At 40.5% G+C, this 57,671-nt stretch carries 44 protein-coding genes and 3 tRNA genes (2 of these 47 cut by a window edge); 29 read left to right on the forward strand and 18 right to left on the reverse strand.

The features are described from left to right. The 15 genes from AACU25_RS07690 to AACU25_RS07760 form a co-directional block, all read left to right on the forward strand. Window positions 1-2,899 carry the 3' portion of a N,N-dimethylformamidase beta subunit family domain-containing protein gene (locus tag AACU25_RS07690; RefSeq protein WP_096574628.1) on the forward strand. The gene continues 161 nt to the left of window position 1, outside the view, so 2,899 of the gene's 3,060 nt are visible here — the last part of the coding sequence; the start codon falls outside the window, past its left edge; its stop codon occupies window positions 2,897-2,899. Window positions 2,900-2,924: 25 nt separating this feature from the next. Then, complete coding sequence (locus AACU25_RS07695; RefSeq protein ID WP_096574629.1) at window positions 2,925-3,884, forward strand: hypothetical protein; 960 nt, start codon at window positions 2,925-2,927, stop codon at window positions 3,882-3,884. Window positions 3,885-4,108: 224 nt separating this feature from the next. Next, the gene (locus AACU25_RS07700) at window positions 4,109-5,767 is read left to right on the forward strand and encodes a glycosyltransferase (RefSeq protein WP_199347168.1); all 1,659 of its coding nucleotides are present in this window, start codon (window positions 4,109-4,111) and stop codon (window positions 5,765-5,767) included. Between the two features lie 25 nt (window positions 5,768-5,792). After that, window positions 5,793-6,908, forward strand: a complete 1,116-nt coding sequence (locus tag AACU25_RS07705; protein WP_096574630.1) for a glycosyltransferase family 4 protein — start codon at window positions 5,793-5,795, stop codon at window positions 6,906-6,908. A 15-nt stretch (window positions 6,909-6,923) separates the two neighbouring features. Further along, window positions 6,924-8,111, forward strand: a complete 1,188-nt coding sequence (locus tag AACU25_RS07710; protein ID WP_096574631.1) for a glycosyltransferase family 4 protein — start codon at window positions 6,924-6,926, stop codon at window positions 8,109-8,111. 18 nt (window positions 8,112-8,129) lie between these two features. Further along, window positions 8,130-9,260, forward strand: coding sequence for a glycosyltransferase family protein (locus AACU25_RS07715; RefSeq protein WP_096574632.1), 1,131 nt, complete (start codon window positions 8,130-8,132; stop codon window positions 9,258-9,260). Window positions 9,261-9,270: 10 nt separating this feature from the next. Beyond that, the gene (locus AACU25_RS07720) at window positions 9,271-10,974 is read left to right on the forward strand and encodes a right-handed parallel beta-helix repeat-containing protein (protein WP_096574633.1); all 1,704 of its coding nucleotides are present in this window, start codon (window positions 9,271-9,273) and stop codon (window positions 10,972-10,974) included. A gap of 52 nt (window positions 10,975-11,026) precedes the next feature. Next, window positions 11,027-12,196, forward strand: coding sequence for a glycosyltransferase family 4 protein (locus AACU25_RS07725; RefSeq protein WP_321206580.1), 1,170 nt, complete (start codon window positions 11,027-11,029; stop codon window positions 12,194-12,196). A gap of 237 nt (window positions 12,197-12,433) precedes the next feature. Next, a complete protein-coding gene (locus tag AACU25_RS07730; protein ID WP_339382006.1) occupies window positions 12,434-13,588 on the forward strand; it encodes a hypothetical protein in 1,155 nt (384 codons plus the stop codon). Between the two features lie 62 nt (window positions 13,589-13,650). Beyond that, entirely contained in the window at window positions 13,651-14,709 is a 1,059-nt protein-coding gene (locus AACU25_RS07735; protein WP_339382007.1) for a glycosyltransferase, read from the forward strand. An 80-nt stretch (window positions 14,710-14,789) separates the two neighbouring features. Next, the gene (locus tag AACU25_RS07740) at window positions 14,790-15,950 is read left to right on the forward strand and encodes a glycosyltransferase family 4 protein (RefSeq protein ID WP_096574637.1); all 1,161 of its coding nucleotides are present in this window, start codon (window positions 14,790-14,792) and stop codon (window positions 15,948-15,950) included. A 352-nt stretch (window positions 15,951-16,302) separates the two neighbouring features. Beyond that, window positions 16,303-17,517, forward strand: coding sequence for a glycosyltransferase (locus AACU25_RS07745; RefSeq protein WP_096574638.1), 1,215 nt, complete (start codon window positions 16,303-16,305; stop codon window positions 17,515-17,517). A gap of 123 nt (window positions 17,518-17,640) precedes the next feature. Beyond that, the gene (locus tag AACU25_RS07750; RefSeq protein WP_096574639.1) at window positions 17,641-18,195 is read left to right on the forward strand and encodes a YdcF family protein; all 555 of its coding nucleotides are present in this window, start codon (window positions 17,641-17,643) and stop codon (window positions 18,193-18,195) included. A gap of 23 nt (window positions 18,196-18,218) precedes the next feature. Continuing rightward, window positions 18,219-18,761 carry a WcaF family extracellular polysaccharide biosynthesis acetyltransferase gene (locus AACU25_RS07755; RefSeq protein ID WP_096574640.1) on the forward strand — a complete coding sequence of 181 codons (543 nt, stop codon included), beginning with the start codon at window positions 18,219-18,221 and terminating at the stop codon, window positions 18,759-18,761. A gap of 1,144 nt (window positions 18,762-19,905) precedes the next feature. Then, window positions 19,906-21,510, forward strand: coding sequence for a TrbI/VirB10 family protein (locus tag AACU25_RS07760; protein ID WP_096574641.1), 1,605 nt, complete (start codon window positions 19,906-19,908; stop codon window positions 21,508-21,510). Between the two features lie 272 nt (window positions 21,511-21,782). On the opposite strand, the gene AACU25_RS07765 is transcribed toward AACU25_RS07760, so the two are convergent. After that, complete coding sequence (locus tag AACU25_RS07765; protein ID WP_321206579.1) at window positions 21,783-22,634, reverse strand: MBL fold metallo-hydrolase; 852 nt, start codon at window positions 22,632-22,634, stop codon at window positions 21,783-21,785. A gap of 288 nt (window positions 22,635-22,922) precedes the next feature. Between AACU25_RS07765 and AACU25_RS07770 the strand changes: the two genes are divergently transcribed. The 5 genes from AACU25_RS07770 to AACU25_RS07790 all read left to right on the forward strand — a co-directional run bounded on the left by AACU25_RS07770 (window position 22,923) and on the right by AACU25_RS07790 (window position 26,056). Continuing rightward, entirely contained in the window at window positions 22,923-23,546 is a 624-nt protein-coding gene (locus AACU25_RS07770; protein ID WP_096574642.1) for a flavin reductase family protein, read from the forward strand. Between the two features lie 177 nt (window positions 23,547-23,723). After that, window positions 23,724-23,789, forward strand: a tRNA-OTHER gene (locus AACU25_RS07775). 3 nt (window positions 23,790-23,792) lie between these two features. After that, window positions 23,793-23,867 (forward strand) — tRNA-Ile (locus tag AACU25_RS07780). Between the two features lie 30 nt (window positions 23,868-23,897). Next, a tRNA-Leu gene (locus tag AACU25_RS07785) sits at window positions 23,898-23,970 on the forward strand. A gap of 559 nt (window positions 23,971-24,529) precedes the next feature. Continuing rightward, on the forward strand, window positions 24,530-26,056 hold the full coding sequence (locus AACU25_RS07790; RefSeq protein ID WP_096574643.1) for a slipin family protein: 1,527 nt from the start codon (window positions 24,530-24,532) through the stop codon (window positions 26,054-26,056). 488 nt (window positions 26,057-26,544) lie between these two features. Here the strand turns inward: AACU25_RS07790 and AACU25_RS07795 are convergent, their stop codons facing one another. Next, window positions 26,545-26,823: a hypothetical protein gene (locus tag AACU25_RS07795; protein ID WP_096574644.1), complete on the reverse strand. Its 279-nt coding sequence runs from the start codon at window positions 26,821-26,823 to the stop codon at window positions 26,545-26,547. Window positions 26,824-27,073: 250 nt separating this feature from the next. Here AACU25_RS07795 and AACU25_RS07800 point away from each other — a divergent pair, with 250 nt between their 5' ends. The 4 genes from AACU25_RS07800 to AACU25_RS07815 all read left to right on the forward strand — a co-directional run bounded on the left by AACU25_RS07800 (window position 27,074) and on the right by AACU25_RS07815 (window position 31,768). Then, window positions 27,074-27,967 (forward strand): LysR family transcriptional regulator, encoded by an 894-nt coding sequence (locus tag AACU25_RS07800; RefSeq protein ID WP_096574645.1) that lies wholly within the window; start codon window positions 27,074-27,076, stop codon window positions 27,965-27,967. Window positions 27,968-28,125: 158 nt separating this feature from the next. Next, window positions 28,126-28,536 (forward strand): GNAT family N-acetyltransferase, encoded by a 411-nt coding sequence (locus tag AACU25_RS07805; protein WP_096574646.1) that lies wholly within the window; start codon window positions 28,126-28,128, stop codon window positions 28,534-28,536. A 300-nt stretch (window positions 28,537-28,836) separates the two neighbouring features. After that, window positions 28,837-30,927, forward strand: a complete 2,091-nt coding sequence (locus AACU25_RS07810) for an S-layer homology domain-containing protein (protein WP_096574647.1) — start codon at window positions 28,837-28,839, stop codon at window positions 30,925-30,927. Window positions 30,928-31,033: 106 nt separating this feature from the next. Continuing rightward, entirely contained in the window at window positions 31,034-31,768 is a 735-nt protein-coding gene (locus AACU25_RS07815; protein ID WP_321206578.1) for a hypothetical protein, read from the forward strand. A gap of 123 nt (window positions 31,769-31,891) precedes the next feature. Here the strand turns inward: AACU25_RS07815 and AACU25_RS07820 are convergent, their stop codons facing one another. Together AACU25_RS07820 and AACU25_RS07825 are read right to left on the reverse strand one after the other, a co-directional pair. Beyond that, on the reverse strand, window positions 31,892-33,151 hold the full coding sequence (locus tag AACU25_RS07820; RefSeq protein WP_096574649.1) for an ABC transporter ATP-binding protein: 1,260 nt from the start codon (window positions 33,149-33,151) through the stop codon (window positions 31,892-31,894). Window positions 33,152-33,180: 29 nt separating this feature from the next. Next, a complete protein-coding gene (locus AACU25_RS07825) occupies window positions 33,181-34,053 on the reverse strand; it encodes an ABC transporter permease (protein ID WP_096574650.1) in 873 nt (290 codons plus the stop codon). A 221-nt stretch (window positions 34,054-34,274) separates the two neighbouring features. On the opposite strand from AACU25_RS07825, the gene AACU25_RS07830 reads away from it, so the two are divergent. Next, window positions 34,275-34,898, forward strand: coding sequence for a hypothetical protein (locus AACU25_RS07830; RefSeq protein ID WP_096574651.1), 624 nt, complete (start codon window positions 34,275-34,277; stop codon window positions 34,896-34,898). Between the two features lie 213 nt (window positions 34,899-35,111). Here AACU25_RS07830 and AACU25_RS07835 read toward each other — a convergent pair whose 3' ends face one another. The 7 genes from AACU25_RS07835 to AACU25_RS07865 form a co-directional block, all read right to left on the reverse strand. Then, window positions 35,112-36,092, reverse strand: coding sequence for a glycosyltransferase family 2 protein (locus tag AACU25_RS07835; protein WP_096574652.1), 981 nt, complete (start codon window positions 36,090-36,092; stop codon window positions 35,112-35,114). A gap of 7 nt (window positions 36,093-36,099) precedes the next feature. Beyond that, window positions 36,100-37,401 carry a glycosyltransferase gene (locus AACU25_RS07840; protein ID WP_096574653.1) on the reverse strand — a complete coding sequence of 434 codons (1,302 nt, stop codon included), beginning with the start codon at window positions 37,399-37,401 and terminating at the stop codon, window positions 36,100-36,102. A gap of 593 nt (window positions 37,402-37,994) precedes the next feature. After that, window positions 37,995-38,198, reverse strand: coding sequence for a hypothetical protein (locus AACU25_RS07845; protein ID WP_096574654.1), 204 nt, complete (start codon window positions 38,196-38,198; stop codon window positions 37,995-37,997). A 674-nt stretch (window positions 38,199-38,872) separates the two neighbouring features. After that, complete coding sequence (locus tag AACU25_RS07850; RefSeq protein ID WP_096574655.1) at window positions 38,873-40,051, reverse strand: methanobactin export MATE transporter MbnM; 1,179 nt, start codon at window positions 40,049-40,051, stop codon at window positions 38,873-38,875. A gap of 9 nt (window positions 40,052-40,060) precedes the next feature. Continuing rightward, window positions 40,061-41,074, reverse strand: a complete 1,014-nt coding sequence (gene cydB, locus AACU25_RS07855; RefSeq protein ID WP_096574656.1) for a cytochrome d ubiquinol oxidase subunit II — start codon at window positions 41,072-41,074, stop codon at window positions 40,061-40,063. Between the two features lie 8 nt (window positions 41,075-41,082). Next, window positions 41,083-42,528, reverse strand: coding sequence for a cytochrome ubiquinol oxidase subunit I (locus AACU25_RS07860; RefSeq protein WP_096583573.1), 1,446 nt, complete (start codon window positions 42,526-42,528; stop codon window positions 41,083-41,085). Window positions 42,529-42,627: 99 nt separating this feature from the next. Next, window positions 42,628-43,653: an MbnP family copper-binding protein gene (locus tag AACU25_RS07865; protein WP_321206577.1), complete on the reverse strand. Its 1,026-nt coding sequence runs from the start codon at window positions 43,651-43,653 to the stop codon at window positions 42,628-42,630. Window positions 43,654-43,851: 198 nt separating this feature from the next. Here AACU25_RS07865 and AACU25_RS07870 point away from each other — a divergent pair, with 198 nt between their 5' ends. Continuing rightward, complete coding sequence (locus AACU25_RS07870) at window positions 43,852-44,631, forward strand: hypothetical protein (RefSeq protein ID WP_096574657.1); 780 nt, start codon at window positions 43,852-43,854, stop codon at window positions 44,629-44,631. 493 nt (window positions 44,632-45,124) lie between these two features. Here the strand turns inward: AACU25_RS07870 and AACU25_RS07875 are convergent, their stop codons facing one another. The 4 genes from AACU25_RS07875 to AACU25_RS07890 all read right to left on the reverse strand — a co-directional run bounded on the left by AACU25_RS07875 (window position 45,125) and on the right by AACU25_RS07890 (window position 49,801). Then, on the reverse strand, window positions 45,125-45,484 hold the full coding sequence (locus AACU25_RS07875; protein ID WP_096574658.1) for a hypothetical protein: 360 nt from the start codon (window positions 45,482-45,484) through the stop codon (window positions 45,125-45,127). Between the two features lie 31 nt (window positions 45,485-45,515). Further along, window positions 45,516-47,528, reverse strand: coding sequence for a transketolase (tkt, locus tag AACU25_RS07880; protein ID WP_096574659.1), 2,013 nt, complete (start codon window positions 47,526-47,528; stop codon window positions 45,516-45,518). 589 nt (window positions 47,529-48,117) lie between these two features. After that, complete coding sequence (gene fabF / locus AACU25_RS07885; RefSeq protein ID WP_096574660.1) at window positions 48,118-49,365, reverse strand: beta-ketoacyl-ACP synthase II; 1,248 nt, start codon at window positions 49,363-49,365, stop codon at window positions 48,118-48,120. A 184-nt stretch (window positions 49,366-49,549) separates the two neighbouring features. Continuing rightward, complete coding sequence (locus AACU25_RS07890) at window positions 49,550-49,801, reverse strand: acyl carrier protein (RefSeq protein WP_096574661.1); 252 nt, start codon at window positions 49,799-49,801, stop codon at window positions 49,550-49,552. Between the two features lie 436 nt (window positions 49,802-50,237). Between AACU25_RS07890 and AACU25_RS07895 the strand changes: the two genes are divergently transcribed. Then, window positions 50,238-51,143 carry a CoB--CoM heterodisulfide reductase iron-sulfur subunit B family protein gene (locus tag AACU25_RS07895; RefSeq protein WP_096574662.1) on the forward strand — a complete coding sequence of 302 codons (906 nt, stop codon included), beginning with the start codon at window positions 50,238-50,240 and terminating at the stop codon, window positions 51,141-51,143. Between the two features lie 545 nt (window positions 51,144-51,688). Here the strand turns inward: AACU25_RS07895 and AACU25_RS07900 are convergent. Continuing rightward, window positions 51,689-52,084 carry a hypothetical protein gene (locus AACU25_RS07900; protein WP_096574664.1) on the reverse strand — a complete coding sequence of 132 codons (396 nt, stop codon included), beginning with the start codon at window positions 52,082-52,084 and terminating at the stop codon, window positions 51,689-51,691. A 956-nt stretch (window positions 52,085-53,040) separates the two neighbouring features. Between AACU25_RS07900 and AACU25_RS07905 the strand changes: the two genes are divergently transcribed. After that, window positions 53,041-53,229 carry a hypothetical protein gene (locus AACU25_RS07905; protein ID WP_096574665.1) on the forward strand — a complete coding sequence of 63 codons (189 nt, stop codon included), beginning with the start codon at window positions 53,041-53,043 and terminating at the stop codon, window positions 53,227-53,229. A gap of 169 nt (window positions 53,230-53,398) precedes the next feature. Next, window positions 53,399-53,560, forward strand: coding sequence for a hypothetical protein (locus AACU25_RS07910; RefSeq protein WP_190445609.1), 162 nt, complete (start codon window positions 53,399-53,401; stop codon window positions 53,558-53,560). 12 nt (window positions 53,561-53,572) lie between these two features. Here the strand turns inward: AACU25_RS07910 and AACU25_RS07915 are convergent, their stop codons facing one another. Together AACU25_RS07915 and AACU25_RS07920 are read right to left on the reverse strand one after the other, a co-directional pair. Continuing rightward, window positions 53,573-53,854 (reverse strand): hypothetical protein, encoded by a 282-nt coding sequence (locus AACU25_RS07915; RefSeq protein WP_096583576.1) that lies wholly within the window; start codon window positions 53,852-53,854, stop codon window positions 53,573-53,575. A gap of 193 nt (window positions 53,855-54,047) precedes the next feature. After that, window positions 54,048-57,671 carry the 3' portion of an NB-ARC domain-containing protein gene (locus AACU25_RS07920; RefSeq protein ID WP_321206576.1) on the reverse strand. 1,323 nt of this gene lie beyond the right edge of the window, so the window shows 3,624 of its 4,947 coding nt (coding positions 1,324-4,947); its start codon lies off the right edge, out of view; its stop codon occupies window positions 54,048-54,050.

A 57,671-nucleotide genomic window follows, 5' to 3' on the forward strand; every position in this document is an offset into this window, starting at 1 on the left:
CTGGTCAGCAACAGGAACACTCCTCGCCAGCGTTACTTTTACCAACGAAACTGCTTCTGGTTGGCAACAGCAGGCTCTGAGTACACCACTTAATATTCAAGCCAATACAACCTATGTTGTGTCTGTCAACATTAATACCTATTATGTCGGCACTTACGATCAACTAGCTACCTCCATAACCAATGGCAATCTCAGTTCAGTAGCAGATGGCAACAATGGTTTGTATAATCGGACTCCAGGAGCTTTTCCGACTAATTCTTACCGAAATAGCAATTATTATCGTGACATCGACTTTGTTGTTGTTGCTGTTCCGACTATTGCAAAAGTTAGCGGTGATAATCAGACTAGTCTACCTGGAAGCACCTTAGCTAACCCCTTAGTTGTTCAAGTTAAAGACATTGCTGGGAATCCTCAATCCGGGGTGACGGTCAACTTTACTGTTACTAGTGGCGGAGGATCGGTCTCGCCTAACAGTGCAGTCACCGACTCCAATGGCCTAGCTAGTACTAGCTTCACTCTGGGATCTGTGGTAGGGGCAACAAATCCTGTGACTAATATTGTCAGCTGTACGGCAAGCGGAATTGGTAGCGTCACTTTTACTGCGACTGCCAACCCCTCTGGGAATACCCAAACTGTATTCACAACTCAGGTACCAAGTTCTCAAAATATTACAGATGGCGCTTCCTATGAAGGAGGAATGAAATTTCGTAGTGCGAAAGCAGGACAAATTAACGCCATTCGCTTTTGGAAAGCCGCAAGTGAAACAGGAACTCATATTGGCAAAATCTGGTCAGCAACGGGAACACTCCTAGCCAGTGTTACTTTTACTAACGAAACGGCTTCTGGTTGGCAACAGCAGGCTTTGAGTACACCACTTAGTATTCAAGCTAATACAACCTATGTTGTATCTGTCAATGTCAATACCTATTTTGTTCTCACCTATGATGAACTAAGTAGCTCTATAGTCAATGGCGATCTCAGTTCAGTCGCAGACGGCAACAATGGAGTCTATAGTTTGAGCCCACACTCTTTTCCCTCTAGTTCTTCTCGCAACAGTAATTATTACCGTGATGTCGTTTATGCTGTTGGCAGTACTTTAGTGAAAGTTAGTGGAGACAATCAGAGTGGTACAACAGGCACACAACTGCCCAACTCATTAGTTGTCAAAGTCGTGAACGCTCAAAACAATCCGCAGTCAGGGGTGACGGTGAACTTTAGCGTTACGAGCGGTGGGGGGTCAGTCTCACCAGCTACTGTAGTAACAGATGCTAGTGGTCAAGCAAGTACGGTGGTTACCCTGGGAACTGCGCCTAGCGCCCCTGGAGGACTGGTAGTAACCGCAACTGCCAATGGAATTGGCAGTGTAACATTCCTCGCTTCAGTAACTCCAGCTAACCCCAATGCTATCTATTTGGAAAATCAAAATTCCGGCACCACCAATTGGAAGCTTGTCAACAGGGGTAATGGTGAAATCGCTGGTTATGCCTCAGCTACCAGTGTGAATAAAGGCGGAACACTCGACATTAAAGTTTCTCTAGCACAAGCTGGACAGTTCACTATTGATGTGTACCGCTTGGGCTACTACGGTGGCAAGGGCGGCAGGTTGATCTTTAGCAGTGGTTTGCTCAATGGCATAACCCAACCTGCATGTACTAAAGACACCACTACCAACTTAGTAGAGTGTAACTGGACAACTTCCTACGTTTTGCAAGTAGGTAGTAACTGGACTAGTGGTATTTATATAGCCAAATTGACTGACCAGAGGACTAGCAAAGAAGCCCATGTTTGGTTTGTCGTGCGTGATGATGGCAGTACTGCTGATATTCTATTCCAAAGTGCTGTTTCCACGGTTTTAGCTTATAGTCCTACAGGCGGATCTAGCTTATACCCATTCAATAGTGTGAATGGACAGAGAGCATTGAAGGTTTCCTTCGACCGACCATACTGGCAATCATACAGCCAAAGTTCCCAAGAGTTCGATACACCACTAAGAGTGGAATACAACATGGTGCGCTGGCTGGAATCTCAGGCATACAATGTTACCTATGTCACAAACATAGACACTCACACTAACCAGCAATTATTACTTAATCACAAAGTATTTTTGTCTGTGGGTCATGATGAATACTGGTCGCCACAAATGCGCGATCGCGTTGAGACTGCCCGTAATGCTGGTGTCAATTTAGCATTTTTCTCTGCCAATACTTGTTATTGGCGAGTGCGGTTTGAAAGTTCTACTCTTGCGGCTGGGCAGATAAGTCCTAATCGCATCATGGCCTGCTATAAAGGGGATTGGTCACTAGATCCGGTTGTTCAACAGCAGGGATCGTCAGCAGCTACTAATAAATATCGCAGCGTTCAAAACAACCGTCCAGAAAATTCTTTGTTAGGTGTGATGTATATTGGCTACACCACAAGTGGCTACATCTCAGATGGTGCTGGCAATTATAGCAACTACGGAGGTTTTAACTTTGTGGTAGGTAGCAATAGTTCAGATTCTTATTACGCTTATACTAATGTCCAGCCAGGAGATAGTCTTCCTTTATTAGTAGGATCTGAATGGGATGCAGTTATTAATAACGGATCAACCCCCCCTGGTCTTGTGGTTTTATCCCAGTCACCAGTAACTACTGATGGTTTACCGAATGAATTTGAACCCCCTGGAGAACCGGGTTTACCTGCTAATACTAATTACAATTTTGCTAACGCAGTTCGTTATACAGCTAGTAGTGGCGCTAAAGTTTTTGCCACTGGTTCTATTCAGTGGGTATGGGGATTAGATAGCGATGGTGTCAACCCAGCGCGGGAAGATCGTCGTGCTAGGCAAATAGCCGTCAATGTTTTAGCAGATATGGGAGCTAGACCCCAAGCTCCAAAAGCAGATATCACAGTACCTTAATACATTCCACAAAATACAGATAACTATGTCACCTTTAAATCGCCGCCAATTTGGTCAACTGGCAGCTGCCAGTTTAACCACTACTATTCTTACCGATTTTTCTAGTAAGGCGATCGCTCAAAATAACAGTAAGAATCAAGAGATTATTTGTGGAGTCAATCTTCCTAGTATATCCAATGCTCTAAATCGCGAAGACCAAACTCCGTCAGTGGATCTTAACCTGACTGAGATGGGAACTGGAAGACTAGTTTCTCAAAAAAATATACAAGCTCAATTTGTAGAGAATCCCTTGTCTGTACGGAAAAAATATCGAGCTTTCTTTACTGGTGACTCTAACCGGATTACGAAATTGGCAGCACTTGGGGATGGCAATGTAGTTATCTCTACAGTTTCTCATACAAGGAATGGTAATTTTAACCATCTCATTTATACTGTTGGTAGTGTCAAGAATCCTCAATTCAAAGCCAAAAAAATCCTAGATTTAGAAACACCAAATCAGACTGTTGAAAGCTTATTACGTCTACCGAGAAATCAACTTCTGTGCATAGTAGGAATTGAGGGTATCCCACCTTTTACCTTCAAAATAATTGATTTTATCACGGGTAAAGTGCTTTCTAGCAACGATCTAGATCTACCTCCACTACCCCCTGGCAATCGATTTGCTAATCTATGTCAAGATAATCAGGGAAATATTTTTGCAACTGAAATCGGCTTGGAAGGTTTTCCAGTTTTAATATCGATGAACTTGCAGGAAAAAGCAATAATGACTGGCAAGGTAAAAATTAAGAGAATAGCTCCACTAACTTTTGAAGGTATCCCTCTCTCTAACGATGTTAAAGACTTAAATTTCTCTGCTTCTGGGCAATTATATGCTCTTGTTACTAATAAAAGTGGCAAAAATGTTTTATGTACAGTGAATGTAAACAGTGGCTCTATGAGCAGAGTAAGGGATTTTGCCGCAGAGAAGTTTGGGTTCTCGCTTTAAAGCTTGTTTGAAAACTTTAAAATCAGATTTCTACCCTTGGACAATGCTCCGTCTAGGTAGTTTCTCCGCTCTAGGAAACGCTACGCGAATGCAGTGACAATCAATTTTTTACATATTTTTTTAACTCTTAAAAAGGCACAGATTCAACTGAGGTAGAAGTACCAAGAGAATCAGGATGGTATCAGTTATTCAATTGGTAACCTGCACAAAAATAGATAGATATTATGATACAAACCATACCTAACGATACACTCAGTCTTTGGCGAGAAGAAGGCCGCCGACAAATTCCGCAAAACTTTGAAGTATTCCGCAGTTTAGTAGCACAAGCAAGAGACTTCGCGCAACGTGGAAATTATGACGCAGCAGCTGTTTATGGAGAAATGGCAGCTACTTATGCCAACTTTAGACATTGCGGTATTTATACTAGCCCAGAATTGGAGAAGGTTCTCATTGACATCGGTAGGAAAGTAATATCACAAAACTCTGATATCTGCAAAAACAAACATATATTAGAAATACCAAAGAAGATAAACAATATACTGCATGTAGCAACATCTGTAGAACCTGTTGGTGGACTTTCCAAAATGCTTGGTCGTTGGATTCTACAAGATACCGAGCGTTCCCATTCCCTAGTTCTAACACGACAGCTACAGACAGTTGAGGAGCCAAAATTTCTCACAGATGCGGTTATCAATAGTGGTGGCAAAATATACAAACTTGACGAAACTATTGGCAGTCTCACAGCTCGCGCTCAACGACTCAACAAAATCGCTGCTACCGCAGATATGGTTGTATTGCATATGTACAATCATGATGTGATTCCAATTATTGCCTTTGCAAATCAAGAACAAGTTCCGCCAATTATATTTTTAAATCATGCCGATCACACGTTTTGGTTAGGAGCTAGCATCAGTGATGTTATTGCTAATCTCAGAGAGTCTGGTATGCGCCTTTCGCAAAAGCGTAGAGGGATTGAGACAAAGCAAAACTTACTGCTTCCTACCATCGTGGAGCCTAATCACAGAGTACTGGCTCGGCAAGAAGCAAAGAAAATACTTGGTCTCTCAGAGAACAGTATTGTACTCCTTTCTATCGCTAGGGCACTTAAATACAAAACGATAGATGGAATCAGTTATGCTGATGCACATATTCCCCTGCTAGAAAAATACCCACAAGCAGTTTTAGTTGTAGTTGGTTGCGGTAATCGGCAAGATTGGTCAAATGCTATTCAGCAAACTCAGGGCAGAATTATTTGCCATCCGCAACGGGAAGATACGGATATCTTCTACCAAGCTGCTGACATTTATGTTGATTCCTTTCCCTTTGTCTCCATTACATCACTCCTAGAGGCGGGAACTTATGGTATACCCTTAGTGAGCCGATACCCCTACTCTTCAGATGCATGTGAAATCTTTGGTGCTGATATGCCTGGTTTGACTGATAATCTCATTCGTGTGGGCGATATTGAGCAATATACAGCAGTTTTATCCCGCTTGGTGGAAGATGAAGCATATCGACTCAGCCTTGGGGAAGCAACCAGAAAAAAAATTGTGGATACACACACAGCAAAGCAATGGCAGCATTTTTTAGAAAATGTCTATCATTTGGCTGCTACTTTACCCAGGGTCAAAAAATCTGCGGTGGCAATAGATCAGATGTTTATTGGCGAACCAGATGTCTATATGCCCAGCGTTCATGACATGAGTTTTGATGTAGATACTCTCTTGAAGTTTCACTTAACACTGCTGCCTATTAAAGAACGTTGGAGTCAACTATTTAGATTAGCTAAAAATCCTAGTTTTTATCATAAAAGCGATCGTTTGAGTCCGTTTAAATATTTGCTGCCTGAATGGCTACTTTACCGCGTTAGAAAGATAATATAAAGCTTTTTTCTAAAAATCATCAATTATGATTAAAATTTTTATGCCTTGTTCTGGTCTTGGTCATGTAAAACGAGGCTTTGAATCTTTCACGCGAGAATGTTTTGATGCATTAGTAGATGAGCCTTCTATTAAGCTGACCCTATTTAAAGGATCTGGAGAGTCTAGGGAAAACGAAGTTACTTTATGGAATTTACGTCGGAATGACTGGAGAGCTATTCAAATAGGTAAATTAACTGGCAGAACTGGCTACATTATAGAAACAGCTTCATTCTTTTTCAGTCTATTAAAACATATATATCGCGAAAATCCGGACATAATTTATTTTAGTGATATTAATTTAGGTAATGCACTCTGGCACTGGCGGCGGCTGACAAAAACAAAATATAAACTTTTATTTTCTAATGGTTCTCCACAATATCCTCCTTTTCCCCGATGGGATTACATTCAACAATTGACTCCAGCCCTATTGCAACTATCTTTAGATGCTGGAGTGGCTACAGAAAAGCAGAGTTTAGTGCCTTATGGTTTTAACATTGCACCTCAACTAACAATACTTACTTCCCTAGAAAGAAAAACTTTACGCTCTCAACTGAGATTACCTGAAGATCAGCCTCTCATACTTTCCGTAGGATTGATTGATAAATCGCATAAGCGGATGGACTATCTCATTCGTGAAGTTGCTAACTTACCTGAACCAAAACCTTATCTTTTATTGTTAGGACAAAAAGACACAGAATCTTCTGAAGTTATCAACCTCGGTCTGGAATTATTGGGTGCAGATAATTTTCAAGTAAGGAGTGTAGAACAGTCTGAAGTTGATGATTACTATAAAGTCGCAGATGCTTTTGTGCTAGCTTCTTTGCGAGAAGGTTTAGGACGAGTCCTAGTAGAAGCTATGGCTCATGGTCTACCTTGTCTTGTTCATGATTATGCAATTACTCAATTTGTTTTAGGAGAGTATGGTTATTTTGCTGATTTTCAATTAGAAAATAGCTTATCAAAGTTAATATATCAGGTACTTAATAATCCTGACAGTAAATATGAATCTTATCTTCGACACAAAAGTGTTTACGAACGATTTAGTTGGGAGCAACTCCGCCCAAAGTATATTGATATGATTCACAAATGTGCTACATCTTAAGCTTTAAATTACTATATGAAACTTTGTTGGCTACTGCCTAACGATAAAAGTGGGGGTATATCTCCTGTCGTATTATCCTGTTGTCGTCAAGCTGCACAAGCTGGACACAAAACCACAATGTTGTTTCTCAATAAACCTTCGTGGCTTACTAGTAGTCAGTTTCAAGTATCATCTTTAGGTTTACCCAATGGTGCGACAGAAACACCAAAAATGCTGCTGCAATGGTTAGAACAAAATCCTCAAGATGTGTTATTTTTTAACGGCTGTGAGGAATTTGATGTAATTATTCCTTACTTATCTGCCAAGATTAAATGTGTTTACGTTGTCCATGATACAGCTCCTGCCTATTGGTTAAGAGCCATAGCACAAGAAGAGGCTGTAGAAGCAATTGTGGCTGTGTCTGAGACTGTAGCAAGTAAGTTTCGGCACCAGTTAAAATGCTCAGATAAATTATCTGTAATTTATAATGGTTGTGTTTTTCCGGAGATAGAAAAATTAAATGATGTTAGGCAAGATGATTTAATTTTTTTAGGTGGTGAAAATCCGACTAAGGGAGCCTTTGATATTCTAAATTTATGGAAATCTCTGATTAAATTAGGTTTTAAAGGCAAGCTGCACTGGTTTGGTAATCTTACCCCAAAATTTATTAATAAAATTAGGCAATTACCTAATTCTGAGCAAATCAAAATTTATGGTTATGTGCCAAGAGATGTAATTTTCTCTACTGCTGCATCAGCAAAAGTTATCCTGATGTTAAGTAGAGTTGAACCCTTTGGGATGGCCACTATTGAAGCAATGGGTATGGGATGTATACCAGTTGCTTGGGATGTGGAAACTGGTACTAAAGAAATAGCCACAGCCAATGAAACAGGATTATTTGCTCCTTTAGGTGATACCCATAATTTAGCTCAAAAAGTTATTTTTGCCTGTGAGAACTATCAAGCTTTCAATCATGCTGTGATTGAATGTGCTAGGTCAAAATTTAATGAAACAGTAATGTGGAAAGGTTATGAATCTTTGATTGAGAAAATTTCCACTCTTCCAGCCATCAATAGAAGTAAACAAGGTCAACAACCAGCTTTGTATCAACCTCCTATTCGTAGGTTTCAACTTTTACCTACGGGTTTACGTGCTGCAATTAGAGAATTGATTGGGCGATCGCCTACTCTTGGTTACTTGGTACGTGATTTGCGAGGCTGGTAATTTTTTATATTGAAATTTATGGGAAAACTCAGTTTTCTATATTTAGGTGCTAATAGTCCTTGGACTTATGGGATGGCAGAAGCTTTAGCTTACGCTCACCTGACCCATGCAGTGCAGTTTTATGATTGGCGCACCTACCGCATCTTACATCCCCAGTGGTCTAGCCGTAAACCGCCATCTCTATTAAAGAGGTCAATGCATGTATTACCTGCTGGTTATGCAGGACGATTAGAAAAAGTATTTCGTTTTTATCTGCAATATTTAATACATAGTTGGTGCCAGCAAATCAAAGGAATTACTGGAGAATATCCTTGGGTAATTGCATCCGAACCTTATTTTACTCCTTGGTTGCGGCAAGTACCTAAAGAAAAATTAATATATTACAATTTTGATGATTACGCCCTTTATCGCCCTGAACAAAAAAATAAAATTATTGCACAAGAGCAGGAATTAATTACAAGGGCAAGCATTACCTTGTGTGCATCCTTTACCCAAATGATGACGCTAAGAGAACGACATCCCGATCAAGCTTCTCAGATTCATCATTATCCTCACGGGTTTGTTGACACCTACCTCAACCCCCAACCGGAAAAACCCCCGGAATTGATGACAGTTGGTTATGTGGGAAACTTAGGCGATCGCTTAGACTGGCAATTAATTTACCAAATTATTACAGCTTGTCCCGAAGTCACATTCGTGTTTGTAGGTGGTTTAGACGAGCAAATAATGCTAGAGCAAGGAAACTGGCAGAAAACTCGTCAAGCAGTCCTAGCATTACCTAATGTCCGCCATATTGGCAAAGTTCCGTCCGACGAAGTAGCAAAACATTACTGGTCTTTTGCTGTTAATTGGATTCCTTACATAGTGGAACACCCATTTAACCAAGCAGCTTGTCCTACCAAAATCATGGATGGTATAGCCAGTGGTCACCCAATTTTAAGTACTGATATACCAGAGTGTCGTTTATATCCTGAGTGGATTAGCATTTTCCACAATGCTGAAGATGCGATCGCTCTCATTCGCCAGCAGTTAGACTGTTCAAAAACGCCCCAAGCCTATAAGAAAACTTTCAAGCAGTTAGAATTTGCTCAACAACATACCTGGAAAACACGCGCTCGTTCTCTGGAAAATTTATTACTGAGAACATAGGAATAAATTTATGCAGCGTCGGAATTTTTTAACATTGTTTGGGTTAAGCTCTTTCACAAGTAGTTTGTCTATCTTCTTTCCACGTCCTGTATCAAATGTAGAACCAAAAAAACTAGAACAAAAAATTACTAATAAAAATCACATTGCACAAATTCAAAATTTATCAATAAACTCTGTAGATGTCAGGTCATTTGGCCCGCTAATAAGTGGTATTACTAATCTAGAGTATATTATTAAAGCTAATACCGAAACTATTCAAACTGCGATTAATATAGTAGGCCAAAATGGTGGAGGAAGTATATATATACCTCAAGGAATATATCAAATATCCCCACTAGACTTGAATACTCAAGAGCCTTGTTCACTGTTAATTAACTATGACAATATTACCTTGATTGGTGATGGAATTAGTAAAACTATTCTTCAAAGTCGCGGAGATTACGCCTTAATTAATGGTAGAGTTGTGAGGGGTCATGGAATATTAATTAAAGGCACTCAAGATCCGTATAATCCTCGGAAAAATGTGACCATTAAAAATTTGGAATTAAATGGTAGTGTTAAAGGATTTACAGGACAACGTAACTGGCCTGCAGACCCCAATAATGGTGATGGCTGGGATGTTACGCACAAAGGAATAGCTTTAGATTTCAATACAAATTTAGATAACATTAATTTAGATTCTATTTACGTACATGACTTTAGAGGAGAATTAATTTATGGTGGTGGAGGGGGAATTGGAAAAGTAACTATATCAAAAACTCAACTCAAGAGTTCTAATGCTTCACTATTGAGCCTAGATGCAGACCTCACAGTTACAGAATGTGAATTTTCTGAAACTGCTACTGCTTGGGTAGAAAACGCTCCGATATCTCCCAACAAAAGTTATCAATTTTATAAATGTATTTTTAAAGATTCTATTTATCAAGGTTTAGTTATAGGGCAGGGTAATTTTCCTGATAATCACAATAAAACTATTACTAATTGTTCATTTTCTAATTCTCCTGATGGTGTTTGTGTTTTTAATGGAGTAAGTAATTTGATCATTAAAAACAACATTTTCACTGATTGCAAAAATTCTTTTATTACTAGTGGTAATAATCAAAAAATAGAATTTAGCTTTAATGAGATTAATGGAATAACAGTAGGAGTTACAGCAGCTAATCTTGCTGGAAATTTGCAAAATATACTGATTAAAAATAATGTTCTTACTTGTAGTGATGTAGATAAAAGAGCTTGTGTTTATTATTGGGGTGATTTGCAGAATATAGTCATAGAAGACAACATATTTGAAAACTGCCGTACTCCTGAGCAATCATCTGATATTAACAATGAACGTCCATTATTCCGCAATAATCAATACTTAAATGTAGAAAGAAGAGACTTCCAAGGTAAATCTAATTTTTGGCAAGAGCCTCCATATATTTTAGAGCCAAAATATGAAGAAATTTTAGTTGCAAATAATACAAACAATCGCTCAATACAAGTCAACATGAGTATCGACAAGTATGTTGACGGACAGGAGGTAATAATCATGGTTGATAGTAGTCGTGGAAACATTAAATTTCCTAAAAAATCTAGTACGATCCAATGTCAAAAAGATAGATACCTCAAGCGTAAAGATGACAAAATACGATTAAAGTTTCAGAAAGCTGATAGTAAGTGGTATGAAATTGCTTATTCCAGCCATATTTCATCAACAGAGAACAATGTTTAATCACTCTTCATCCTGGGTTTGTTGCCAAATAGGTGCCCGAGAGCATTATGCTGTGCCTAGAGCTTTACACCAAGCTGGAGAACTGACTACCCTAATTACAGATGCTTGGATTTTACCAAATTCTAGAATTAATAGACTGCCTAAAGGTTTGTTAACAAATTTGCGGGAACGGTTTCATCCAGATTTAGCTACGGCATCTGTAACATCCTTTAATAACTCTTTAATTAGTTTTGAAATAGCTCAAATAATTCAAAAAAGCTCTGGATGGCAGCGGGTAATTGCTAGGAATAACTGGTTTCAAAAACTTACATTGCAGTCACTTAAAGCTCTCACCCCAAAGCTCAAATCTCCTGTTATTTTATTTTCTTACAGTTACGCAGCTTTAGAACTATTTCGATATGCTAAATCTCAAGGGTGGTACAGTATTTTAGGTCAAATTGATCCTGGAGAAGTAGAAGAGAAATTAGTTTTAGCCGCACATTCTAAATATCCTGCTTATCAATCTAGTTGGGAAGCCGCACCGCCCAGTTACTGGAAAAATTGGCAAGAAGAATGTTTATTAGCAGACAAAATTTTAGTTAACTCTAATTGGTCAAATCAAGCATTACAGCAATTAGGTATACCAGAAGATAAAATTAACATCATTCCGCTGGCCTATCAACCACCAATAGAAGCATATAATTTTGCACGTGCCTATCCAACACACTTTTCTGCTGAACGTCCACTGCGCGTGCTATTTTTAGGACAAGTTATCTTGCGAAAAGGTATTGCTGCATTGTTAGAAGCGGCGGAAATTTTGCATAGTGAACCAATTGAATTTTGGATAGTTGGTTCTCAGAGTATTCCTCAACCTCAAGATTCTCATTCCAAAATACACTGGGTGGGTGCCGTATCTAGAAGTACCACAGCTAAATATTATCAGATGGCAGATGTATTTCTATTTCCTACTCTCTCTGATGGGTTTGGAATTACACAACTAGAAGCACAGGCTTGGAATCTGCCCATAATTGCTTCCAAATTTTGTGGTGAAGTAGTGAGAGAGAACATTAACGGATTAGTTTTGCCAGAAGTTACAGCATCTGCGATCGCACAGAAGTTACAATTTTGCCTGAATAATCCTCAAAAACTAGAAGCCTTCGCCCAACAATCAACTGACACTGCTGCATTTAATTTGTCGCAATTGCAACATTCTCTCAAAATTCTATCCGGTACTATCCCTTAGCTATTAAATTTTATAATTACCTTACTCTACTATACATATTATGATTCATTGACCATCTGTAATACGCAACATTAAAAAGAAGCAAAATTAGTATAATTACTATTCAATAATTATTAATATTAAAACTGCATGGCAGAAGTATATAAAAATATTTTAGTTTTGGTTTGCTTAGGATTGTTAGTTTGGGGAGTCATTCGCATTGAGCGAATTTACCAATACCCATTCTTTATGGGTTGTATGTTTCTTTCTTTTATTTTGCCTCAAGCGTTTGCGTTGATTGAAAATCCCGGTACAGGAGTTAGCCCAACAGCACTAGATAATGTTTTATTAGTATCATCTATTTGTGCGGCTTCCTGTTGGCTAGGCTATCAAATGAAGCCAAACATAAAGTTGTTAAAGTCCCTCAACATAGTAATCGATGAGCGGAAGTTATTTATAGCAGGAACTATGCTCATGGCTGAGGCATGGTTCTTTAATTATTTACTTTCTCGTACAACTGTACAGATCGCAGAAAATTATAACTGGACAGGGCCCGCAACTATATATCTTTTCTTTATTCAAGCTGGTAATATAGCTTTTGGAATTTTTCTTTTACAGGCACTAAAACGTCCTCGATTTCTAAATATAATTTTTACTGTAATTTCTGGCTGGCCTCTATTTAATAGTGTGTTGATTGGCCGTCGCCAACCAACAATGACATTTGCGATTATCATTGGTATTTCATTGTTTTTAATTTATCGTTATGTACCTCCTAGATGGTTAATTATCACAGGAATGTTACTCTTGACTTTCCTTATTCCTTTGTTTGGGGAGTTACGCGGAGGTGTTTGGAATTTAATTTTTAGTGGCAATTGGCAAGGTATATTATATGTAACAGAGCGAGCTTTTAGCTCACAGCAAAAAGGAGATTTTTTAGAACTCAGAAATGCAGCATTAATCATTGATATAGCTAACAATAAAAGTTTATATGGTTTTGGCACTGGATGGTGGGATAGTATAGTTTTTCAATTTGTACCAGGTCAAATTGTCGGTTTTGAATTTAAGAAATCTCTCCAATTTAACTTGTGGGATACCTATGTTATTCAACTGAAGAATTTGTATGGCTATACTCGTCCTAATGGCTCTACAATTACTGGGATTGGAGATTGCTTTATGGAATTTGGCTACCTGGGATGTTTTATTTATGCACTAATAGCATATATTTTTAAACATCTTTGGATCTGTGGTGTTAATTATAAAAATACTTTTTGCCAAATACTTTATATGGGGTTAATCAGCCCTGCTATGATCTGTTTAACTCATGGTGTGGGAACATTTTTGCAACAGGGGATTTTTCAATTAATCTTTATTGGATTAGTAGTCTACTACTCCAGAGTTAAATATAAATTTTAGATATTATGGGAAGATACGAGATGAAAATATTAAACTTAATTCAGTGTTTGAATTTAGGAGGTATGGAAAAAGCTACATACAATTTAGTATACGAAACCCAGACCAAAGGAGTAGATTGGCAAATACAAAGTATCACACCAGCAGGAGATGGTAAAAATTTATTTACTAGTTTAGGTATAATAGTAGAAGATAATTCATACAATGGTAAATTAGGTTATAAATCTCATTTTTCACTTAGAAAAAAAATTAAAAAATTTACAGGTGATATTATTCTGGTTACTGGCCCTACTCTAACAGGTTGCTGGGGTATTAAAGATAATCAGCAGAAAAAAATCTTAGCAATTCACTATTGCCACAAATATGGCAATCAAAATTTATTAAAATGGAAACTTTTCTATAAATATTTTGGCAATGATTATAATGCAATTATTTGCCATTCCCCATATCTTTTAGAACAAACACAAGAACTAGCACCTCATTTAAAGAATAAATTACGCTTAATAGAAAATTCCACCCAAATTCAAGAAGTAAGTCAAGAAGAGAAGATAGCAGCAAAGAAAAAATTTAATATCCCTGATAAAAGTTTTGTGATTGGTAATGCTGGCTGGTTAATTGAACGTAAAAGATTTGATATTTTCCTAAAAGTCTGTGCAAAATTAGTTAAAGATAATCAAAAACTTTTTTGCCTCATTGCTGGTGATGGCCCACTACGTAAAGAACTTGAAGATCTGTCTATAGAATTAGGAATTTCTGAAGTTGTTAATTTCATAGGTTGGCAGCAGAATATTGAAGATTTCTATCGAGCAATAGATTTACTATTGTTCAATTCCAATTCTGATGCATTTGGTCGCACAGTTATGGAGGCAATGGGATATGGTATTCCAGTAGTAGCATCTGTGTTAGAAGGTGGTACTGATTCTGTTCTAATTCATCAGGAAAATGGATATCTAATAACGGATCATAATATTAATCATCTCGCTGAATATTGTTTTAAGCTAATGATAGAAAAAGACTTGTATTATCAATTTCAATCAGCTTCTATAGAAACTATTTACAAGCGTTTCAACAATAATTTATATATTCAAAAGTATTTAGAAGTTTTTGATGAGGTTTTAAATTAAAATAAAAATTTTTCTATAAAATTAATAGGCTTTCAATTGAACTTCAAATAGTAAATTCTTAGCACGATATAGCTATAAAAATGCATATTGTTATACTGTTTATTAATATTGGTAGCTACCATGCTGCTAGGTTACGTGCTGCTTACTCCGCTTGCCAAAAACAAGACTGGAGTTTTACTGCAGTTCAATTGACAGATAATACTTTAGAGCATAATTGGGGCGATTTACAGAAGGAAATTACATTTCCTTTAAAAACACTTTTTCATGAAGATGATAAATTTTTAAACTTGGAAGAAGCATCTGCTGTACTTCCTAATTTTTTCGATAATTTACAACCCGATGTTGTTGTTATACCAGGTTGGGGTTTTCCAGTATCCCGTGCTGCGCTTTCTTGGTGTAAACGCCATAAAGTACCAGCCATTTTGATGAGTGAAACCAAGTGGGATGATGAACAACGGTACTGGTGGAAAGAGAAACTAAAATTTTGGCTACTAATCAGCAAGTTTGATGCAGCTCTAGTGGGGGGTAAACTACATCGTGACTATTTGATTGAGTTAGGTTTTCCCCGCGATCGCATTTTTCTTGGATACGATGCTGTTGATAACGATTATTTTGCCAAACAAGCTGAGATAGCAAGGTTCGATGCGGTTGAAACAAGACGGCGAAATCCCCAGATACCGACTAAACCTTATTTCATTGCTGTCACTCGTCTACTCAAACGAAAAAATGTCTTTGGTCTTGTACAAGCATTTGCAGCTTATCACCAACAAATAGGAAATGAGCAAGCATGGGATTTAGTAATTTGTGGTAGCGGTGAAGAAGAACCGGAAATTCGCAATTTTATTATGGAACAAAAATTGCAAGATGCTGTACATTTACCAGGTTTTATCCCTTACCAAAATATTGGTGATTGGTATGGATTAGCTAATGCTTTTGTCCATCCCGCTTTGCAAGAACAGTGGGGTCTAGTACTGAACGAAGCTTGTGCTGCTGGGCTACCAGTACTCTGTAGCCAAACTGTAGGAGCTCGTTATGAACTTATCGATCATGGTCGAAATGGCCTGCTATTCGATCCAGAAAGTATTTTAGATATGACTGATGCTTTGAAAGCTATTCATCAGATGGATACAGATTTAAGAATGAAAATGGGCAGAATCAGCCAAGAAATTGTAGAAAATTTTAGCCCACAAGTTTTTGCCGATGGCTTATTAAAAGCAATTCAAACATCATTAAATGGGTAGTTACAAAATATCTTGCGCCTCTAGAAGATATTTTGCTGAAAATAATTGAATTTAACTGCTGTAAAAGCTTACTCAATTAACTTACAGCAAATATTCCAACTACTGACCTAATACTACTCGGTTAAGGATTTTCAAATCGGAATTTAGTTTAGGAAAAAGTGAAATGGTAAGGGTTAAAGGTTTTTTCTTGACCCTTTTCCCCTTTTGCCCTTAACCGACAAGTATTGATTACTGACCTAGTGAATATAGGTTCAATCACTTCTGCAAATTTTTTGTGGAAGTGATTTGAACTGCTTATTTACATAAAGGTAGCAATTTTGATTCGTCTAATTTCCTTTCTTCATAGCCTCACATGAAAGTACTAATTTTTATACCTTACGTTGGTTCACATTATGGTGGAACTTCAAAGGCAACAAAAGAATTCGCTGACACTCTTAGTAGCTTAGGAGCTAATGTAGATTTAATTACTACTGATGCGAATGGCTCGGATAAATTAGACGTACCCTTAAATAAATGGATATATCAAAAATCTTATAGAATTAGATATTTTTCTTGCTGGCATCGCCATGATTTTATTGTTAGCTTATCTTTAATTTACTGGCTAATTAAGCATATTAAGGATTATGATATCGTCCACACTAATACAGTCTTTTCACCACTGGTTTCTTTAGTTCACTTACTTTGCCAATGGCGCAAAATTCCTTATGCCGTCACACCGCATGGAATGCTTGAGCCTTGGGCTTTGTCTTATAAAGCCTGGAAGAAAAGAATCTACTATAATTTATTGGAAAAACCTGCTTTAAAAAAAGCTAGCGTTATTCAAGTAATTGCTAATGCTGAAGCTAGTAACGTCAAAAAATTAGGATTTCGTAATTTAGTTGTTGTTCCTAACGGCATCCATCGCCAAGAATTTGAAAATCTACCAAAAGCAGAGATTTTCTATGAGCAATTTCCAGAAACAAGAAATAAAACTCTACTGCTATTTTTAGGAAGAATTGATCCTAAAAAAGGTTTAGATTTACTTGCTCCTGCTTTTGGGAAAATTCATAAAAAGTTTCCCCAAACTCATTTAGTAGTAGCAGGGCCAGATTCTACCGGATTTTTGGCAACAGTTCGGCGCTATTTTGTCCAAGCAGGTTGTTTAGAAGCTGTTACCTTTACAGGTATGCTCACAGGTAAGTTGAAACAAGAAGCTTTAGTAGCAGCTGATTTATATGTTGCACCTTCTTATTCAGAAGGTTTTAGTATGTCTGTCTTAGAAGGTATGGCTTCAGGTTTACCCTGTGTGATTACTACCGGATGTAATTTTCCCGAAGCGGCTCAGGCTCAGGCAGCACATATTGTTGATACTAATGCTGATGAAATTGCTAATGCATTAATTGACTATTTAAGCAATCCAGTACAGGCGCAAGCAATGGGCGATCGCGCTCGTAAATTAATTTTCCGCAATTATACTTGGGAGCGTGCTGCTGAAAAGTTAGTAAAAGTTTATCAAGCAATTATCGATAAAAAAGTATTACCAGAATACCAAGATTTTGTTCCAGCAAAATCTGGTAAGGAAATCTAATTTTAAAATTAATTATGTCAAAATTTTTGGTGCTTAATTTAACACTACTTAGCGCCAAAAAATGACTTTATTAATGATGGTAAAAATGTAGATTTCAAAAGCTAGAATCCGCCTATCGGTAAAATGTATAGTCGTCGTAAACTGAAAAAATATAGGTTTTTGGCTGTAGCGAGTTTGATTCTTACCCTGTTAGCGATCATTCCTTTGCGTTTGGCGATCGCAACAACTCAAACACCACACCCTCAAGCCTTTCTTACCTTAGGTGGCGATCCTCCCAGGGAACAATATACTGCTGAACTAGCTAAATGGTATCCATCTTTAGAAGTTTGGGTGTCTTCTCCTCCAGAACCAGATAAGACATATGCATTGTTTCAAGCTGCAAATATCGCTACTCGGTTACATATAGATAATCGTGCTAGTGATACTGTTACTAACTTTACTACCTTAGTTTCAGATTTTAAGAAACGCCAGATTCAACATCTTTACCTCATCACTTCTAAAAATCATATGCCTAGAGCTAAAGCGATCGCTTTTTTTGTTCTAGGTAGCCAAGGGATCGCTTTCACTCCTCTCTCTGTACCATCCGATCAGCCTCAAGAATCAGTAATTCGTATTCTGCGAGATATTGCTCGCTCTTTACTCTGGATAATCACAGGTTATACAGGAGCCAATCTTTAGTATCCTTTTTGCATCTATAAATTATGCGTCTAGATCAATATACTGTCGGTACTTACACCCCAGGTGCACCATATTGGAAACAACTTCTCTGGTATTTTATCGGGTCGCCTTTGCTTGAAAGTTATTGGCTTCCTATGTCATCGTTAAAAGTTTGGATACTACGAAGCTTTGGTGCCACTATTGGTCAACAAGTTAGGATTAAACCAGGAGTAAAGGTCAAGTTTCCTTGGCGATTAAGCATTGGTGATTTTGCTTGGATTGGGGAAAATGCTTGGATTGATAACCTAGCACCTGTGATTATTGAAAGTCATGTTTGTTTATCTCAAGGAGTCTATCTCTGCACTGGCAATCATAACTGGAATCATCCTGATTTTAAACTGATGCCTGCTCCTATCTACATTCAAGAAAGTAGTTGGATTGCAGCCAAGTGTATAATTGGCCCAGGAGTGACAGTTGGTAAAGGTGCAGTGCTAACCTTGGGTGGTGTAACTGGGTCTTCTTTGGAGCCAATGATGATTTATGCTGGTAATCCGGCTCAACCCATCAAAAAGAGATTCAATTATTAATATTAATAGGTTGTTTACTCTCAAAAAATCATTATTGCTGCCAAAGTTTGAGAATGTTATTTAAGCCAAGTATAAGGCTGATTTTTCGCTGCCAAAACTAAAATTAGATAAAAAGTAGAAACTAAAACTGGTGGTTTTGTGGGCTATTCTATTTTGTGAAATTAATAAAATACTGTGATAAAGTTTCTTTTCTAAGTGATTACACAAGCAGCAGTTTCACTGCCATATTGGTAAAAATTAGCTACTTGCAATTTAGAGTAGCTTTGATATCTAATACATCGCCTATCGAAAAAATTTGAGTTTCAGGTAATAATTTGCTTTTTGCAAACTCCAAGTTTCAAGATGGACTGAGTTACAGCCGATTGCAAGTTGGTGGCACATATAATTGTCAGTGCATTGTACTGCCATGCGCCTACCTGCGTAACTCATTAACTTAGAATACGCTGTAGATTTATAATTACATATACATTAACTGCTTGTTTTTATTTAATTATTTTTCTCTGAAAATAGAAAAATGCAGAATGAATATCCTCAAAATTACCTGAGATAGAACTCATATTTGATTTTTGAAGTTGACGTAGGATGCGTTAGCAGTGAGAGTACGGCATCAGTACCAAAGTTTTTCGTGCGTTATGGCTTACTGAAATTTTTTCAGAAATCAAATGGGATTCCTATACAAAATAGCACACTTGAATATATGAGATTAATTCTTCTTTGGGTCACAGGGAAGTAATCCCTTCCATATCATACAACTAGCAGATATGTAGTCAAGCATTGATGGTAGTTGCTGAATCTCGCAAATGCATCAAATATACTGTTATATAAAGTTTTTAATGTCGAAATTTAAATATTTATCGGTAAAAGCGGCAAAAGCAGCAGTTTAAGACCTAAAATACATAGACTAATACTATTACCACTGTTTCCAGTGTTAACATTGAGATTAGATTTGTAAAATTTACTAGTATCGATGTTCTACTGGTCTGTTTTTCAGCAGTTAAATCAGCAAACCCCATCTGCAAACTTTGATATTACTTACTAATGTAAGGACTGCAATATGAGACACAGGATAAAAACTTAGAACTATATCCAGCAACGATTCGGTGCTTTACCACTAAAACTAAAACAAAATCATATATAGCTAAGTATAACAAAAATGCTAATCTCTTCAGAAAGTCCTCCACAAGATTTAGTTCTACTCAAATCTGATAATTCTCCGTTAGAGGTACACTCTGATGAATGGGAATCACGAATAGCACAATTAGTTGGTTTTGAAGATGAATCTGCATCTGTTGATACGGAAGCAGTATCAGAGGCTGCTGAATTGCAGTCATCATTACCTGAACCATCAGAAGTTAAAACTGAGCAGTCACTTTCATCTAATCCCTTCGCCAAGTTAGGTGTGGTAAGTACTGCCACTTTAGCTATAGTGTTAGTTGCTGGCGCATTTTTATCGCAGTTGATGGGTAGTAATCAAAAGCCCAAAAAGAATATTATTGTTTCTCCAGAAATGCAGCCGACAACCACAAAAGACTCCATTTCTGAAGATTTAGCAGCAGAAGTAGAAACTCTCAAAACTAAATTAGCCCTTACAGAACAAGCAGACGCTATCAAATTAGCACAACAAAAGTTAAGGAGCGGAAAACTCATATCTGCTTCTCAGGTAGCCAATCAACGAAATTCGCAACCAGATACTTTTCCAGATAGACGAACTGTGTTACCTATAATACCAACATCCCCATTACCACCATCAGCAGTTAATGCACCCCGTGTAGTCACTGTTGAGCGCATTGTCAGACCTCCCTATCCTCAACAAACTCCTTTTCCTCTACCTTCGCTGTTACCACAACCAATAGTTACTAACCCAAATCCTCAGCCATTAATTAATGTAACTCCATCACCGACACCGAACCCGCTTCAAGAATGGGCAAAGTTAGCAAAGTTAGGTAGCTATGGACAGGTTGCTGTCACTAATACATCTAATGTGAATGCAACTACTCCGATCAACCAAAGAAATGAGCCAGTACCGCAACAGGCTAATAATCCTCAGTCGGAACAACCCAGACAGCAAACTTCCGTGGTTAGTCAAGTATCATCGCAGAGTCCAAAATCTATAGCCATTGGTAGTAGTGCTAAAGCTGTTTTGGCGACAGCGGTATTTGGAGAAACCAGTAAATCTTCTAATAACGATGACAAAAATGTTTTTGTAGTACGTTTGAAAGAGCCATTAAAAGCAGTGGATGGTGCGATCGCTATTCCTGCAAATACCGAATTATTAGCTGAATTGGGTTCTCTTTCTGAACAAGGTTTGTTGCAACTGAAGGTAGTAAAAATCATTGCCAAAGAGAATGGCAATCTTACGGAAAGAAGCTTACCAGAAAATGCGATGGTGGTGCGTGCGCCCCAAGGTAGACCTTTAATCGCAAACCAATATCCTAATAGAGGGTCATCTATTTTGGGTATGGATATAGGGCTATTTGTCTTAGGTGGCCTTGGCAAAGCAGCAGAGTTAACTAACCGTACTGAATCTCAAGTTGTGACTACAAATGCTGGTGGTACGATCATTAGCAATACCAACCCACAACGCAACATTTGGGCGGGAGTTTTAGAAGGCGGCATGAATACTGTAGTTCCCCAAATTACCCAACGCAATCAACAAGCGATCGCTCAAATGAGCCAAAGATCTAATGTTTGGTTTTTACCTGCGGGTACAGCAGTTGAAATCTACGTTAATCAATTGATGCAATTGTAAGTAGGTCGGCGAAATTTAAAGATAACTGGCTGAGGCTGTCATTTGTTCTTGGTCATTTGTCTTTGGTCATTCTTACAAAGTTCTGAGCGGAGGTTTCCTCCGCTCAAACTTTGCGCTTTGTCATTGATAAGGATTGCAAGCCTATTGTTTAAAGCAAGGTTGAATCTCTTTGTAGTATTACGAGATTCAGCCTTAAAAATTTTCAAGGGATAACAATATTGTGTGCCTCTACCCATCTAATGTATTGTGTTTTTAAATTGGGACAAAAAAATTCATTTCACGGTAAATTTGTAAGTTTCACCGTGATTTAAGTATCTCACCTGAGTTTCTAAACCTGCTGCTGCAACCGCCTGCATAAAATCCTCTAGCGGTGACTTGAAAACTGTGTAATCGTTATAGTGAATCGGTATAGCAGTATGGGGAGCAATAATTTTAATTGCTTGTACTCCCTGCATTGCATCCATAGTTAGGAGAATGCCAAATATTTTTGTTCCTCCTAGGTGCAGTAGTGCAAGGTCAATGTCAGGGTATTTTTGGGGAATTTCTTTTAACTCTTCATACAAAAGTGTATCGCCGGTAATGTAGAGGCGGTATAGAGTTTCTTGGGTAGAATTTTGAAACTCTAACATACTGCCCATTACAGGCGGAAGTAGAGCATTGATTATACCAGGGCCGTGTCTTCCTGGCATAGCGCTAATTCGCAGTGAATTATTGCCCTTGGTAACAGTTATACTTTCCCAAGTATCAAGTGCTTGCGTTGCTTTAAATCCTTTTTGTTTCAGCTTATTTGCTGCATGAGGGGTTGTGATAATTGGTAAATTTTTGTCGAGTTTTTGCTCGACAACGCGGTCAAAATGATCCTCATGCATATGCGACAGCACAATTAAATCTAGGGGTGGTAACTCCGCCATTTCTATTGCTGGATTCGTTTTCCGAGCCGAGCGGATGCCATAATGCAGATGCACGTGTTCTCCCTTGTGGAGAAAGTTCGGGTCGGTAAGTATTGTAAATCCTGCATAGTGCAAAAGCACAGTTGCAGTGCCAATAAATAAGATTTCACCCGTTTCAATATCTGCTTTGTTGCTGTCTGTAGGCAAGACAAGTTGAGTAGGGTTGTCCATCATATCGTGTTCAGCTAAAGACTGATTGTGAAGGCAGCACAAGAGAGAATTTTCAGCTTTCTGCACGAAGGTGAATAAATCTCACGTGCAAATATTGAATCTTTGACTACTAGTTCACCCCACTACTTGAGAGCATTCATCGTCCTAAAGACACAGTTATACAAATTCAAAATTAAGAATCCAAACCGGACAAGACTTTGAGTCTGTGTATCTGTCGCATTCTTTTTTCAAATTGGTGTTACACGTAGTACAGGTTCAAATTAAACTGTAATTTTTATCTGGGCAGTCTACATGATTATTGATCCTTCACAAATTGATCCTAGAAATACTTACCAATTACTGATTGGCTCGATTGTCCCCCGGCCGATCGCTTGGGTGTCTACAATTGCTAGCGATGGTACGTTAAATCTTGCGCCTTTCAGTTTCTTTATGGGTGTGGCTGCAAACCCACCAACTTTAGCCATTTCTTGTGGTTCTCGTCGTGGGACAAAAAAAGATACGCTAGCGAATGTAGAGCAGTCAGGAGAATTGGTAGTCAACATCGTAGTCGAAGAATTAGGCGATCGCATGAACCTAACTAGTGGTGAGTTTCCGCCTGATGTTGATGAATTTCAAATTGCAGGGCTAAACCCTGCGCCTTGCAAACGCGTGCGTGCGCCGCGAGTGGCTGAGTCACCAATTAATATTGAGTGTGTACTCAAACAAGTAATTTATGTTGGCAATGAAGGTAGTGAATCGGGATTAATTATCGCTGAAGCCGTGATGTGGCACATCCGCGACGATTTACTTACACCTGAAAACACCATTGATATTAGCAAACTACATGCGATCGGTCGTCTCTCAGGGAATTGGTATACAAGCACTCACGATTTATATCAAATTACTCGTCCTGATACCCAGCAGCCTAAAACTTGAGCCACGCCGTACTTGGTATAAGTAATTATTCACTACCACCTGATAAATACTTGTGCTACATTAAGTAGTGGGATAGTAATACATTAGCAAAGCTATGGTTCGGGTTCTGTATGCCCGTCTGGTGCGCCAAACTCTGGATTGAGCGTATACCGCCGAGCAATGTGTTACTGATTAACCGTTTGATTAGCTCAGTGGTAGAGCAGCCGAAGAGGTCGGACGTAGGTTCGAGTCCTACATCAAACACCCTGGAAGTTAGCTCAGTGGTAGAGCAATCGACTAATAATCGATGTGTTACAGGTTCGATTCCTGTACTTTCAACCACAAACCCTGTCTGGGTCAAAAGACAAATTTGCGGAATAGAGCAGCGGTAGCTCGTTGGAATTAGTATCCAAAGATCAGTGGTTCAAATCCACTTTCTGCCCCAAAAACCCCGTCCGGGTCAAAAGACACTACCCTGTCACGGTAGCCCATGTAACTTAATGCAAAACTCTGCGGTGTAGGTGCTTACTACTAGCGATCGCTCTGCGATCCGAAGTAGTAACAGTGAAGGAGCTAGAGCAAATGTTCTCTCCCTAACTTGAGTATGTCCCTTCCTTTATCATATCTGGTTTCTCTGCGGATATTCTGGAATTGGCAAGGCGAACGGCATATCTGAGCGCTGTTTTTCTAGGTTACCTTTGGGTAATTTAGGGAATTTAGCAGTTCTCTTAATCCAGTTTTGGAGACGCTATTTGCCCGCAACTGAACTGTAAACACCTACATTTGCAGAGTTTTAAAATATCATGTAGTATATGTAATACAAAAGCAATTAAGTTTATAACTGACTGAAGTAGGTAATGTAACACAAAAGTATTTTTCTCTTGGCTGTACAAAAAATTAGCTCAACGAAAATAGAGGGTAAATTTTCTCAGCCAAAGTTACAAATATTGTGATCAAACCTGCTGCGGCAGCTATGACTACCTCAATTAACTATGCAATTTTCTATGTGGAAGACTTTCTATATCAAACCTAATGAAATTGGTATTTTATATCATCGCAGTGATTTTAAAAGAATCTTACAGCCTGGAACCCATACTTATTTAGGTTGGCATTGGCAAGTAAAAACCTATGACCTTAACCAACCAGAAGCTAATATTAATAACTTGGAATTATTAATAAGAAATCACAATGCACAATTACAAGAATATCTATTAGTAGTAAGAACTGCATTTAATCAAGTTGCTTTAGTACGTGTGGGGCAAACTTGGGTAAGCGTTCTACCCAATCAATTGCGGGCTTTTTGGCGTGGTTTTATTGAAGTTGAATCTTATATATTTAACTTAGATGAAAGTTTAGAATTACCTGCTGAATTTGTACAGCAAGTACGTCTAACTACGATAAATGGGCTGAAAAAGTTCATAATTTCTGAGTATGAAATTGGGTTGCTGTATGAGCAAAATAACTTTGTGCGCCCCTTAGAACCAGGAGATTATGCTTTTTGGACTGTGAATCGAGATGTTTCGGTTCGCTCTTTAAGTCGAATTGTTCCTAATCCTGGCTTTCCTTTAGAAGATGTATTAATTGAAAAACATCCGGAATTTGTAGCGGCTTACTGCGAGACTGTACAATTACAGAACCAGCAGGTAGCAATTGTACGCTTTCAAGGAAAAGTAATTGCTATCTTAGCACCATGCGATCGCAAACTTTTCTGGCAAGGTGTTGCAGTCGAAGTGATTGACATCAGCACCGATGCGAAGTTGCCATCTCGCTTGGTTGCAGAGTTAGTAGCAGGTTTACCAGAGGCTTTATCTTTGAGCCGTAATAGTTTGCATATTTGCGAAGTACCAACACAGCACGTAGGCTTACTGTACATTGATCAAGAATTTCAAACTCAACTACAGCCTGGAAAGCACGCATGGTGGGTGTTTGGGCGTTCTTGGCAAACGCAAGTCTTTGATTTGCGTCAGCAAACTCTCGAGGTTTCTGGTCAAGATATCCTTTCTAAGGATAAAGTACCTTTGCGTTTAAACTTAACGGCTGGTTATCGCATTCTCGACCCCCTGAGAGCCAAAAACGCTTTAGTAGATATCACTGGCTACTTATACAAAGAGCTACAGTTTGCTTTGCGTGGCGCAGTTGGTGAAAAAACTCTGGATGCGTTGCTAGAGGATAAAGGTGCAATTGATAGAAGCATCTCTGAATATATTCGCCAGAAAACCGCAGACTATGGAATTGAAGTAGATTCCGTAGGGGTAAAAGATATTATTCTCCCTGGTGAAATCAAGACGATTTTGAGCAAGGTAGTAGAAGCAGAAAAAGCTGCTCAAGCTAACGTAGTTCGCCGTCGTGAAGAAACTGCTGCTACTCGCAGTATGTTAAATACTGCCAAGGTGATGGAAGATAACCCCGTAGCTTTGCGGTTGAAGGAATTGGAAATACTAGAAAGAATTGCTGAGAAAATTGAAAAAATTCAAGTTAATGGCAGTTTGGATAGTATTTTAACCGAGGTAATTCGGATTAATCGGGAGTAGGGATTGGGGACTAGGGATTAGGGACTGGGGAAAGGGAAAAGGGTAAATTACAACCTGTTTTCTTTCCCCTTTTTCTTTTTGTAATGCTGTATTGATTTTGGATTTTTAAGACAAAATCGAATAATGTTTGCGACACATCAATAATATTCTAGAGGGCAAGGCACTGCCCATTGGTGTCAACTTAACGTGAAACCCGCTTGGTTGCAAGGTTTCGCCCTCACCCTGTGCCCCTCTCCCTCAGGGAGAAGGGAGCAAGAGATTCAATTCCCCTTCTCTCTCAGGATACAGCTGGCGAATAGGGGGTAAGAGATTCAATTCCCCTTCTCTCTCAGGGAGAAGGGGTTAGGGGATGAGGGCGCGAGGTATTTGTACAACGCCCGCCCTATATAGCTTTTAGCTTAAGTTGACACCAGTGGGCACTGCCTTGCCCCTACAATCTTTCGCATGATTTTTCCAAATTGGCATAGTTCAAATTTCGCTTGGCGTTATTAGTATTTATAAAGCTGCTCAATCCACATAGATACATCAGCTTCGGAGCCAGAAGAGAAAGATTTGCCTGTAGCGGGATCGTAAGCTTGCCAATAGGTATTACCTTGGCGGTCAAGTTTTTGTACTACTTGTAATTCGTTGGGATCTGCCGTTAGTGTTGCGATCGCATTTTTGCAGAAATCAGAAAAGGCTTGGCAAATAGATGTGAAAATATCACTTCTGAACTTTCTATTGAAAATTATTTTGCTGGTTTGCAATGATCTAATTTCATTTTTCATAACAGTTTCTCGATAGATGCTCTCTATAACAGCAACTCTAACAACACCTGAGTAAACAATCTAATAATGGCTTGCATAGTTTCTATAAATGGTATTTATAGTTGGGGATTAGGGATTGGGGACTAGGGATTGGGGAGATGAGGGAACAAGGGGAAAATTACAATTACCAATTACCAATTACCAATTACCAATTACCCAATGCCCAATGGCACAATTTAAGATGTTCTAAAAGCGATCGCATCAATTGACCATGAAACTCTTTCAACTTCGAGCGGTAGTTGCAGTAGCAGATTGCGGTAACTTTAGTGAGGCTGCTTTGACATTGCAACTTTCTCAACCAGCAGTGAGCCATGCCATTGCTACCTTAGAAGAAGAATTGGGTGTACCTCTATTTGCTAGGGGTCGTCATGGTGCTGTACTTACGCCTGCGGGAGAGCGTATTTTATACCACGCGCGGCAGGCATTGCAACATTTGGAGATGATGGAACGGGAAGCCGATTTACATAAAGGCTTGCATGGTGGTCATGTAAGAGTTGCAGCTTTTCGCAGTGTGGCTACCCATTTACTACCAAAAGCGATCGCACAATTTCACGAAAAATTTCCAGAAGTAGCTGTCACAATCATAGAATGTCCAGCCTTCCCGGATGTAGAACAATGCTTGCGAGACGGACGCGCGGATATTGGGATTACTTGTCTCCCTACTAGTGATGAATTTGAAGCCTGGGAAATTTTCCGGGATGATTATGTAGCTTTGATTCCGCCACAGACAAAAACTAAAAGGGAGGAAATTACCTGGGAAGAAATCGCCGCCTATCCACCAGTATTGCTTCCCTGTACACCTTGCGGACGGATTCTGCACAATCACCTCAAAGTTGTAGAAATCCCGATTCATACCGCTACCGACATTCAGGAAGATTCTACTGTTGTGAGTATGGTTAACCAAGGGCTGAGAGCAGCTATTATGCCCAGGCTAGCAGCAGTTCCGATTCCCCCAAAAGTGCAAGTATACAGTTTACCTGTACCTTTAGAAAGAATTATTGGCGTTGCCATTTTATCAAAAGCTCTTCATGTGCCGGCAGTATTCACTTTTTTAGAAATGCTGAGAAAATTTGATTTTTATAGTTTGGCTCAATTTATTTATTGATAATTTGGCAATTTTATATTATTTGTTAAAATTCATTTGATTTAGATGCTTAGTTTGTTTGACGAGGTGAGTATCTAATTTTTTACAATTAATTTTGTCAAAATAATTTATTTCTTTACCCGCTTATTGGATTTCATCAAATTTCTCACAACTAAATCATGCACTACCAAATTGTTGACAATCTGACTGAAAATCAGATTTTAGAGTTAGTAGATTTATACAAAAACGAATTTTGGAGTAAAAATCGTAAATATCAAGATGTAGTCAAAATGTTGGCGGCATCAAATATTATTATTGCTTTTGTTACTGATAGCCAAGAATTGATTGGTTTTACCCGCATTCTGACAGATTTTGTCTATCGGGCAACCATTTACGATGTAATTATCAAACCTACTTATAGAAAAATGGGGCTTGGTGCTAAGTTGATGGCTGCAGCCATCAATCATCCCCAGTTGCGAGAAGTTGAGCAAATTGCGCTTTATTGCTTACCAGAGATGATGCCCTTTTATCAACGTTGGGGCTTTACAACTGAAGTAGGCGAACTGCGGCTGATGTATCGTTACCTGTAGGGATTGGGAACAAGCAGGGGGGCAGGGAGCAGGGAGCAGTGGGGAAAAATAACAAACACCAATTACCAATTACCCATTACCAATGCCCTATGCCCTATGCCCCATGCCCCATGCCCCATGCAGAGGTACAATTACTGTGCCTTTAATTAAATTTAAAGATGTAGGTACGATATAGCGCCAGTATAATCTGCTTACTCGGATATATTTTTCGCTTAGATGTACTTAATGTTCCCGGAGTGATTATAACTAGAGTTATTATTTAAAACCGTCAAAATTTAAACAATTGACTAGTAACAACTAATGGTGAACTCTAGCCTCGTGACCACAATCTATGTCAATTCCGTACAGGGGAATGATGCCAACGCTGGTTCACGGTTGAGTCCCTTTAAAAGCCTCACCCGTGCCTTAAAAGCCTCTACACAATCTACTATTATTCAATTGGGTTCTGGGACATATAGCGCCGCTAGTGGTGAGATATTTCCCCTGATTATCCCTGCGGGGGTGATTGTGGTGGGTAACGAAGCCAGTAAAGGTGCTGGTATTGTGATTATTGGAAGTGGTACTTATCAGAGTGCTAGCTTTGGGGCACAAAACGTGACGCTGCTATTGCTAGATGATGCTAACCTTCGGGGTGTAACTGTGACAAATAATACGCCTAAAGGTACTGGTGTCTGGATTGAGTCGACTGCCCCCACTATTGCTAACAATACATTTATTAATTGTGCAAGGGAAGGTATATTTACCACAGGCACAGCGAAACCTGCAATTTTAGATAATGTATTTTTGCAAAATGCTGCCAGTGGGTTGACGATGGCACGTAATAGCAAGGGTGAAGTTTTGCGGAATGTTTTGCAAAAGAATTCTATCGGCATAGCAATTAGTGATGCTGCTGCGCCTTTGGTGGCAAATAATAAGCTAACAGAAAATCAGACTGCGATCGCACTTTCTCGCGATGCTAAACCAGTGTTACGCCAAAATGTAATTACCAATAATTCCCAAGGCGGTTTGTTGGTAAATGGCAATGCATTTCCCGATTTAGGGAGTAATCAAGACTCTGCTGGTAATGTTTTTCGTGATAATCAAGTATTCGATTTACAAAATGTCACATCTGGGCAGCTAATTTCTGTTGGTAATCAATTAAATCCCAGCAAAGTTAAAGGCGCAGTAGATTTTCTCTCTTCATCGATAGAAACCCCCTCCCAAGTATCACTAGGCACTAGTTTTTATGATCTAGGTGGGCATTGGGCAGCAGCTTATGTAGAAGCCTTAGTGAGCAAAGGCCTAATCAGTGGCTTCCCAGACGGTTCTTTTAAACCAAATTCCCCGATCACTCGTGCCCAGTATGCTGCTATAATTGCCAAGACTTTTCCACCTCCCAGCAGTAGTAAAGCCAGTAATTTTACGGATGTCAAACCAGATTTTTGGGCAGCATCAGCCATTTCGCGGGCGGCGAATATGGGTTTTATTAGTGGATTTCCTGATGGGACTTTTCGACCGGGACAAAACTTAACAAAAATTCAGGCAATTGTATCTATTGTGAATGGATTCAAATGGAGTGGGGGCAACCCAAATGTGTTGACTGTATATGGCGATCGCGCTCAAATTCCTAGCTATGCCACTAATGCGGTGGCAGTGGCTACCCAAAAGTTATTGGTAGTCAACTATCCAAAAACCGAACAGCTAGAACCATTGCGGGATATTACTCGCGCGGAGGTAGCTGCAATTATTTATCAGGCATTAGTTGCTATTGGTCAAGAAAAAGCGATCGCCTCGCCTTACATTGTCAACCCTGATGTTGATATCCCCTCCTTCAGTGATTTGAAAGGACACTGGGCAGAAGCTTTTATTCGCGGCTTAGTCAGCATGGGCTTAACCACAGGTTTTGCCGATGGTACCTATCAACCAGATAAACCCATGACTCGCGCCCAGTATGCAGCTTTAGTGGCAGCGGCCTTTAACCCAACTGCTAAACGCGCAGCCATCGATTTTACTGACGTACCCAAGAATTTTTGGGCTGCTAAAGCCATAGAAATTGCCGCTAGCGGTGGTTTTGTGAGTGGATTTAGCGATCGCACTTTCCGCCCCGATCAAAATGTCCAAAGGCTACAGGTAATTGTCTCTTTAGTAAATGGACTAGCCCTACCAGCAGCCGATAGCAATACCTTAGTTGTTTACAAAGATCGGGATACTATCCCTGAATATGCTCAGAAGGCTGTAGCAACAGCTACTCAACAGCAAATAGTAGTTAGTTACCCAGATCCTAAGCTGCTTGTGCCAGTTCGTGAAGCGACACGTGCAGAAGTAGCAGCGATGGTTTATCAAGCTTTAGCTGCAATTCAACGCACAACAGCAATTAATTCACCCTATATTGTTTCCCATACCATTAACTGACACAGTAGAATAAGAAGCATTTCCTATTAATTAAAAAAACACTTGGGTAAATCCCTTGTAATTAAAAGTACTTTAGCCTATTTGTAATGGGTAAAATTTTTAACTTATGTCTGAAGCTAACAGTTCAATGGTAACACCAGTTACAGACACATTTCCCGATTTGGCCACTGCCTTATTAACTCACTATAGCTTTGACCTGAGTGGTTATAGCGCCAGTGAGCTAATTAGGCGTTGGAAAACCCATTACCCACTTGAATGGCTACATATTGCAGTTATAGAAGCACTGTATCAAGGTCGTTATAAAGCAGTTTCCGTACAACAAATTTTAAACTTCTGGCACAGAAAAGGTCAGGCTACTTATCATTTCAACATGGAATTTGAGCGCTTAATTTGTAGCAAATTTCCTGAAAGCTTAACCGCAATTCCATCACCAGTTTTATATCCAGCTAAGAAAAACCTCTCTGTAGAAAAAACTAGCTATCACTTGTCATCTCCTACAGGCGATGCATCAGCTACTAAAGTGAATAATGACTATCGTCAAAGACAGCTTCCGCCTGTAAAAGTAGTACCTCAACCAGAAAAACCAGCAGAAATAGCAGCAGTTGTCCCCGATGAACAGCCAAGCTTACAGCCTGAATACGCTGTTGCACAAGCTAGTAATAATTCTCCTCGGTTTGTCCCTGCTGCAGCCAATCATAGCCCAATTGGGCAATTCACTCCCGAAATTAGCGATCGCACCGATTCCTTCACATCCAAACTCAAAGCCATGTCTGGTAGACAAATACCCCGCAGAAGCTTTAGCAGAGATCATTTTCTTGATGAAAATAGTGCTATTAGTTGATTGGGGCCTGGTGATTGGGTATTGGGTATTGGGTATTGGGTATTGGAAACAATAATTTTTGACTTTTGACTCTTGTACAGACGCGATTCATCGCGTCTCTTTGACTCTTAACAACCACCAATATTATTTATTCCAAACTTGCCATTTTCTTGGTTGATAAAATAAAGAACGACTGGTAATTTTGCTGGCTTTGACAGTAAATCGGAATGATTCGACAACATCAAAAGAACAGACACCTTCTTTGATATAGATTTTGGCTGTATATACACCAGCTAATAAGCAAACATAAGGCATCTGCATTTGAATTTCTACTTTACCTGGTGAAATTTTTAGAGGTTCATTATCGCTAGCAGAAGTGATATATAAAACTCGCTCATTTTGCCCAGATAAAGCTGTAATTAATACGCCTAAATTAGCATACTCAACTTCTCTATAAGCTTTACATTCTACGCATAAATAAGCTGGTTCTCCACATAGGGGAGCAGTTAATATATTACCTTGTTCATCTTTAAAGCAAAGAGAAACAATATCTACTCCTAAACTTTCGCTTTCGGGTTTCTCTGGTAAATACATGATTCCTAAGGCTGTGTCTGCACCAGCTAAACTTAAATCCTCTTCGTATTGCCGAATTACTGCTTCGGTTTCTCCAGCTTTAATTAATTTACCTTTAGCAAGATACAGAGAATTTTCACAGACGTTTAAAACAACATGGGGATTATGGGAAACTAAAATAAAAGCTGTACCTGCTTGTCTTAATTGTGCTAGTTTTTGGTAACATTTCACCCGAAAATTAATATCTCCAACTGCTAACACTTCATCAATTAATAAAACATCGGGTTCTATATGCACAGCACAAGCAAAACCTAACCTTGCAGCCATCCCAGAACTATAGGTTTGTACAGGTGCATCAATAGCATCAGCAATTCCCGCAAAGTCTATCACATCTTGAAATCTTGCTGTAATTTCTGGAGTTGATAAACCTAAAATTGACATATTAGCATAGATATTTTCTCGCCCTGTGAGAATCGGATTAAACCCAGCACCTAAAGCAATTAATGGCGCTAATTTTCCCCTAACTTTGACATAGCCAGTATCAGGATTAATCAATCCACTAATAATGCGTAATAATGTACTTTTTCCGGCTCCATTTGCGCCTATCAATCCTAAAGCTTCTCCCCGCCGTAGTTGAAAACTTACATCTTTTAGCGCCCAGAATTCTTGAGGACGTAAGGTGTCACTTCTCCGACTTACGCCGATTATTTCTGTACAAATATCTTGCACACCATATAACAACGACTGCTTGAGATTTCGACAAAATTTTTTAGAGACATTATCTACAGAAATCAACAAATCGGAATCTTGAGGCTGAATCTCTTCAAGCATTATCTAAATTACGAATTACGAATTACGAATTACGAACTGACTCTTTCCACAACAAATGGCATAGCTAATCGGAATACAATCCAAGTGACGATTAATCCTATTAAAGTAATGGCACTAACAATCAAAAACCCAGAAAAATTAGATATCACACCTGTTGTAGCTAATTCTCTGGCTGTGACTAATAGCGGAGTCACTGGATTAAGCTGAACTAAAAAACCGAATATTCCTTGTTTTGGTACAGGATAAACAACGGGAGTTAAGAATAACCAAAAGCCTGTAATTAAAGTTAAACCTCTAGATACATCTTGATATAATATCCCCAATGGAGCTAATAAAAGCCCAATAAATATTCCGAGTAAAACTAAATTAATTAACGCCACAGGTGCGAGGATTACTGTCCAAGTTACAGAAATTTTAAACCAGATAAACAATGCCACAATTAAAATTAGCTTGATGGCAAAGTTAAAAAATACTTCCCCAATTTTTGCTAAAATCAATGCTTCCCGGGGAAAATTCACTCTCGCTAACATTGGTTTGGCAACACTTACAGCTTGCACTGGGCCATTTAAAGCTTCGACAAATGTTTGCCATAATGCAGTGCTGAACATCACATAGGCTGGATAAGGTAAATCTGTAGCACCAATGTTAATCACATTAGCATCGTGAGCTAAGGTAAATCCTGCTGCCATAATTACTGGTGGTAAAAAAGCCCAAGCTATACCGAAAAATGATTGACGATACTGAGCGCTAATATCGCGTACTAGTAGCCGCCAAGCCAGTTCCCGCGAAGCTAACAAGTCACACCACATTTGTTTACCTAATCGTATGGGATGTCTCAGTTGACTTTCGGGTGTATAAATAACTTCAGGTAGCTGTGAATTTAAATTCTTCTGTCGCTTCACGATTTCTCCCTGTTACATCAGACAGATCCGAACCTAGTTAAATGTATTATTTTCAACATTTATGGCATTATAAAAGCGATAGGTTAGCAAACCTGTATTGACAGCAGTTTTCATGTATTTGCAACACATTTATTATCAGGCCACAGCAGTGCTGTGTTTCTACAATGTGTTCTATTTAGGTAAAAATTGCTGAAAACGAAAGATGAATTTGAGGTAATGGCGTGAGTACATTTCTATCAGGTGTGGCAGTATTCCTTTCTACTGTCGCTTTGTTATGTGGCGGCTATGCAGCTTACGAAGTGTTCACGCTGCGACAGACGCTAAATACTACTAGCACTAGCACGCAAACTAATACTGCTTCTCCAATTTCTACCAAACAATCAGTTCCCCCGGAACCAGAAACAACAGCATCACCATCACCAGAAACAACACCCTCACCTGCGGCTACCTCAGCAAATGCAATTCAGCCTGGACAATTTGTACAGCCTGCTTTTGGTAATAAGGCTGAAGTTGAGATACTTTCAGCAAAACGGATTAAAGATCCAGAAACCGCAAACCGTGACGTGATAAATTTACAGATGCGTATCCGTCGTCAAGCTACGGACGGTGTTGGTGGTAGCGATATCATCTCGATTGCGAATACAACAGCACGTAATCCTGACACCAGTGAAACCTATAAAGGAGTTTCTGCAAATCGCTCAACAGGAACTGTTTCTTTAGCACAGTTGCGTCCCAAAGCGTCAGCCGATGCTTATGTTTGGATTAGGGTTCCTGATGGTGTCAAAAACGTAGACCTTTTTGTGCCAGATACAGCCGCATTTAAAAATGTACCAATTTCTAATTAATACCGATTTGAAGAATGTTTACGGCATATAAAAAGATTCATCAGGTCACATATCTGTCGTATTCTTTTTTCAAATTGGTATATATAGGTGGGGAAAAAGGGGAAGGGGGAATGGGGAAAATAATACCTTTTACCCTTCCCCTTTTCCCTTTTCCCAAAACTAAATTATGAGTTCAAAAGACTTAGCTAAGTGGTAAAGCCGCGATCGCATATCCTACCATGTTGTCATCCAACGGTTTAATACCCGATCCAGCAAACGCAGGATTTTACTCACTACCCGAAAGCCAAAGTTACCGACGGGAAATTTGCGCGCAAAGGGGTGGACAATTGTCATGTGTCGTCTCGATCCCAAGCGTTTATAGCGGTTTTGAAAATACTCGTCTTCGCTGAGGTTCCACTTTTGTAGTAAGTGTTTCAGGCTAGAGAATTCCCAGCGATCGCTCCACCGCAACATATAGTAATGTAAGTCTGTCCACTCTAATGGCGGCCCTGGAACGTAAGTCACGATAGATTCAGGTTCGAGGTAAATTGTCCCGCCAGCTGCATTTACCAACATACATAAATCAACGTGTTCTTTGGTAGAAAGTAACTCTTCATCCAAAAAACCAATTTGCTGGAATATTTCTGTGCGTACCAGCATACAGTGGAACTCTGCTAACCCAGTTTCCTCTCGTTTGAGGCGGGGTTGCACATCTGCTACTCGCTTACCTTGAAGATAGATTTTTTCAATAATCCGCCGTCTGGTGGTTTCACCTTTAGTTTCTTCTTTCACTCCAGTTTCACCACCTGCACAATGTACTTCTTCATGTACTGGTGTACCCTGACAGGTAAGGGGGCCAACTATAGTTGCTCCTGTAGTTTCGGCACATTCTACCAATGCTTCCAGCCAACCAGGAGTAAGTACTACATCATTATCTAAAAAAACCACATATTTACTGGTAACTTCTCGCAAACCAAGATTTCTGGCGCAGTTGGGAGATAAATATTTTTCCGTGCGTATCAGTTGAAATTGTTTTTGCTGTGCTTGTTCTGCAAGATAATCTCTAATATGAGCAGGTGAATTACCATCTACGTAAATTAATTGAAATGGATAAGTTGTATGCTCGTAGACGCTGGTTAAAGATTCTTGAGTGTAGCTAAAACGTTCTCGCGGAACCACAACAATAGTTACTTGGGGTATTTCTGGTAAATTCATCTATGCATTAACTCCCTGAGGCTTCATAGTTCAGCCTGCCTGCTACAGCTAAAGTTGGTTGTAGTAGAGGTAAATTATTAGCAATTACTTGTTGATAAATTTGTACTAGCTCATCGTTGAGCTTGTTCATATCATAGTGTGTTTCCACATAGGCACGGCCAGCTGCACCCATTTGTGACCAAATTTCTGGATGTTTAATTAGGTAGGTTAATTTTTCTGCGATCGCATCCACATCTCTCTCTGGAACTAGAAAACCGGAAATCCCATCTTCTACTAGTTCCGGGATACCACCATGTTGGGTACTGATGACTGGTAAACCCATAGCCATCGCTTCTTTTAAGGTGTTGAGGGGAGCATCTTGATTACCATCATCAGATGTGATGCTAGGAGCCAGAAAAATATGCGCTTGATCCAAAACTTCAATAATTGCCGGCTGATTTTTCCAACCTAAAAGTTTTACTTGTGCAGTAACATTTAAATCTTGAATTAGTTGTGCTAACTCATCTCTTAAATAGCCATCGCCAATAATGTTGTATTCGATATCAGGATAAATTTTCGCTACCTTGGCAACTGCACGAATGCTGTATTCTGTACCTTTTTTCGGTATCAGGCGGCAAGTTGTAGCCAAATAAATTTTCCCGTTAGGTTCAGGTGGTAGCCTTTTTTTTAATTGAAATTGACTACAATCGATTCCCGAACCATGTACAACAATTTTTTGAGGCTCGCAACCTATGCGGATAGCTTTGGTTTGAAAATATTTGCAGTTAGCTAAGAAAAAATCTCCTTTAGTAAACAGTTCATCATAAATATGTTCTCCATATTCATGGATAAACCAGCTAATATCATAGCCACGGAAAGAAGTAATTAACTTACCCTTAATCGCGCCCATATCGCGCCACGCCATCCCTTCACGCGCCAATGTGCCAAATTGACAGTGAATTATATCGTAGGTTTCTGTGTTTAATAATGGAATGACTGAGTAGAGTAGTCTTAAAGAAGCTGCCCATCTGCCATATTTGAAAACATTTAGCGATCGCAGCAATACTAAAGGGCTTTTATGAAAGTTAGCAATAATTAATTTTACCGCTTTTAGCAACCGCCAAAAGAAATTTTGTGGGATTGACGGTTGAAATTTTGTCCGCCCTAGTAACTGATATTTAATTATATCTGGATGCAATTGCGAGGTATTGCCTGGTTGATATGCATAGATATCAACATCATGTCCCCGGTCAATCAAACCTATAATTTGATTAACAATAAATGTTTCCGACAAGACGGGGAAATACCCTACTACGAAAGCTATTTTCATTATCAAATTTTAAAGTTTAGATTAGTGCTTGATATTTGCAGCTTTTTGGATGATTAACTGCTTTATCTATCTTTTGGTAGAGTGTTTTTTATCATGTTTGAGTAGATTTCAGTATATATTGTTCTTGATTCTACAAAAATATTTTTTTTAATTTTAGCTTTAAAAAATTGATTTTATATGACAAATTTTCAGGTCATAAATATTACATTTAGGGACAAAAAAAGCCCTCAGATTGAGTCTGAGGGCTGAGTGTGCATTGATACTGCACAGACGATGGGAAAATCCAAGATATATAAGAAATCAGCCACAGCAGGTAAACACTGGCTGGAAAATTTATATAGCAATTCGATTTGATTTTTGACAACAATCTCAGTATTCGGAGAATGCAATACGGAGTTGATAACGCAGCTTCTGAAAGCTTTGATGACGTATTCTTGGCGAGAACAGACTACGTAGATTTTCAAAAATCAATTAGGAATTCTATAGTAATAGTAAGTATCACACCTGGAATTGACAAAATAATGTCAAAATCATGGCGTAACTATGTCTATTTTCACTATTTTGCCATAATTTAGCAATAAACCGGGAGTAGCCTACAATCCTCTATCTGCTGCTAACTTCCGCAATTTTTGCACTAATTCATTGCTACCACCCAGTTGATGCTTTGTGCCTAAATCGATCAGTTCGCGTTCTATTTGTTGCCGATCTATCGCATCACCATCTAAGTAAAACCCAAATAATATGTCTATTAATGCATCTGTATTTTTGTTTGTGATGTATATCAAGTTTTCAATCATTGTATAACTCCACAATTACGCTATTGCTTGTAACCAGTCTGGAGTAAGGAACACAGCATAATTTTTATGTATACCTTATCCAGTTCCATGTTATTTTTCCCGTGCTTTTACTGAAACTAACAAAGGCTATGTAAAGAAAAATGTTACCAGTAATAATTCTTAGTATTTTTTCGCAAAAAAAAACCATAGCTGGTAACTACGGTTTTTCTGAGCGAACTGATTCTAACTTGCCGTGAGCAGATGGAAGTATTACAACGTAAGTCCTCTGGCGTTGTATCATCTCTTTGAAAACATAGTCTACTGGCTCTACAAGCATTCGTCATTACTTAAGAAACCTGTTGAATTAGGTGAGATATTTAGCTAAGTGACCCTGAAAGTTTCAATACTTGGTAATTTAAATTAAGCTGGATTAACTTATTTCTCTGTAATAACTCGGTAAGATGCAAAACTTCAAGCACTTGACTATTCGGAAACTTCTATGACAATCGCAAATTTACACTATGACCGCAACAGAAAATTCCGTAGTTAGGTGTAATATTTCTTTAAAGAGAATTTTGGCCAATATAAAACCCTGAGTCACCTCAGGGCGGGCTAAAAAGTAATATACCAGCGATCGTTATTATCGACTGACTTATATCAGAGTTGACTCATCCGTTTGGTATATTTTTTATCTATCAAAAGGCAGATCTGCTGGAATTTTCCCCGTGAGGATTACTCAGTTTGGGGTTGTGAGTAAAAGTTTCATCAGTCAGGCTGTGCAAAAATGCCAGTAAATCTTGTTTTTCGCTCTCAGATAATTTAAACCCGGAGATAAACTCACTTTTGAGCGGATTTTTACTGCCATCTCCGGCAAACTTTCCTGTATGAATTGTTCTACCACCTGCTTGGTAGTGATCGATAACTTCCTCCAGGGTAGCGATACTGCCATCATGCATATAGGGAGCAGTTAAAGCAATATTCCTGAGAGTTGGAGCTTTAAACCTACCCATATCAGATGGTTTGGCAGTAATTGCATAAACGCCTGTGTTATCAGCTGGATAAGCTCCTTTACCATCAATGTTGTAAAGTCCAGTGTTATGAAAGGCGATTTCCACAAAAGCTAGGCGTTCGTGAATCACGGAATCGCTGAAGTTAATACCACCATGACAATGAAAACATTCCAAGCTTTCACTATGAAATAATTTCTCGCCTCGTTTAGCAGCGTCAGAAATCGCCTGGGTATCACCGCCAAAACGATAGCGATCGTAGGGAGAGTTCACAGAAATGAAAGTACGTTCAAAACTAGCTAAGGCTTTAGTGAGATTGCTGAGGCTAATTGCATCTTTTCCATTGCCAAAAGCTGCGGTAAACATTTGCCGATATTGGCGATCGCTTTCTAGCATAGCCAATATTTGTGTTTCCCTTCCTACCATACCCATTTCTACTGGATGTTCGCCAAACATGGGCACAAGAGCCTGATTTTCTAACTTTGTGATCAAAGGATTAGCCCAAGTCAACACCGGATTGTAGGCAATATTAGCCAAACTCATAGAATTGCGCGGGTGTTGTTCGCCGGTGGCTCCCACAGCTATTGGCTTACCATCTGTAAAGGCTAGTGACTGGATATGACAAGATGCACAAGAGAATTTGCCTGTAATTGATAAGCGTTGCTCATAGAACAGGTGTCTTCCCAATTTCACCTTTGCAGAACGCATCGGGTTATCTGCTGGCACAATTGGCTTTGGCATCCAAGTTGGCAGATTCCAGTCATAATCGAAAGTTGAGGAAGCAGAAAAGGCTTTACCCAGTCCGACTGACAGGCAAATGGATAATAAAAAAATGGTAGCGAGGGTAAACCAGCGAGATAATTTCATGGCAATACATTATTCACTGTAATTACCGCCAGTCACCTTACCTCGAAACACAATGTACTGGTAAAGGTTATAAAACAGCATTACAGGGATGAGAAAGCCGATAAAAATAATCATGATCACCAATGAACTGGGATCGGCAGCTGCCTCATAAATCGTAATTTGTGGTGGGATGATATAAGGAAAGACAATCAAGCCTAAGCCAATAAATGACAGGATAAACAGCAGAATAGTCCAGACGAAGGGCGCTCGTTCTTCCTGGCGGTTGAGACTCTGCAAAAGTTGCCAAATCAACAGCACTCCCAGTATGGGAATGAGCGCAAAGATATAAACTAGGGGTTGCTGAAACAACCGAGTTCTGGCACTTTCATAAATTATCGGTGTGGTAATTGTAATTAGTACCGCACCTATGAGAGTTGTCCAAGCTGCTATTTTGGCTGTTTTATAATGCGTTGCTTGTAATTCCCCCGAGGTTTTCCACACCAGATAAGTAGAACCAATCAACACGTATGCTTGAATTAAGGTTAATGCCACCAAGACTGAAGGTAAACTGAACCAGTCCCAGGTGCTACCGATAAAGTGTCCCGTCTCATCCACCTTAATACCTTTGAGTACTGCACCCAAAGCGAAACCTTGACCGAGTGCAGCCGTAAAACTCCCTGCACCAAAAGCGAAATTCCAAAATAATTTGCGTCTGGCTAATTCCCGAAATTCAAAGGCGACACCTCGAAAAATAAACCCAAACACCATGACGAGAATTGGTATATACAAGGCATTTAAAATTGTGCCGTAAGCTAAAGGAAAAGCCCCAAATAAACCTCCTCCCATGAGGACTAGCCAAGTTTCGTTAGCATCCCAAATATTACTTAAGCTAGTCATCAAAATTCCCCGACGTTCTTCATCGGAGGAGGTGAGAGACAAAATTCCTACCCCTAAATCAAATCCATCTAGCATGACATAGAGGAAAAGAAACAGAGCTAGAATGACAAACCAGACTTGCGGCAGAAAATACTCGAGCGTCTCCATATCATCTCCTATTGTTGTGCTTCTACAGGACGCTCATCGGGTACAAACTCCCCAGGAGTAGTATCTATTGCAGGTTTGGTAATTTCTACCCCGGGAATTGGTAGTTCTAAATTTGGCCCTGTGCGAATAATCCGGCTACCAAAGTACATTGCTGTCATGAATAACAGGGTATAAACTAACGCAAAGCTAGTCAGTGAAACTAAGACATTACTAGCTGGTAACCGAGAAGCCGCATCAACGGTGCGAATTTGTCCGTAAAGTATCCAAGGCTGTCTGCCCACACAACGCACAATCCAACCAGATTCTACAGCAATGTATCCTAAAGGCGCAGCACATACCCAAGCCCACATCAACCAACGCTGCTGTGTGATATTTTCGGCGGAAAGTTTACCTCGCAACCATTGCAGAGTACTCAGTAGCATTAAGCCAGCAAAGAAAAAGCCGATCGCAATCATCACCCGAAAGGCGTAATAAATTAAACCTACCATGCGCGGACGATCCTCTGGTTTCCATTCTTTTAAACCGCGTACTGGCTGAGAAAGATTCTGTTTAAATTCCAAAATGTATCCCAAAGCGTTAGGAATAGTAATTTCCCAATCATTTTTCTCGGCTTTGGTATTGGGTATAGCAAGTAAACTCCAATCAGCAGGTTGTCCGGCGGGTGTGCTTTCCCACTGGGCTTCCATTGCTGCCAGTTTTGTGGGTTGATAGTGATAAACTTGCTCGCCACTTAAATGCCCAATATATATTTGTAATGGTGCAACTGCGATCGCAGCTGCTAAAGCAATCTTCAAAGATTTACTAAAAAAAGCTGTATGGCGCTGCTTGACAATGTACCAAGCGCTAATACCACCAATCACAAACAAAGATGTCTCTAGTGTGGCAAAAAACATATGCAGCACACTATTGACCATAAAAGGATTTAAAATTGCCTGAAAATAATCGTGAACGATAAACTTGCCATTGATAATTTCTCCACCTGCGGGTGTTTGCATCCAAGAATTGGCTGTCAAAATCCACAAAGTTGAAAGATTAGCACCAAAAGCAACCAAAATTGTTGAGAGATAGTGAATGGTGGGATTTACCCTTTCCCAACCAAATAACATAATTCCTAAAAAAGCAGCTTCTAGCATAAAGGCCCAAGAAGCTTCAAACCCAATTACACTACCAAAAAAATTACCTACTGCTTCCGAGAAGGGGGCCCAGTTGGTGCCAAACTGAAATTCCATCGGAATACCGGTGGCGACACCAATGCCAAAATTGAGGACGTAGAACTTAGACCAAAATCGGGCATGGAGATAGTAATCGGGATTGCGAGTTTTGAGCCATAATCCCTCTACAATCACTAAATAAATGCCCATCCCTGTAGTCAGGACAGGCCAAAGCATATGAAAGATAGCAGTCAGCGCGAACTGCATCCGTGATAGCACTGCGGAATCGGATAAAAATTCCACTAAATTTTCTCCATTAGCTAACCACAATATTTATACCAATTTAAAATTCATTAAAAGCAACGTTTATGCTTGCCAATGATGCGATGCGTTACGCTATCGCTAACGCATCCTACTGGACTGTGATTCAACCCTAAAAAATGCTTGACCAGCAGCAGGTTTATTTGCAAATGGGATACCAAGATTAGCCATAATCCCAGCGCAATCACCATCATCAGGGGATGACATACAACCAGGTGGGCTATCGGGCTGATTAGCTGCTAAATTCGTATTTGCTACCAATGCTGCAACGTCGGCAATCACTACATTCTTTGTCGGATCAAACTTCGTAAAAACTAACTTGACTCTATTGGGATTGCTACAACTTGCGGGTTTTTGACTACCTTCAGCAGCTTGACAACCAGTACTACCCAAGTGGATGGGGAAACCTTGTCCGTGATGACTATGTTGATCATCCTTTGCACTTGCGCCTAGATTTTGACTCGCCAAATCCAGGCGCAGAAATTTATACCCCGATAGCCAATTCCACCACAGCGAAGTCAAATTTAGTGGTGATGGTGCTGTCACAGCATCAGCATGATTGAGATTGAAGGGTACACCCAGAGTAAATTGCAGTCCTTGATAATTGCCTTTGGGTACTGTGCCAATAACTTGATTGTTTATCTCTACTGTGCCATTTGCACAAGCACCAGATTTATTTTCAAAATCGAGCAAGGCTACATTTTGATATTGCCATTTATTATCTTGGGTTAAGGTTACGGGTACAGTTTTGCCGTTACTATCAATTAATGCAACATCAGATACATAAAACCTAAAGTCAGAGAAAGTAACTTTTGTTGCTGGTTTGCCTAAACCAACGTAGCTTTTACCACACTCAAAAGGAAGTTTGCCGACTTTGGCGTTAAATTTAATGCTGACTTCTTGGGTTTGAGCATTGGCGGTTAAAGCTACACCATCATTCCCCAGAACAGCAGCAAGGGGAATTGCCATCATTGCGATATGAAGGCTTCTGGCTACACCAATCGCGGCTGATTTGACAAACAACAGCATTTCTTTACCAGTGCTTAAATCGAGGTGTGTGACAATTCTCGATAACAGTGGAGTTACTGTCAAAAGACGGGTTGTCATATTACCAAATAGCTTATGCCCTGCACTGTAAATTTCCCTGATGGTATATAAGCGCACAGTTTAATACTTGGACGATGAAGTAAAGTTGCATCTCGTATAAAAAGACAGTCTGTCAAAGATTTTTTAATTCTGTCGAGAACAATACAAAAGCGATCGCTTAGTGTAAATTGCAGCTTAATATCTGAAAGGAGAATAGATATGCAGCTTCTGGAAGCTCCTAGCGTGACGGTCATTGCTGGTGAAAATGCGGTGACTGTTTCTCAACTACCTGCTGTGTGGCAAAATATCGCCAGAGGGGTGGCTGATGTGGGAATGTGCGATCCACAATGCTATGTTGAGATGGCGCAGTTGTTTCAATACAAATTGGAACATGGTGATGTAGACTTATTTAGCGATCGCCCAGATTTAGCTCACTTCAAACCCGTGTTTTCTCAGTTATTTGGGCAGTTAGCAAAAGAAACTCTGGAATTCTACGGTCAAGATTTCCTGATTAGTAGCTATCCCAACTTTGCAGAAATTCTCCGCGATGTTGAGTCAAAGGGTGTAGAGTACGCCAATGAGGTCAAAGTAGCGCGCATTGGCATCGAACTTTTTGAAGAATTTGGTTATGAGTTACCCGCCAGCTTTTATCATGTCCATTTAGCCCCAATTTATCGAGATCATGTGTTTGAAGAACGCGCCTTAAGATTTGACAAGCGTGATATAGAACACAAACGGGCTTGGGATGCGGTATTACACGCTGGTAAAGTGTTTGCTATCCAAATGAAAGTGCAAAGCATTGCTGCTAAATACGGTTTTACCTATCAACATGGCTGCGGTTGCAACTCTCACCTTTCATCTATTGATGCATCTTCTGGTGAATTTGCATACGAAATCAGCCCCGAAAAGCGTCAACGTTGGCTTCGCAGCTTCATCTGGACTGCTTGGTATGAGTACGCTTTCTTTGCGATCGTACCGAATACTATTTATCTAGTCTGATTTCATGTTAATTGTGGGGTGGGTGCTAGTGATTATCAGCCTCAAAATAAAATATCTCGCAGTTCCCACCCTACAAAAATTGCCAGAATAGCAAGGCATTGCTTTAGGCTACATTTCAAGTTTACATACTTTAATTTGGACTAGAATTCGCTTTTAGCAAGCGAATTACCGGAATCAATTTGCAATTTACTATAGTAATTCTCTTGAATTCACCAAAATTGCAATACCACAAATTTTGAGAATTAATGCCTTAGGTAGATATTTGTTCTGCCTGTGAATTTTAAACTCTGGAGTGGTAGGACACTTATGTAATGACTCACACAAGCTTTTCCTCACATCATTGATGTGGGGATTTTATTTTTGTCGGGTGTGCAACGTACCGTCGAGTGGATGGTGCGTTAGGCGCTAGGATAGTTATTTCGTGACAAATTATATTGGAAATCAGCGCCTAACACACCCTACATTAATTTTATGTTTACTTTATAAATACACTCTAAGAAAAGTGATTATTTATATCATCTTCTCCTTCAATCAATAACAGAGTCATCATATCTGCCTCAATAAAACTCGTTAATTTAAAATCAGACATAGTTTTCAATTCCTCAATAGCAACTTTTTCAGAATAGTATTTAAATATTATTTGAATAGCTTTATTTTTATCTAAATAATTTTGGTAGCTACTATCCTTTTGCATCAAATGTTCAACAATTTTTGCTACTCTCTCCAACAGAGCTTCTTGATCTCCATAAACTTCTGGCATAATATTCTTTGATTTTGAATCTATTACCCCAATTATAATTTCTCTTGATTCATTTACTTTCCCATTAAAAAAGGCGGGCAAGATGCCCACCATACAAGAGAATTCAAAGAATGTGCTGTTGCGATTAACCCAACAATTCTTTTGCTTTAGCTAATACATTATCAACACTAAAGCCAAACTTCTCTAGGACAACATTACCAGGCGCGGAAGCACCAAATGTATCAATACTAACGGTAGCACCTTCACTACCTACATACTTGTGCCAGCCGAAGCTAGATGCTGCTTCTACAGACAAACGCTTGGTAACAGCTTTTGGTAGTACGGATTCTTTGTAAGCTGCATCTTGTGCGTCGAACAAATCCCATGCAGGTAAGGAAACAACGCGAACTTTCTTACCTTCGGCTGTGAGTTTTTCAGCGGCGGTAACAGCCAGGCTCAATTCTGAACCAGTACCAATCAGGATGATATCTGGTGTACCGTCGCTATCTACCACAATGTATCCACCCTTAGCTACACCTTCAATCGAGGTACCTGCTAAGTTAGGAACATTTTGACGGGTTAACGCTAACAGAGTAGGAGCATTTGCCTTTGCTCTCTCTATTGCTACTTTGTAAGCACCAGAGGTTTCTGTCCCATCTGCGGGGCGAAGCACTGTCAGCTTTGGAATAGCACGCAGGGAAGCCAGGGTTTCGATGGGTTGGTGGGTGGGGCCGTCTTCACCTTGACCAATGGAGTCGTGGGTCATTACCCAAATACCACCAGCTTGGGACAAAGCAGATAAGCGGATGGGTGCCCGCATATAGTCTGTGAAGATCAGGAAGGTAGCGCCGTAGGGAATTAAACCGGAACCGTGCAACGCAATACCATTGACAATTGCACCCATACCATGTTCCCGGACACCATAGTGGATGTTGGGGTTTTGGTATTGTCCTTTTTGGAAGTCGCCCTTACCTTTGAGTTCGGTTAAGTTGGAGTGGGTTAAGTCAGCGGAACCACCGATTAACTCTGGTAATACTGCCGAGAGTTTGTTGAGGCAAGTTTCGGAATGTTTCCGGGTGGGTAGTCCTTTGTCTTCGGGGGTGTAGGTGGGTAGTACTTTATCCCAACCATCAGGTAATTTGCCGCTTAGGTAACGTTCAAATTCAGCGGCTTCTTGGGGATACTTAGCTTTGTAATCAGCAAAAGCTTTGTTCCATTCAGATTCGTAACCTGCGCCACGCTCAACAGCTTTGTGAGTGTGGTTGAGGACATCTTGGGGAACTACGAAAGGTTCATATTCCCAACCCAAGTTTTTGCGGGTTAATGCAACTTCATCTGTACCCAAAGCCGCACCGTGAACACCAGCGGTATTGGCTTTGTTGGGGGAACCGTAACCAATGGTGGTTGTAACCTTAATGAAAGAAGGCTTATCGGTAACAGCTTTAGCAGCTTCGATTGCTTTTGCGATCGCATCTAGGTCGGTGTTGCCGTTCTCTACGTGTTGAACGTGCCAGCCGTAAGCTTCAAATCGCTTAGAAACATCTTCGGTGAAGGCTACATCTGTAGAACCATCAATGGAGATGTGGTTATCATCGTACAGAGCAATCAGTTTGCCTAATCCCAAGTGCCCTGCGAAAGAACAAGCTTCACCAGAAACACCTTCCATGTTACAACCATCACCTAAAATTACATAGGTGTAGTGGTCAACAATGTTGGCATCGGGTTTGTTGTATTTAGCAGCTAGGTGGGCTTCTGCGATCGCAAAACCAACTCCATTGGCAATCCCTTGACCTAGAGGCCCGGTAGTAACTTCTACACCAGCAGTCATGAAGTTTTCTGGGTGTCCGGGGGTTTTGGATTCCCACTGACGGAATTGCTTGATGTCCTCAATAGTTACACTGTCGTAACCAAAAAGGTACAGCAGGGCATACTGCAACATCGAGCCATGACCAGCAGACAGGATGAAGCGATCGCGGTTAAACCATTTGGGATTTTTGGGATTAAACCGCATAAAGCGATCCCAAAGTACAAAAGCCATTGGAGCAGCGCCCATCGGCAGCCCTGGGTGTCCCGATTTTGCTTTTTCTACGGCATCAATAGCCAAGAAGCGAATCGAGTTAATAGATAGTTCTTCGAGGGATTGGGTTGCAACAGCCATAAATAAGATTGTTTTTAACGACGGGTTAGCACTCTTGGTAGCTCACACAGTTACCGGGGAGGCAAAAAAAGCTTGGATTTTGTCCAAATTGATTGCCTGATTGTTTTTACATTCTCCCTATTCTTATCATCCCACTGCCAATTGTTGATGGACAAGCGGGATATTTAGTGATGACTGTGATAAATCCAGCTAATAATTGGGTTGTTTTGAACCGTTGATTTAGTTGGAAATGAAATCGATGATACTGTTACCACCAACTTGCGGCAGAGCGACCAGCAGATAAATTGGTGATTTTCCAAAGAATTCCAGCAATTAAATTATCCAATTTTGAGAGCCAAGATCATAGGCAAAGTTTGCTTTATCTGGGCATGGGGCATTGGGCATGGGGCATAGGAGAGACAGCTTTTCATGGCAAGGTTTGTGCCAAAACTTGGCGTGAATAGCTGACTTGAAAGTGCTGAGTAAAAATCCCATTGAGACTTTCCTTTCATACATGGCGATGAAACTTTTTTCATTGGGACTGCTTCCTCTGCTTCCTCTGCTTCCTCTGCTCCCACAGCGAAAGGATAATTGATTTACTAGGAATCCCTTAGACGTATTTCTTAAAGGCTAGGGTCACATTGTGACCGCCAAACCCAAAAGAATTGGATAATGCCACGTTTACTTCTTGAGCGCGGCTGGTGTGAGGAATATAATCCAGGTCACACTCTGGATCGGGGTTTTGTAAATTAATTGTTGGTGGAACTTGATCGTTAGCGACGGCCAGGACTGTGGCTACGGCTTCAATACCTCCAGAACCACCTAAAAGATGACCTGTCATCGATTTGGTAGAGCTGATGGACACCTTATAGGCAGAATCGCCCAGGGCCTTTTTCATCGCCGATGTTTCCGTGGAATCATTAGCTGGGGTACTTGTGCCGTGAGCATTGATATAGCTCACCATCTCTGGGGTTAGCTCCCCATCTTTCAGTGCTATTTCTATGGCTCTGGCTGCTCCTAATCCACCGGGAACTGGAGAAGTCATGTGATAGGCATCACAGGTCATCCCATAACCGACAATTTCTGCGTAAATGCGAGCGCCTCGACTCAAAGCGTGTTCGAGTTCTTCTAGCACCAAAATTCCCGCACCTTCACCCATGACAAATCCATCGCGATCGCGGTCAAATGGACGGCAGGCATTAGCTGGGTCATTGCGGGTTGAAAGTGCCCGGGCTGCAGCGAATCCAGCTACACCCAACGGTGTAATTGCTGCTTCACAGCCGCCGCAAATCATGGCTTTGGCATAACCCCATTGAATTTGGCGAAAAGCATCGCCGATGGCATTGGAACCTGCTGCACAAGCGGTTACAGAGCAGGAATTCGGCCCTTTAGCTCCCGTATGAATAGCTGTTAATCCAGCCGCCATATTGGCGATCATCATCGGAATCATGAACGGACTACAGCGATCGGGGCCACGGTTTAAGTAGACTGTTTGCTGGTCTTCTAAAACCTTCAAACCGCCAATACCAGAACCAATAATTACACCGACCTGTTCTGCATTCAGTTCATTAATCTCTAAACGCGCGTCAGAGATAGCTTGTTTTGCCGCCGAAACCCCAAATTGGGAAAACCGATCCATGCGCTTGGCTTCTTTGCGCTCTAAATAAATATGTGGATCGAAGTTTTTGACTTCACCAGCAATGCGGCAATCATGGCGAGATGCATCAAAAGCGGTGATGAAATCAATGCCATTACGACCACTTAACAATCCTTCCCAATACTGTGCTGGTGTATTGCCAATTGGTGTAATCGCGCCAACACCAGTTACCACAACGCGTTTACGTTTATAATCTGTCATGACTCAGTTAAAGGTGGCGAGAAAGCAGCAAAAAGGTGACTAGGGATTAGGGACTAGGGACTAGGGAATGGGTAATGGGGAATGGGGAATGGGTAATGGGTAAAAGATTTAAGTTAAATTTTTCCTGATCCCCAATCCCTAATCCCCGATCCCTAATCCCCAATCCCCGATACCCAAACACTTTTCAGGCAGACGCAGGAGCTTTGCTGTTGATATAATCCACTGCATCTTGAACCGATAAAATCTTTTCGGCGGATTCATCGGGAATTTCAATATCAAATTCTTCTTCAAAAGCCATTACTAACTCCACGATATCTAAGGAGTCAGCTCCTAAATCATCAATAAAGGTAGATTTTGGTGTGATGGTATCGGACTCAACACCTAATTGATCGATAACGACTTTCTTCACTCTGTCAAAAGTGGTCTCTTGGCTCATAGATAAAATTCCTTAACCAGTTGCTATGATCTGTTCTTTGTGGGCGACATTGTTTTGAGCATATACATCTTATCGGAAAGCGCGATCGCCCGTATACTGCCACAAAGTTTTCCCAAAACAAAACCTGAACACGTGTAATTGCGGCATAAAACAACTCTTAATGAGCATTTAGGCACCAAATCACGCTAGATAATGCTGGGGATGTTACTGAAGCATTTTCTGCATGAAAATCGCTAAACTCCCGCATTGGAAGCAAGCTAGGGCAACAGCATCCGCAAAGCGATCGCATATACTCTCAACATTTGTCTGTTTTGCAATTCTTACCGATTTTTTTTACAATGTCCAAATCCCGATACATAGCCTTGCAATGTACACTGGCAAGGGAAGATCAAAAATTTATTGTTGAGGGCAATAGTTCTCAACCTGCTATAGTTCTATGCTATCTCAAAGTCTAAAATACGCTTACTTTCCTGGTTGTGTTGCTCAAGGTGCTTGTCGGGAACTGTACCAATCAACTCAAGCATTAACCAGGGCTTTAGGTATTGAATTAATTGAACTGAAAAAAGCTGCTTGCTGTGGTTCGGGTACTTTTAAAGAAGATTCCCAACTGTTAGAAGATACAGTTAATGCGCGCAATATTGCTTTAGCTGAAGAGTTGAATTTACCTTTACTAACTCATTGCAGCACTTGCCAAGGTGTCATTGGTCATGTTGATGAACGGCTGAAAGAATGTCAGACCAAAAATCCAGCATATATTGAGCAAGTGAATGGATTATTGGCTAAAGAAAGCTGTTTACCTTATCGCGGTAGTACAGAAGTTAAACATTTACTTTATGCCTTAGTTACAGATTACGGTATAGAAGAAATTACCAAACGCGTCACTCGCAAGTTAAGTGGGTTAAAATGCGCGGCTTTTTATGGTTGCTATCTCCTGCGCGCCCAAAAATCCATGCCTTATGACGACCCCTTCAACCCAGAAGCGATGGAAAATGTATTTCGGGCAGTCGGTGCAGAACCAGTTTATTACCGAGGTCGCACACAATGTTGTGGCTGGCCTTTATCCAGTTACGCCACTACCGAATCTTTCCAAATGGCGGGGAAACATATTCAAGATGCTTTAGCCTCTGGTGCTGATTGTATGGTTACCCCTTGCCCTTTATGTCATTTAAATTTAGATTCTCGTCAGCCAGAAGTGGAAAAGGTAATTGAAAAGAAACTCGGTTTGCCAGTATTACATTTACCACAATTAATTGCTTTGGCTTTAGGCGTTAGCCCCCAAGAATTGGGTTTAGATAAACATATTGTTTCGACAAAGCCAGTTTTGGAGAAATTAGGGTTTTAGGAAGGGGGAATGGGTGTCAATACTTGTCGGTTAAGGGCAAAAGGGGAAGGGGAAAAGGGGTAAGAAAAAACCTTTAACCCTTACGCTTTCACCTTTTCCCCAAACCAAATTAAGAGTTGAAAATTCTTAACCGAGCAGTATTGGAATGGGTGTTTGTTATCGATTGCCAATTGATAAAAATGCTATTGCACTAGAGACGCGATTAATCGCGCATACGTGTCAACTTAAGCTAAAAGCTATATACGGCGCGTGTTGTACAATAACCCTCGCCCTCATCCCCTCACCCCTTCTCCCTCAGGGAGAAGGGGAATTAAATCTCTTGCTCCCCTCTCCTGGTGGGAGAGGGGCTGGGGGTGAGGGCAAAACCTTTGCACAAAGCGGGTTTCACGTTAAGTTGACACCAATTTTAATCGCGTCTCTACAACGCAGTGGGGATTAGAAGCAAAGGAGAAAGGTTTTGTATTTTCCCCTTCCCCTTTAACCTTTCCCCTTTTTCCAGAGATCTAATGTTGATTGTTAACCTTCAACAGTCAACATCCGAAAGCTTATGCTGTTTCTATCGGCTCAACAGGTGGTTTCTCTACACCTGATTTGATGCGAGTAATAGTACCTTTGCGGATGCGATCGCTCTTCAGTACTCCACCCGCTTGCACATATTCGGTGCTTTCTTTTCCATATCTGCCAGCAACAGACATCAGCATATTTTCACATACAACACTCAAGGCTTTTTCTAACTTATCAATATCAGTTTTGGAGGCATCTATTACAGCCAAAGCAGTATTATGAGCGTTGAGTTTATTGCGTAATTCTTCAATTATTTGCACCATATTTTGCAAACTATTAGAATTACCAAAATCAAGATTTGGATCAATAGCTTGCATTCCAGAAGCTCTCTGTAGCGCTTTTTCTAGAACACGCGATGAGCGTTTAGGTAAAGTCATGATAGATTCACTCCTCATTAAATTTGCGACTACAGCACCGTGTAAATTCATCAACTTATACCAATTCGTAATTCGTAATTCGTAAGACCCTGCGGGAAGCGCAAAGCGCTACGTAATTCGTAATTAGGAAATTTGGTGAGGATATAGATTTTAGGGGTTTAGTCTGTTTTCCTCTTTTGGCAAATTGATATTAGTTTTTAATTTTGAATTTCGCTTTGCGGTGCTACTGTTAGCTTGTCTTAAAATAGGTAGATTTCGGTTCAGGGAAAATAACAAATTTTTAGCTTTTTTTAACAATATTTTGGGTTATAATTCTGTAATTATGCGTAATCTCGGGCGATCGCCTTTTAATCCCCAATTGCTCACCCATGAGTAGGTTGGGTTGACGTAAGGGACTTCCAAATAAAAAATATCCCAGTATTTATTGTGGGGTGGACATCTTGTCCGCCCAGTTTATGTGGCGGGCAAGATGCCGTTGGTGTCAACTTAAGCTAAAAGCTATATAGGGCGGGCTTTGTACAAATACCTCGCGCCCTCATCCCCTAACCCCTTCTCCCCCGGGAGAAGGGGAACTAAATCTCTTGCTCCCCTCTACCTGCGGGAGAGGGGCTGGGGGTGAGGGCGAAACCTTGCAACTAAACGGGTTTCACGTTAAGTTGACACCACTGGCAAGATGCCCGCCCCACAAGATGGAATAATTTATTTCTTGGAAATCCCTAAGCAAACCCAACACCGAGATATCGGTTAAGGGTTTTGAAACCAAAATTGGTTTTGGGGAAAAGGTGAAAGGTTAAAGGTTTTTTCTTCCCCTTTTCCCCTTCCCCCTTCCCCCTTCCCCGACAAGTATTAACACCTAGTACAGCCACTTGGTGCAAAAAATTGGCTCGTTGGTTGTGAATGAGATCTGGTTGTGAACGAAGGAGCGCTCATTGATAGACAACCCGATCGCGTTGGTTATGAACGAACCGATGTTCTCTATGGATGAGCGCTCGTTGATAGACAACCCGATCACGTTGGTTATGAACGAACCGATGTTCTCTATGGATGAGCGCTCATTGATAGACAACCCGATCACGTTGGTTATGAAGCAACCGATGTTCTCTATGGATGAGGTAATTTTGGTAAACAAGGCTGATTTGGTGTAGATGCTGCATCGCTTGGTGGTAGAAATCGCAGCGAAGAGATGGAGTGCGAATCTTACAAGGTTAAGCGATCGCATTTTTTGGAGTAGTTATACCATTTTGAAACAAGAACGCCACAGATCTGTAGGGAACATCCACAATCTTTTGGCATATCCAATATCTTACTGGTGCCGTGCCCCTACAAAGAATTTATCTGTCGCCAACATTATTTGAATTGGTATTAACAGCGATCGCATTTTATCGAGCAGCGATCGCACTCAATACTTTTGAGGCTGGGAAGGAGATCGCATCCCCAAATCCCACCTGCATCACAAAAGCCTCAAACTGCAAGTAGATTGTTATATCCTTAACTAACTTTTTTTTGAGGAATTAGATGAATGAGTGTGCGTAGTGCGTGATTTACTGCTTCTGCATTCGGGAAAAATTCTCGCACATCTGGATCGAGCATGATTGCACCTTCTGGCATTGTCAAGTGCTGTACTACGGTTGTGCCATCTGCTTGATGAATTGTTACCGTATGTCCTTGTCGATATTCTTGATGATGTTTTCCGCGCACACCACCTGTAAAATCATATTCAGGTAGCATATCGTTATCTGGGGTTTCAACATGAGAATTATTGTTGTTCATAGGTGCTTTGTTCTCTAGCTGTGGCTTGACGACAACTTGAAAATTCCAGATAGTTCTAGTGAATTGCGATCGCATTTTGTCGAGAAGGCGATCGCACTCCATACTTTTGAGACTGGAAAGGCGATCGCACTCTATACTTTTGAGGTGTAAATTACGAACTACGAATTACGAATTACGAATTACGAATTACGAATTATTTCCACCATCGCCCTACATCCATAATTGCACGCCAAACCTCTGCCGTTGCTGCTTCACCACCTAATGCAAAGATAACTGGAAACAATACCTCTATATCCTGCAGCAAATTAGGGCGAGTGCGAACAGATAAATGGTGAAGGGTATCTTGCCAAAGTGGAAAAAGTATGGCGGATGGCATTTGTGACAGACCGAAAGCTAAGGCACGGAGGGTATTGATGCGATAATACTCATTATCAATTGCCCTAGCAGCAGTGAGTGCTTCTGGTAATACCTCTGGTAGTTTGTCGGCTAACTCACCGAGGGCATCGGCGCGATCAGAATCATCCTCCATTGCCCTGGCTGTAGCAAGTGCTTCTGGTAAAATTTGTGGTAGTTTTTGAGCTAAGGCACTGAGGGCATGGGCACGATAACGGTTATCCTGAATCTCTCTAGCAGCAGTAAGGACTTCTGGTAATAATTCTGGTGGTAGTTTCTCGGCTAATTCACTATGCACAAAAGAAGACTCATTGTGAATCGCCTCGGTAGCAGCAATAGCTGCTGGCACAACTTCTGGTAGTATTTGGGCTAAGGCAATCAAAACCGCAGCACGATCACAGTCATGCTGAGTTTCTCTAATCGTAGCAAGGGCTTCTGGCAAAACTTCTGGTAGTTTCTCTACTAAAGCTATCAAAGGATGGGCGCGCTCGTAATGATCCTGAATTTTCCGAGCGATCGCTAGGACTTCTGGTAATAATTCTGCTGGTAGTTGCTCCGCTAATTCACTTAAACGATGACCACGACAAGACTCATCCTCAATAGCCTCGGTAGTAGCAATAGCTTCGGGCAAAAGTTCTGGTAATCTTTGGGCTAAGGCAATCAAAACCGCAGCACGATAATAGTTATACTGAGTTTCTCTAGCCGCAGTCAGGGCTTCTGGCAGTAGTTCTGGCGGTAGTTTCTCTACTAAAGGTATCAAAACTTCAGCACGAGTCATTTCATCCTCAATCTCTCTGGCAGCAGCAATAGCTTCGGGCAAAACCTCTGGTAGTTTCTGGGCTAAGGCCATCAACACCTGAGCACGATCATACTCATTTTGAATCGCCCTGGCAGCAGCAAAAGCTGCTGGCAACAAATTTGGTGGCAGTTTGTCTGCTAACGCACTCAAGGCTTTGGTAAGATAATACTCATCCTCAATCGCCATAGCAGCAGCAAAAGCTTCTGGCAATAACTTTGGTGGCAGGTTGTCTGCTAAGGCACTCAAGGCTATGGCACGATTACGCTCATTCCCAAGCGCCACAGCAGCAGCAAAAGCTTCTGGCAACAACTCTGGTGGCAGTTTGTCTGCTAAGGCACTCAAGGCATCGGTACGATCATTCTCATCCCTAATTTCCCTGGCAGCAGCAAGAGCTTCTGGCAACAACGCTGGTGGCAGTTTGTCTGCTAAGGCATTAAAGGCATCGGTACGATCATTCTCATCCCTAATTGCCCTGGCAACAGCAAGAGCTTCTTTTAACAACTCTGGTGGCAGTTGATCTGCTAAGGCACTCAAGGCTTTGGTAAGATAATACTCATCCCCAATTGCCCTGGCAGTAGCAAGAGCTTCTTTTGGTGGCAGGTTGTCTGCTAACGCACGCAAAGCATAGGCACGATAATACTCATCCCGAATCGCCCTGGCAACAGCAAGAGCTTCTTTTAACAACTCTGGTGGCAGTTTATCTGCTAAGGCACTCAAGGCATAGGCACGATTCCGCTCATTCCCAATCGCTCTGACAACAGCAAGGGCTTCTGGTAATACTTCTGGTAGTTTATCTGCTAAGGCACTCAAGGCATAGGCACGATAATACTCATTCCCAATCGCCCTGGCAACAGCAAGGGCTTCTGGCAATACTCCTGGCAGTTGATCTGCTAAGGCACTTAAGGCATAGACACGATAATACTCATCCCCAATCGCCCTGGCAACAGCAACAGCTTCTTTTAACAACTCTGGTGGCAGTTGATCTGCTAAGGCACTCAAGGTATCGGCACGATAATTCTCATCCCGAATCGCCACAGCAACAGCAAGGGCTTCTTTTAACAACTCTGGTGGCAGTTGATCTGCTAAGGCACTCAAGGCATCGGCACGATAATACTCATCCCAAATCGCCCTGGCAACAGCAAGGGCTTCTGGTAATACTTCTTTTAGTTTGCCTGCTAAGGCAATCAAGGCTTTGGTACGATAATACTCATTCCGAGCCACCTTAGAGGCGGTGAGGGCTTCTATCAACAACTCTGGTGGCAGTTGATCTGCTAAGGCACTCAAGGCATGGGTAAGAGAATCCTCATACAGAATCAACCTAGCGGCGGTGAGGGCTTCTTTTAACAACTCTGGTGGCAGTTTATCTGCTAAGGCGCTCAAGGCATCGGCACGATAATTCTCATCCCGAATCGCCCTGGTAACAGCAAGAGCTGCTAGCAACAACTCTGGTGGTAGTTTATCTGCTAAGGCGTTCCTGGCATCGGCACGATAATACTCATCCCAAATCGCCCTAGTAACAGCAAATACTTCTTTTAACAACTCTGGTGGCAGTTTATCTGCTAACGCACTCAAGACTTGGGCACGATCATAGTCATTCCCAAGTGTCCTGGCAGCAGCAAGAGCTTCTTTTAACAACGCTGGTGGCAGTTTGTCTGCTAACGCACTCAAGGCATCGGCACGATAATTCTCATCTCGAATCGTCTTGGCAGCAGCAAGTGCTTCTTTTAACAACTCTGGTGGCAGTTTATCTGCTAAGGCACTCAAGACTTGGGCACGATGATTCTCATTCCCAAGTGCCACAGCAGCAGCAAGTGCTTCTGGTAATACTTCTTTTAGTTTATCTGCTAAGACATTCAAGGCTTGGGCACGATGATTCTCATCCTGAATCGCCCTGGCAGCAGCAAGTGCTTTTTGCAGTGCTAATTGTTGAAGATTTGGTGGCAGATAATTGACTAGTTTTGCCAGTGCGTCGATTTTCTCTTCTAGCTTTGGTTTTTGCAGGGCGTAAGCTAGTCCTTGTTCGGGAGTCCACTTCTTGTTTTTGACTAAAGCAATTAATAAATCTCTTGGTAAATTAGCTGCCAAACTATTCAGGGATGTAGTAATCAAAGCATAGCGACACTGCAAACTTAATGTTGATGCAGTCCAATTCCTTTGGGCTAATTCCCAAGCACGAGATATATCTGTGATGTAACCCCCTGTTTGTGCCAATTGTTCCCGCACTTCAAACCAGCCATTATTGCCAGTTGCCGACTCTTCCCACAATAAAGAGTGAATCTCTGCAAAAAGTCCCGCCTTTTCCAAATGCCAAACTAAATGCTGATGAATGTAACCATCATCAGGTAAGGTATGCCATAAATTATTCTGGGTTTTCTGCCGATACTTCTCCACAACAGCAGTATGAGCATCAGTCAGATTTAAACCTAACCCTGGCAAATCTCCTCTCCGCTTTGGCTGTGGCGTAGCAGTTAACAAATTACAAGCTAAATCATGGAATAAGTCATGTAAACGATAGGTAGGCGTACCATCAGCAAGGGGTACTCCTGTTAATAACAATGCTTTATTCCGTAAGTATTCCAACATCTGGGCAGCATCACGCTCATCCATTGCCCACAGCGTCGCCGC

This window comes from Tolypothrix tenuis PCC 7101 (genome assembly GCF_963874875.1).
Taxonomy (GTDB): domain Bacteria; phylum Cyanobacteriota; class Cyanobacteriia; order Cyanobacteriales; family Nostocaceae; genus Aulosira; species Aulosira tenue.

Coding starts and splice junctions, on each gene's coding strand:
- AACU25_RS07720 (WP_096574633.1), top strand. CDS start 9,271: ATGCAGCGTCGGAATTTTTTAACATTGTTTGGGTTAAGCTCTTTCACA.
- AACU25_RS07835 (WP_096574652.1), bottom strand. CDS start 36,092: ATGAATTTACCAGAAATACCCCAAGTAACTATTGTTGTGGTTCCGCGA.
- AACU25_RS07700 (WP_199347168.1), top strand. CDS start 4,109: ATGATACAAACCATACCTAACGATACACTCAGTCTTTGGCGAGAAGAA.
- AACU25_RS07745 (WP_096574638.1), top strand. CDS start 16,303: ATGAAAGTACTAATTTTTATACCTTACGTTGGTTCACATTATGGTGGA.
- AACU25_RS07890 (WP_096574661.1), bottom strand. CDS start 49,801: ATGAGCCAAGAGACCACTTTTGACAGAGTGAAGAAAGTCGTTATCGAT.
- AACU25_RS07730 (WP_339382006.1), top strand. CDS start 12,434: ATGTTTCTTTCTTTTATTTTGCCTCAAGCGTTTGCGTTGATTGAAAAT.
- AACU25_RS07815 (WP_321206578.1), top strand. CDS start 31,034: ATGTCTGAAGCTAACAGTTCAATGGTAACACCAGTTACAGACACATTT.
- AACU25_RS07850 (WP_096574655.1), bottom strand. CDS start 40,051: ATGAAATTATCTCGCTGGTTTACCCTCGCTACCATTTTTTTATTATCC.
- AACU25_RS07755 (WP_096574640.1), top strand. CDS start 18,219: ATGCGTCTAGATCAATATACTGTCGGTACTTACACCCCAGGTGCACCA.
- AACU25_RS07735 (WP_339382007.1), top strand. CDS start 13,651: ATGGAAAAAGCTACATACAATTTAGTATACGAAACCCAGACCAAAGGA.
- AACU25_RS07870 (WP_096574657.1), top strand. CDS start 43,852: ATGCAGCTTCTGGAAGCTCCTAGCGTGACGGTCATTGCTGGTGAAAAT.
- AACU25_RS07750 (WP_096574639.1), top strand. CDS start 17,641: ATGTATAGTCGTCGTAAACTGAAAAAATATAGGTTTTTGGCTGTAGCG.
- AACU25_RS07740 (WP_096574637.1), top strand. CDS start 14,790: ATGCATATTGTTATACTGTTTATTAATATTGGTAGCTACCATGCTGCT.
- cydB (WP_096574656.1), bottom strand. CDS start 41,074: ATGGAGACGCTCGAGTATTTTCTGCCGCAAGTCTGGTTTGTCATTCTA.
- AACU25_RS07875 (WP_096574658.1), bottom strand. CDS start 45,484: ATGGTGGGCATCTTGCCCGCCTTTTTTAATGGGAAAGTAAATGAATCA.
- AACU25_RS07895 (WP_096574662.1), top strand. CDS start 50,238: ATGCTATCTCAAAGTCTAAAATACGCTTACTTTCCTGGTTGTGTTGCT.
- AACU25_RS07810 (WP_096574647.1), top strand. CDS start 28,837: ATGGTGAACTCTAGCCTCGTGACCACAATCTATGTCAATTCCGTACAG.
- tkt (WP_096574659.1), bottom strand. CDS start 47,528: ATGGCTGTTGCAACCCAATCCCTCGAAGAACTATCTATTAACTCGATT.
- AACU25_RS07820 (WP_096574649.1), bottom strand. CDS start 33,151: ATGCTTGAAGAGATTCAGCCTCAAGATTCCGATTTGTTGATTTCTGTA.
- AACU25_RS07800 (WP_096574645.1), top strand. CDS start 27,074: ATGAAACTCTTTCAACTTCGAGCGGTAGTTGCAGTAGCAGATTGCGGT.
- AACU25_RS07915 (WP_096583576.1), bottom strand. CDS start 53,854: ATGAACAACAATAATTCTCATGTTGAAACCCCAGATAACGATATGCTA.
- AACU25_RS07795 (WP_096574644.1), bottom strand. CDS start 26,823: ATGAAAAATGAAATTAGATCATTGCAAACCAGCAAAATAATTTTCAAT.
- AACU25_RS07790 (WP_096574643.1), top strand. CDS start 24,530: ATGTGGAAGACTTTCTATATCAAACCTAATGAAATTGGTATTTTATAT.
- AACU25_RS07865 (WP_321206577.1), bottom strand. CDS start 43,653: ATGACAACCCGTCTTTTGACAGTAACTCCACTGTTATCGAGAATTGTC.
- AACU25_RS07905 (WP_096574665.1), top strand. CDS start 53,041: ATGAACGAACCGATGTTCTCTATGGATGAGCGCTCGTTGATAGACAAC.
- AACU25_RS07710 (WP_096574631.1), top strand. CDS start 6,924: ATGAAACTTTGTTGGCTACTGCCTAACGATAAAAGTGGGGGTATATCT.
- AACU25_RS07770 (WP_096574642.1), top strand. CDS start 22,923: ATGATTATTGATCCTTCACAAATTGATCCTAGAAATACTTACCAATTA.
- AACU25_RS07695 (WP_096574629.1), top strand. CDS start 2,925: ATGTCACCTTTAAATCGCCGCCAATTTGGTCAACTGGCAGCTGCCAGT.
- AACU25_RS07715 (WP_096574632.1), top strand. CDS start 8,130: ATGGGAAAACTCAGTTTTCTATATTTAGGTGCTAATAGTCCTTGGACT.
- AACU25_RS07900 (WP_096574664.1), bottom strand. CDS start 52,084: ATGACTTTACCTAAACGCTCATCGCGTGTTCTAGAAAAAGCGCTACAG.
- fabF (WP_096574660.1), bottom strand. CDS start 49,365: ATGACAGATTATAAACGTAAACGCGTTGTGGTAACTGGTGTTGGCGCG.
- AACU25_RS07765 (WP_321206579.1), bottom strand. CDS start 22,634: ATGATGGACAACCCTACTCAACTTGTCTTGCCTACAGACAGCAACAAA.
- AACU25_RS07805 (WP_096574646.1), top strand. CDS start 28,126: ATGCACTACCAAATTGTTGACAATCTGACTGAAAATCAGATTTTAGAG.
- AACU25_RS07705 (WP_096574630.1), top strand. CDS start 5,793: ATGATTAAAATTTTTATGCCTTGTTCTGGTCTTGGTCATGTAAAACGA.
- AACU25_RS07845 (WP_096574654.1), bottom strand. CDS start 38,198: ATGATTGAAAACTTGATATACATCACAAACAAAAATACAGATGCATTA.
- AACU25_RS07840 (WP_096574653.1), bottom strand. CDS start 37,401: ATGAAAATAGCTTTCGTAGTAGGGTATTTCCCCGTCTTGTCGGAAACA.